This window comes from Micromonospora globosa (assembly GCF_000717585.1).
Taxonomy (GTDB): Bacteria; Actinomycetota; Actinomycetes; order Mycobacteriales; family Micromonosporaceae; genus Micromonospora; species Micromonospora aurantiaca.
The window spans coordinates 114,022-171,143 of record NZ_JNZR01000004.1 but is presented as its reverse complement, the minus strand read 5'-3'; the positions used below and the strand labels follow the sequence as shown (position 1 = coordinate 171,143).

The 57,122-nt window shown below is 73.0% G+C and carries 51 protein-coding genes and 1 tRNA gene (2 of these 52 only partly in view); 19 read left to right on the top strand and 33 right to left on the bottom strand.

Annotation, left to right across the window (positions count from 1 at the left end; all coding sequences use genetic code 11):
• From IF06_RS0106825 to IF06_RS0106815, 3 genes are all read right to left on the bottom strand, one after another.
• Positions 1-533 carry the 5' portion of a C40 family peptidase gene (locus tag IF06_RS0106825; RefSeq protein ID WP_013283321.1) on the bottom strand. The gene continues 478 nt to the left of window position 1, outside the view, so only the first 533 of its 1,011 coding nucleotides appear in the window; it begins with the start codon at positions 531-533; its stop codon lies off the left edge, out of view.
• Between the two features lie 170 nt (positions 534-703).
• Positions 704-1,708: a hemolysin family protein gene (locus tag IF06_RS0106820; protein ID WP_013473368.1), complete on the bottom strand. Its 1,005-nt coding sequence runs from the start codon at positions 1,706-1,708 to the stop codon at positions 704-706.
• A complete protein-coding gene (locus IF06_RS0106815) occupies positions 1,701-3,008 on the bottom strand; it encodes a hemolysin family protein (RefSeq protein WP_036310374.1) in 1,308 nt (435 codons plus the stop codon). The genes IF06_RS0106820 and IF06_RS0106815 overlap by 8 nt, the downstream gene beginning before the upstream one ends.
• A gap of 82 nt (positions 3,009-3,090) precedes the next feature.
• Between IF06_RS0106815 and IF06_RS0106810 the strand changes: the two genes are divergently transcribed.
• Positions 3,091-3,768 carry a GOLPH3/VPS74 family protein gene (locus IF06_RS0106810; protein ID WP_232236633.1) on the top strand — a complete coding sequence of 226 codons (678 nt, stop codon included), beginning with the start codon at positions 3,091-3,093 and terminating at the stop codon, positions 3,766-3,768.
• Between the two features lie 67 nt (positions 3,769-3,835).
• Here the strand turns inward: IF06_RS0106810 and IF06_RS0106805 are convergent, their stop codons facing one another.
• Both IF06_RS0106805 and IF06_RS0106800 read right to left on the bottom strand, forming a co-directional pair.
• On the bottom strand, positions 3,836-6,034 hold the full coding sequence (locus tag IF06_RS0106805) for a (Fe-S)-binding protein (RefSeq protein ID WP_030269653.1): 2,199 nt from the start codon (positions 6,032-6,034) through the stop codon (positions 3,836-3,838).
• A gap of 180 nt (positions 6,035-6,214) precedes the next feature.
• The gene (locus IF06_RS0106800; RefSeq protein WP_013283316.1) at positions 6,215-6,478 is read right to left on the bottom strand and encodes a cell division protein CrgA; all 264 of its coding nucleotides are present in this window, start codon (positions 6,476-6,478) and stop codon (positions 6,215-6,217) included.
• Positions 6,479-6,708: 230 nt separating this feature from the next.
• Between IF06_RS0106800 and IF06_RS0106795 the strand changes: the two genes are divergently transcribed.
• The 4 genes from IF06_RS0106795 (at position 6,709) to IF06_RS0106780 (ending at position 10,186) form a co-directional block, all read left to right on the top strand.
• Positions 6,709-7,515 (top strand): DUF881 domain-containing protein, encoded by an 807-nt coding sequence (locus IF06_RS0106795; RefSeq protein WP_013283315.1) that lies wholly within the window; start codon positions 6,709-6,711, stop codon positions 7,513-7,515.
• 821 nt (positions 7,516-8,336) lie between these two features.
• A complete protein-coding gene (locus IF06_RS34830) occupies positions 8,337-9,254 on the top strand; it encodes a class E sortase (protein ID WP_030269650.1) in 918 nt (305 codons plus the stop codon).
• A 3-nt stretch (positions 9,255-9,257) separates the two neighbouring features.
• Positions 9,258-9,530, top strand: a complete 273-nt coding sequence (locus IF06_RS0106785; protein WP_030269648.1) for a hypothetical protein — start codon at positions 9,258-9,260, stop codon at positions 9,528-9,530.
• A 5-nt stretch (positions 9,531-9,535) separates the two neighbouring features.
• Positions 9,536-10,186 carry an aminodeoxychorismate/anthranilate synthase component II gene (locus tag IF06_RS0106780; RefSeq protein ID WP_013473363.1) on the top strand — a complete coding sequence of 217 codons (651 nt, stop codon included), beginning with the start codon at positions 9,536-9,538 and terminating at the stop codon, positions 10,184-10,186.
• A gap of 174 nt (positions 10,187-10,360) precedes the next feature.
• Here IF06_RS0106780 and pknB read toward each other — a convergent pair whose 3' ends face one another.
• Genes pknB through IF06_RS0106745 form a run of 7 tightly spaced genes read right to left on the bottom strand, consistent with a single transcriptional unit; the run spans position 10,361 to position 19,314 of the window.
• Complete coding sequence (gene pknB / locus IF06_RS0106775; RefSeq protein WP_030269646.1) at positions 10,361-12,193, bottom strand: Stk1 family PASTA domain-containing Ser/Thr kinase; 1,833 nt, start codon at positions 12,191-12,193, stop codon at positions 10,361-10,363.
• Positions 12,190-13,575, bottom strand: coding sequence for a serine/threonine-protein kinase (locus IF06_RS0106770; protein WP_013283309.1), 1,386 nt, complete (start codon positions 13,573-13,575; stop codon positions 12,190-12,192). Before IF06_RS0106770 ends, pknB begins: the two co-directional genes overlap by 4 nt.
• 1 nt (position 13,576) lies before the next feature.
• Complete coding sequence (locus tag IF06_RS0106765; RefSeq protein WP_013283308.1) at positions 13,577-15,085, bottom strand: peptidoglycan D,D-transpeptidase FtsI family protein; 1,509 nt, start codon at positions 15,083-15,085, stop codon at positions 13,577-13,579.
• Positions 15,082-16,572 carry an FtsW/RodA/SpoVE family cell cycle protein gene (locus tag IF06_RS0106760; protein WP_013283307.1) on the bottom strand — a complete coding sequence of 497 codons (1,491 nt, stop codon included), beginning with the start codon at positions 16,570-16,572 and terminating at the stop codon, positions 15,082-15,084. The genes IF06_RS0106765 and IF06_RS0106760 overlap by 4 nt, the downstream gene beginning before the upstream one ends.
• 28 nt (positions 16,573-16,600) lie before the next feature.
• The gene (locus IF06_RS0106755; RefSeq protein WP_030269644.1) at positions 16,601-18,037 is read right to left on the bottom strand and encodes a protein phosphatase 2C domain-containing protein; all 1,437 of its coding nucleotides are present in this window, start codon (positions 18,035-18,037) and stop codon (positions 16,601-16,603) included.
• Complete coding sequence (locus tag IF06_RS0106750; RefSeq protein WP_013283305.1) at positions 18,034-18,519, bottom strand: FHA domain-containing protein FhaB/FipA; 486 nt, start codon at positions 18,517-18,519, stop codon at positions 18,034-18,036. Before IF06_RS0106750 ends, IF06_RS0106755 begins: the two co-directional genes overlap by 4 nt.
• 6 nt (positions 18,520-18,525) lie before the next feature.
• Positions 18,526-19,314 carry an FhaA domain-containing protein gene (locus IF06_RS0106745; protein ID WP_026267912.1) on the bottom strand — a complete coding sequence of 263 codons (789 nt, stop codon included), beginning with the start codon at positions 19,312-19,314 and terminating at the stop codon, positions 18,526-18,528.
• A 209-nt stretch (positions 19,315-19,523) separates the two neighbouring features.
• Here IF06_RS0106745 and IF06_RS0106740 point away from each other — a divergent pair.
• From IF06_RS0106740 to IF06_RS0106725, 4 genes are all read left to right on the top strand, one after another.
• Positions 19,524-19,609: transfer RNA gene (locus IF06_RS0106740), tRNA-Leu, on the top strand.
• 71 nt (positions 19,610-19,680) lie between these two features.
• Positions 19,681-20,790 carry an NAD-dependent epimerase/dehydratase family protein gene (locus tag IF06_RS0106735; protein WP_030269640.1) on the top strand — a complete coding sequence of 370 codons (1,110 nt, stop codon included), beginning with the start codon at positions 19,681-19,683 and terminating at the stop codon, positions 20,788-20,790.
• On the top strand, positions 20,787-21,593 hold the full coding sequence (locus IF06_RS0106730; protein WP_030269638.1) for a WecB/TagA/CpsF family glycosyltransferase: 807 nt from the start codon (positions 20,787-20,789) through the stop codon (positions 21,591-21,593). Before IF06_RS0106735 ends, IF06_RS0106730 begins: the two co-directional genes overlap by 4 nt.
• A gap of 86 nt (positions 21,594-21,679) precedes the next feature.
• On the top strand, positions 21,680-22,282 hold the full coding sequence (locus tag IF06_RS0106725; protein ID WP_013473359.1) for a hypothetical protein: 603 nt from the start codon (positions 21,680-21,682) through the stop codon (positions 22,280-22,282).
• On the opposite strand, the gene IF06_RS0106720 is transcribed toward IF06_RS0106725, so the two are convergent.
• From IF06_RS0106720 to IF06_RS0106710, 3 genes are all read right to left on the bottom strand, one after another.
• Positions 22,250-22,648, bottom strand: a complete 399-nt coding sequence (locus IF06_RS0106720; RefSeq protein WP_013283300.1) for a hypothetical protein — start codon at positions 22,646-22,648, stop codon at positions 22,250-22,252. The genes IF06_RS0106725 and IF06_RS0106720 overlap by 33 nt on opposite strands.
• Positions 22,649-22,797: 149 nt before the next feature.
• Positions 22,798-23,019, bottom strand: coding sequence for a DUF397 domain-containing protein (locus IF06_RS0106715; protein WP_013283299.1), 222 nt, complete (start codon positions 23,017-23,019; stop codon positions 22,798-22,800).
• On the bottom strand, positions 22,989-23,870 hold the full coding sequence (locus IF06_RS0106710) for a helix-turn-helix domain-containing protein (RefSeq protein ID WP_013283298.1): 882 nt from the start codon (positions 23,868-23,870) through the stop codon (positions 22,989-22,991). Before IF06_RS0106710 ends, IF06_RS0106715 begins: the two co-directional genes overlap by 31 nt.
• Before the next feature lie 627 nt (positions 23,871-24,497).
• On the opposite strand from IF06_RS0106710, the gene IF06_RS0106705 reads away from it, so the two are divergent.
• Together IF06_RS0106705 and IF06_RS0106700 are read left to right on the top strand one after the other, a co-directional pair.
• On the top strand, positions 24,498-24,785 hold the full coding sequence (locus IF06_RS0106705; protein ID WP_013283297.1) for a hypothetical protein: 288 nt from the start codon (positions 24,498-24,500) through the stop codon (positions 24,783-24,785).
• Positions 24,786-24,883: 98 nt separating this feature from the next.
• Entirely contained in the window at positions 24,884-25,351 is a 468-nt protein-coding gene (locus IF06_RS0106700; protein WP_030269636.1) for a hypothetical protein, read from the top strand.
• 3 nt (positions 25,352-25,354) lie between these two features.
• On the opposite strand, the gene IF06_RS0106695 is transcribed toward IF06_RS0106700, so the two are convergent.
• Both IF06_RS0106695 and IF06_RS0106690 read right to left on the bottom strand, forming a co-directional pair.
• Positions 25,355-26,254, bottom strand: a complete 900-nt coding sequence (locus tag IF06_RS0106695; protein ID WP_084588791.1) for a PASTA domain-containing protein — start codon at positions 26,252-26,254, stop codon at positions 25,355-25,357.
• Between the two features lie 97 nt (positions 26,255-26,351).
• Positions 26,352-27,023, bottom strand: coding sequence for a PASTA domain-containing protein (locus IF06_RS0106690; protein ID WP_232236631.1), 672 nt, complete (start codon positions 27,021-27,023; stop codon positions 26,352-26,354).
• A 103-nt stretch (positions 27,024-27,126) separates the two neighbouring features.
• On the opposite strand from IF06_RS0106690, the gene IF06_RS0106685 reads away from it, so the two are divergent.
• Complete coding sequence (locus IF06_RS0106685) at positions 27,127-28,521, top strand: hypothetical protein (protein ID WP_030269630.1); 1,395 nt, start codon at positions 27,127-27,129, stop codon at positions 28,519-28,521.
• 204 nt (positions 28,522-28,725) lie between these two features.
• On the opposite strand, the gene IF06_RS0106680 is transcribed toward IF06_RS0106685, so the two are convergent.
• Positions 28,726-30,204 (bottom strand): hypothetical protein, encoded by a 1,479-nt coding sequence (locus IF06_RS0106680; RefSeq protein ID WP_030269628.1) that lies wholly within the window; start codon positions 30,202-30,204, stop codon positions 28,726-28,728.
• A 253-nt stretch (positions 30,205-30,457) separates the two neighbouring features.
• Positions 30,458-31,039 carry a YceI family protein gene (locus tag IF06_RS0106675; RefSeq protein WP_013283291.1) on the bottom strand — a complete coding sequence of 194 codons (582 nt, stop codon included), beginning with the start codon at positions 31,037-31,039 and terminating at the stop codon, positions 30,458-30,460.
• A 101-nt stretch (positions 31,040-31,140) separates the two neighbouring features.
• On the opposite strand from IF06_RS0106675, the gene IF06_RS0106670 reads away from it, so the two are divergent.
• Positions 31,141-31,632, top strand: coding sequence for a MarR family winged helix-turn-helix transcriptional regulator (locus tag IF06_RS0106670; RefSeq protein ID WP_013283290.1), 492 nt, complete (start codon positions 31,141-31,143; stop codon positions 31,630-31,632).
• Between the two features lie 281 nt (positions 31,633-31,913).
• Here the strand turns inward: IF06_RS0106670 and IF06_RS0106665 are convergent, their stop codons facing one another.
• From IF06_RS0106665 to IF06_RS0106630, 8 genes are all read right to left on the bottom strand, one after another.
• Entirely contained in the window at positions 31,914-34,451 is a 2,538-nt protein-coding gene (locus IF06_RS0106665) for an ATP-binding protein (RefSeq protein WP_030269626.1), read from the bottom strand.
• Between the two features lie 100 nt (positions 34,452-34,551).
• Positions 34,552-35,700: an acyl-CoA dehydrogenase family protein gene (locus tag IF06_RS0106660; RefSeq protein ID WP_013283288.1), complete on the bottom strand. Its 1,149-nt coding sequence runs from the start codon at positions 35,698-35,700 to the stop codon at positions 34,552-34,554.
• A 118-nt stretch (positions 35,701-35,818) separates the two neighbouring features.
• Positions 35,819-37,351, bottom strand: coding sequence for an acyl-CoA carboxylase subunit beta (locus tag IF06_RS0106655; RefSeq protein WP_013473351.1), 1,533 nt, complete (start codon positions 37,349-37,351; stop codon positions 35,819-35,821).
• 157 nt (positions 37,352-37,508) lie between these two features.
• Entirely contained in the window at positions 37,509-38,429 is a 921-nt protein-coding gene (locus IF06_RS0106650; protein ID WP_030269624.1) for a hydroxymethylglutaryl-CoA lyase, read from the bottom strand.
• 25 nt (positions 38,430-38,454) lie between these two features.
• On the bottom strand, positions 38,455-39,792 hold the full coding sequence (locus tag IF06_RS0106645; protein WP_030269621.1) for an acetyl-CoA carboxylase biotin carboxylase subunit: 1,338 nt from the start codon (positions 39,790-39,792) through the stop codon (positions 38,455-38,457).
• 77 nt (positions 39,793-39,869) lie between these two features.
• Positions 39,870-40,484: a TetR/AcrR family transcriptional regulator gene (locus IF06_RS0106640; protein ID WP_013283284.1), complete on the bottom strand. Its 615-nt coding sequence runs from the start codon at positions 40,482-40,484 to the stop codon at positions 39,870-39,872.
• Positions 40,485-40,555: 71 nt separating this feature from the next.
• The gene (locus IF06_RS0106635) at positions 40,556-43,399 is read right to left on the bottom strand and encodes a hypothetical protein (RefSeq protein WP_030269619.1); all 2,844 of its coding nucleotides are present in this window, start codon (positions 43,397-43,399) and stop codon (positions 40,556-40,558) included.
• A complete protein-coding gene (locus IF06_RS0106630) occupies positions 43,392-45,185 on the bottom strand; it encodes an HSP90 family protein (protein WP_030269617.1) in 1,794 nt (597 codons plus the stop codon). The genes IF06_RS0106635 and IF06_RS0106630 overlap by 8 nt, the downstream gene beginning before the upstream one ends.
• A gap of 118 nt (positions 45,186-45,303) precedes the next feature.
• On the opposite strand from IF06_RS0106630, the gene IF06_RS0106625 reads away from it, so the two are divergent.
• Complete coding sequence (locus tag IF06_RS0106625; RefSeq protein ID WP_030269615.1) at positions 45,304-46,575, top strand: MFS transporter; 1,272 nt, start codon at positions 45,304-45,306, stop codon at positions 46,573-46,575.
• 16 nt (positions 46,576-46,591) lie between these two features.
• On the opposite strand, the gene IF06_RS0106620 is transcribed toward IF06_RS0106625, so the two are convergent.
• A complete protein-coding gene (locus IF06_RS0106620) occupies positions 46,592-47,737 on the bottom strand; it encodes an FAD-dependent monooxygenase (RefSeq protein WP_030269614.1) in 1,146 nt (381 codons plus the stop codon).
• A 91-nt stretch (positions 47,738-47,828) separates the two neighbouring features.
• Here IF06_RS0106620 and IF06_RS0106615 point away from each other — a divergent pair, with 91 nt between their 5' ends.
• Genes IF06_RS0106615 through IF06_RS0106605 form a run of 3 tightly spaced genes read left to right on the top strand, consistent with a single transcriptional unit; the run spans position 47,829 to position 50,165 of the window.
• Entirely contained in the window at positions 47,829-48,428 is a 600-nt protein-coding gene (locus tag IF06_RS0106615; protein WP_013283279.1) for a TetR family transcriptional regulator, read from the top strand.
• A gap of 16 nt (positions 48,429-48,444) precedes the next feature.
• Positions 48,445-48,975 (top strand): SigE family RNA polymerase sigma factor, encoded by a 531-nt coding sequence (locus tag IF06_RS0106610; protein ID WP_013283278.1) that lies wholly within the window; start codon positions 48,445-48,447, stop codon positions 48,973-48,975.
• The gene (locus IF06_RS0106605; protein ID WP_030269613.1) at positions 48,972-50,165 is read left to right on the top strand and encodes a hypothetical protein; all 1,194 of its coding nucleotides are present in this window, start codon (positions 48,972-48,974) and stop codon (positions 50,163-50,165) included. The genes IF06_RS0106610 and IF06_RS0106605 overlap by 4 nt, the downstream gene beginning before the upstream one ends.
• A gap of 81 nt (positions 50,166-50,246) precedes the next feature.
• On the opposite strand, the gene IF06_RS0106600 is transcribed toward IF06_RS0106605, so the two are convergent.
• From IF06_RS0106600 to IF06_RS0106590, 3 genes are read right to left on the bottom strand one after another with little or no spacing between them, the layout of a single operon-like run.
• A complete protein-coding gene (locus tag IF06_RS0106600; RefSeq protein WP_013473341.1) occupies positions 50,247-51,149 on the bottom strand; it encodes a sulfurtransferase in 903 nt (300 codons plus the stop codon).
• 40 nt (positions 51,150-51,189) lie between these two features.
• Positions 51,190-51,636, bottom strand: coding sequence for a hypothetical protein (locus IF06_RS0106595; protein ID WP_030269612.1), 447 nt, complete (start codon positions 51,634-51,636; stop codon positions 51,190-51,192).
• 2 nt (positions 51,637-51,638) lie between these two features.
• Complete coding sequence (locus IF06_RS0106590) at positions 51,639-52,409, bottom strand: SGNH/GDSL hydrolase family protein (protein WP_013473339.1); 771 nt, start codon at positions 52,407-52,409, stop codon at positions 51,639-51,641.
• A gap of 254 nt (positions 52,410-52,663) precedes the next feature.
• Between IF06_RS0106590 and IF06_RS0106585 the strand changes: the two genes are divergently transcribed.
• Positions 52,664-54,145, top strand: a complete 1,482-nt coding sequence (locus tag IF06_RS0106585) for a hypothetical protein (protein ID WP_030269610.1) — start codon at positions 52,664-52,666, stop codon at positions 54,143-54,145.
• A 19-nt stretch (positions 54,146-54,164) separates the two neighbouring features.
• Positions 54,165-55,565 carry a PQQ-like beta-propeller repeat protein gene (locus IF06_RS0106580; protein WP_030269608.1) on the top strand — a complete coding sequence of 467 codons (1,401 nt, stop codon included), beginning with the start codon at positions 54,165-54,167 and terminating at the stop codon, positions 55,563-55,565.
• 51 nt (positions 55,566-55,616) lie between these two features.
• Here the strand turns inward: IF06_RS0106580 and IF06_RS0106575 are convergent, their stop codons facing one another.
• Together IF06_RS0106575 and IF06_RS0106570 are read right to left on the bottom strand one after the other, a co-directional pair.
• On the bottom strand, positions 55,617-56,630 hold the full coding sequence (locus tag IF06_RS0106575) for a hypothetical protein (RefSeq protein ID WP_232236630.1): 1,014 nt from the start codon (positions 56,628-56,630) through the stop codon (positions 55,617-55,619).
• Positions 56,631-56,801: 171 nt separating this feature from the next.
• Positions 56,802-57,122: the 3' portion of a hypothetical protein gene (locus IF06_RS0106570; RefSeq protein WP_030269606.1), read on the bottom strand. It continues 786 nt past the right edge of the window; the window shows 321 of its 1,107 coding nt (coding positions 787-1,107); its start codon lies off the right edge, out of view; it ends in the stop codon at positions 56,802-56,804.

Here is a 57,122-nt window from a genome sequence, read left to right as displayed (position 1 = left end):
TCCAGCGCGATCAGCGCGTCGAGCTTCTCCTTCTGCTTGTTGTACTCGTCGCGCACCTTGAGCACACCGGCGATCTGGCGGCGCTGGTCCTCGGCGATCCGGTCCAGCATGACCAGCTGCTCGGCCAGCGCGCCCGGCTTGGAGTTCACCAGCAGCGCGCCCAGCTCCTGCGACGGGCCCTGGATGTAGTAGCGGGCCGCGATGTCGCCGACCTTGTTCATGGCGAGCGTGGAGGCCAGCTCCAGCGGCACCATCTTGTCCTTCAGCGCCTTGGACTTCTTCTGGTTGGCGCGAAGCTGCGAGCGGACCTTGTTGAACTGCTCGATGGTGGGTTCGAGCTGCTGCCACTGCTTGTCGATCTGCGCGTCGATCTCGTCCACCGACGGCGCCGCGTGCGCCGGGGCGGTCAGCATTCCGGCGCCGACCGCGGCGGCCGCGACCAGGGTGACCAGACCGTGTACCACCCGTCGGAACCCGGCCCGCCGGCCGGGTGGAGCGCTCGGGGCGTGACGTTGAGGGGGCGTGGTTGCCACCGGCACGGACTCCTTTGCAACCGACCGCCGGGCGCCTCGCGAGAGGGAAGGTCGAGGCAGACGACCCACAGCGGTCGGTGCCTCACATTAGGGAAGGCGTCCGATGGAATCAAGGCGACCCTTTGTTCAATCACGTATCCGCAATCGGTTGCACACCAAGGGTATTCAATTCATCTTCCGACGATGGCTGTCAATACGTCGTCGAGCGTCACCACACCCATCGGCCTGCGTCCGTCGCTGACCAGCACCATGTGGCGGCGTTCGCGGCGCATCGCCAGCAGCAGATCGGCGAGCGTACGGTCCGGCGGCACCACAGCCAGCGGCCGGTAGATCTCGGCCGGCACGGGCGCGCGGCGGCTCGCCCCGGCGTACCCGAGCACGTCCTTGACGTGCACGAAACCGAGCACCCGGCGGGTGGACCGCTGCACCACCGGGAAGCGGGACCGGCCGGTACGGGTCGCCAGCACCTCCAGCGACGCCGGTGAGACGTCCTCGGCCACCGTGGTCACCGTGGACCAGGGTTGCAGCGCGTCCGCCGCGGTACGGCTGTGCAGGGCCAGCGCGCCGGTGATCCGGGCGTGCTCCTCGGCGTCCAGCAACCCCTCGGTACGCGCCTGGGACACCAGCCCGGCCAGTTCCTCGGCGGTGAACACGGTCTTCACCGCATCGGTCGCCTCCACCCGCCACCACCGCAGCACCTGCCGGGACGCCCACTTCATCGCCAGCAGCAGCGGCTTGGTGGCCAGGCAGAACGCCAGCATGGCCGGGCCGAGCCAGAGCGCCGACGGCTCCGGCCCGGCGAGCGTGATGTTCTTCGGCACCATCTCGCCGACCACCGTGTGCAGGAACACCACCACCGCGAGCGCGATGACGAACGACACCGGGTGCACCGCCGAGGCGGGCAGCCCCAGCGCGGCGAACGCCGGCTCCAGCAGGTGCGCCAGCGCCGGCTCGGCGATCGCGCCGAGGCCGAGCGAGCAGACGGTGATGCCGAGCTGCGCCCCGGCGATCATCAGCGGGATCTGGTTCATGGCCGCCAGCGCCAGCCGGGCCCGCTTCGACGTCGCCGCCAGCGGTTCGATGACCGTACGGCGGGAGGCGATCAGCGCGAACTCGCTGCCCACGAAGAACGCGTTGCCGAGCAGCAACCCCACCGCGACGAGTAGTTCAGGCACCGCCGTCGAGCTCCTCGGGGCGTACCACCCGCACCTGTTCGATCCGGTGCCGGTCGACCTCCACCACAGTGAACTCGTACCCGGCCTCGTCGACCGCCTCGCCCGGCACCGGGATGTGGCCGAGCCGCGCCATGAGGAACCCGCCGAGCGTCTCGTACGGCCCGTCGGGCAGCCGGAACCCGGTCTGCTCGACCAGCTCGTCGGCGCGCAGCACGCCGTCGGTCAGGACTGTGCGCTCGCCACCGGGCACCGTCAGCTCCACCGGCCCGAAGCCGTCCACCGCGTCCGGGTCGAACTCGTCGGCGATCTCCCCGACCAGTTCCTCGACCAGATCCTCCACCGTCACCACGCCGTCGGTGCCGCCGTACTCGTCCACCACGATCGCCAGGTCCGCCCCGGCGGCCTTGAGCGCGGCCAGCACCCCGTTCAGGTTCAGGCTCTCCGGGACGTACACCGGTTCCCGGGCCACGGCGGCGACAGTGGTGGCCGCGCGGCGGGCCAGCGGCACCCCCAGCGCGTCGGGCACCCCGGCGACGCCGGTGACCAGGTCGAGCGTCTCCTCGTAGACCGGGAACCGGGTCCGGCCGGTCCGCCGGGACGCCTCCAGCAACTCCGCCACAGTCGTGGTGGCGCGCAACGCGGTCACGTCCACCCGGGGCGTCATCGCCTCGGCGGCCCGCTTGTCGCCGAAGCGGATGGTGCGGCGCAGCAGCATCGCGGTGTCCGGCGGCAGCGCGCCGGCCCGGGCCGAGATGGCGGCGAGCAGGCCCAGCTCCTCCGGGGACCGGGCGCTCGCCAGCTCCTCCTGCGGCTCCACCCCGAGGCGGCGCACCAGCCGGTTCGCTGATTCGTTCAGCAGCCGGATCAGCCAGCCGAAGGTGCGGGAGAAGGCCCGCATCGGCGCGGCGGTGGCGAGCGCCGCGGGCATCGGGCGGGCCAGCGCCAGGTTCTTCGGCACCAGCTCGCCGAACAGCATCGAGATGAGCGTGGCCAGCGCCAGCGCGAGCAGGCCGGAGAAGCGTTCCGCGCCGCCGAGCGGGTGCAGCAGCGGCGCGAAGAGCCGGGCCAGGGCGGGCTCGGCCAGGTAGCCGGTGAGCAACGCGGTGAGCGTGATGCCGAGCTGCGCGCCGGAGAGCTGGAAGGACAGCTCACGCAGCGCGCGGCGGACCGTGGCGGCCCGGCCGTCGCCCTCGTCGGCCCGCCTGTCGATCTCCGCCCGGTCGACGGTGACCAGGGCGAACTCGGCCGCGACGAAGAAGGCGTTGCCGGCGGTCAGCAGCACAAAACCGACCAGGGGCAGCAGCGTCAGAAGCAGAAGGCCGTCGATGCGCGTGATTGTGGCACGCGCGCGCCGATGGCGGACCCCCCGTAGCGTGGTGCGCATGGACGGTCTGCTGCTCACCGACGAACTGGTCCTGCTCGCGTACGACGACGGCGGCACGAACCGGCTCGGCAGTCCGCACCTCGGCTACGGCCTCGCCGGGGCGGTGCTGCTGGAACTGGCACTGGCCGGCCGGGTGGAGGTGGCGGACAAGCGGCTCGTCGTCACCGACCCCACCCCGACCGGCGTGCCGCTGCTCGACGAGGCGCTGACGACTGTCGGATCGGGCCGCCCCCGCAAGCCGAAGGACTGGATCGGCAAGCTCGCCAAGGGCCTGCCGGACCGGGTGCTCGGCGGGCTCGTCGACGCCGGGATCCTGCGCCGGGAGTCCGACCGGGTGCTGCTGGTCTTCCCGCGTACCCGCTATCCCTCGCCGACCGGCGCGGAGCCGGCGGTGGAGACGGCGGCCCGGGAGCGGATGGCTGCGGCGCTCACCGGCGACGGCCCGGTCGACGCCCGGACCGCCGCGCTGCTCACGCTGACCCGCGCGGTCGGCCTGGACCGCAAGATCTTCCGCGAGCTGCCGAAGGAGCGGGTCAAGGCGCGCATCGACGAGATCGCCGCCGGTGACTGGGCATCGGCCGCCGTCAAGAAGGCGATCGAGGAGATGCAGGCCGCGCTTATGGTCGCGATGACGGCCGGGACGAGCGCCGCCATCATGACCACCACGACCAGCTGAAAGCGATGGCGGCGGCACCGCACGGGTGCCGCCGCCGTCGTGGTCCGGCTTCCTGCCGGGGTACGCCTCAGCTCGCGGTCGGCGCGACCTCCGGCTCACCGGCCGGGGCCTCCGGCTTGACCGAGCGCAGCAGCACGCTCGCCACGTCGACCACCTCGACCTGCTCGCCCGCGCCCTTGCCGTTCACGCCGTCGTTGAGCATCGTCGAGCAGAACGGGCAGCCGACCGCGATGGTCTTCGCCCCGGTGGACATGGCCTCCTCGACCCGGTCCACGTTGATCCGCTTACCGATCTTCTCCTCCATCCACATCCGGGCGCCGCCGGCGCCGCAGCAGAAGGAGCGCTCGCTGTTACGCGGCATCTCGGTCAGCTCGCCCTGGATCGAGTCGCCGAGCACCTCGCGCGGGGCGGCGAAGATCCGGTTGTGGCGGCCCAGGTAGCACGGGTCGTGGTAGGTCACGCCGCCGTCGACCGGCTGCACCGGGGTGAGCTTGCCGGCGCTGACCAGGTGGGCCAGCAGCTGGGTGTGGTGCACCACCTCGAACTCGCCGCCGAGCTGGCCGTACTCGTTGCCCAGGGTGTTGAAGCAGTGCGGGCAGGTGGCGACGATCTTGCGCTTGCTCTTCTCCCGGCCCTCGAACGCCTCGTTCAGCGTCTCGACGTTCTGCTGGGCCAGCATCTGGAAGACGAACTCGTTGCCGATGCGGCGCGCCGGGTCGCCGGAGCAGGTCTCGCCCTCACCGAGGATGGCGAACTTGACGCCCGCCTCGTTCAGCAGCGTGGCGACCGCGCGGGTGGTCTTCTTGGCCCGGTCCTCGAACGCGCCGGCGCAGCCGACCCAGAAGAGGTACTCGAAGTCGTCGACCTCGCCGACGCGCGGCACCTCGAACCCGAGGCCCTTGGTCCAGTCCTCGCGGGTGTTCTGCGGGGCGCCCCACGGGTTGCCCTTGTTCTCCAGGTTGCGGAGCATGACGCCGGCCTCGGACGGGAAGCTCGACTCGATCAGCACCTGGTAGCGGCGCATGTCGACGATGTGGTCCACGTGCTCGATGTCGACCGGGCACTGCTCGACGCAGGCGCCGCAGGTGGTGCAGGACCAGAGCACGTCCGGGTCGATGACACCGCCCTCCTCGGCGGTGCCGATCAGCGGCCGGTCCGCCTCGGCCATGGCCAGCACGTCCACGCCGGCCAGCTGCTCCTGCGTGGCCTTCTCCTCGCCGGTGAGGTCCCTGCCGCCACCGGCCAGCAGGTACGGCGCCTTGGCGTACGCGTGGTCACGCAGGCTCAGCACCAGCAGCTTCGGCGACAGCGGCTTGCCGGTGTTCCAGGCGGGGCACTGCGACTGGCAGCGACCGCACTCGGTGCAGGTGCTGAAGTCGAGCAGGCCCTTCCAGGTGAACTGCTCGACCTGGGCGACACCGAACTGGTCCTTCTCCGGGTCGGCCTCCTCGAAGTCCAGCGGCTTGCCCTCGCTGGTCATCGGGCGCAGCGGGCCCAGGCCGGAACCGGCCGGCTTCTCCGGGTCGCGCTTGAAGAAGATGTTCGGGAAGGCCAGGAAGCGGTGCCAGGCCACGCCCATGGTGACGTTCAGCGAGATCACGATGAGCCAGGTCATCGAAATGGCGATCTTGATGAGCGCGGCGACGCTGACGCCCGCCTCCCAGTCCGGGAGGACCGAGCCGACCGCGTGGCTGAGCGGGGCGGCCCAGACCGGGTACTCGAAGTGGTCGGTGGCGACCTTGAAGCCCCGGATCACGAACCCGAAGATCAGGACCAGCAGGACGACCCACTCGACGAAGTAGCCCTGCCACATGGTCGAGCCGGTGAACCGGGAGCGGTTCTCCGCGCGGCCGGGCCGGTTGCGCAGCCGGATCGCCATCAGCACCAGGATGCCGACCAGGCCGAGGATGCCGATCCACTCGGTGACCAGACCGAAGATCGTCCAGTGCCCGATGATCGGCAGCCCACCGCCGGTGGAGACGACCTCGAAGTAGGCCTCCAGCACCAGCAGCGACAGCACGATGAAGCCGACCATCACGAACCAGTGGGCGGCGCCGACCACGCTCCACTTGAGCATGCGGGTGTGACCGGCGGTCTCCACCAGCATCTTCTTCGTACGCGCGCCCTTGTCGCCGAACCGCTCCGGCGCGGGCTGGCCGAGCCGGATGACGGCGGTCATCTTCATGACCGCGCGCACCGCAAGCCACACCGCAACGGCGGTGATGGCGGCCGCGAGGATCGTGGTGACGATCTGGACGCTGCCCATCGAGTTGGCCTCCCGGTCTGCTGCTTTGTCCGTGCAGCCTACGCGCAAGGTTACCCAGCAGTAACGTGAGTCTTCTCGCACCAGGCCACGCCGCCCTGCGCACACCTTAGGTGGACCGGCGCCGAAGCGCCGGGCAGGGGCGGCGTGGCGTGACCTACGCCGGGGTGGGGCAGCGCCGGATCAGCGCCAGCGGGAGAGCAGGATCAGCGACGAGACCATCGCGCCGAAGCCCACGGCGAGGTTCCAGTAACCCCAGCTGGCGACCGGGTACGCCTGCTCGGACAGGTAGTAGAGCACCAGCCAGCCGATGCCCGCCACGATCAGCGTGACCGCCGTGACCGGCAGCCAGATCGGGCTAGGCTTGCGCGTCGACGCCGTCGCCGTCGGACGTACGTCCGTCGGCGGGGTGTACACCTTCTTCTTGCGGACCTGAGACTTGGGCACGACGCTCTCCAGAGGGGGGTACGACCTCGTCCGGCCTGACAACCGGGCGCGAGGGCGACGGTCCATGGCCAATAATGTTCGACAGCTAGCGTAGTCCGGACGGACCGTCCAGGCCACGAATGGGGCCAGGCCGGTGCACTCAGTAACCGGAAAGAGCGGACTTTCCGGGTCGAGCAGGTCGGCTCGCACCGGCGCGGGCCGGAACGAGACGACGGGAAAGGGAACGCCCGGTGGAGTACACGTCCGGCGCCGCCTCCTGGCAGAAGGTCCTCCGCCGCGCGGCAGCCGCCCTGCTGCCCCGGCGCGCACGCCAGCGCCGCCCCGGCTGGTCCGTCGGCGTACCCCTGATCGCCGCCGCGGCCGGTCTGCTGTTCACCACCACCGCCACCACCGCGGGCGGCACCTCCCTGCGTGAGGACCGCCGGCCTCAGCTGACCCAGCTGATCGAGGACCGCCGCGAGGAGGTCGCCGCCAGCGAGGCGAAGGCCGCCCGGCTCCGGGCCGAGGTGGAGGAGCAGACCGAAGCGCTCGCCGGCGCCGACGGGCCGATCAAGACCGAGCGGGACCGGGCCGCCGCCAGCCGGCAGGGCGCCGGGTTCACAGCGCTCACCGGCAGCGGCGTGACTGTCGAGCTGAACGACGCCGACCGCCGGCCCGACCAGCCGCTGCCGAAGGGCGCCAGCAACGACGACCTGGTGGTGCACCAGGGCGACGTCCAGGCGGTGGTCAACGCGCTCTGGGCCGGCGGCGCGGAGGCCATGTCAATCATGAACGTCCGCGTGCTGAGCACCAGCGCGGTACGCTGCGTCGGTAACACCCTGCTGCTGCACGGCCGGGTGTACTCCCCTCCTTTCAAGATCGTGGCAATCGGCGATCCCGCGGAACTCCAGCGGGCGCTCGCCGCCTCTGAGGGAGTGCGGGTGTTCAAGGAAGTGGCCGACCACTACCAACTCGGGTACGTCGAGCGCGTCTCCACCGTCACCGTGCCGGCGTTCGAGGACTCCACCGCGTTGCAATCGGCGACGGTGCCCCGGTGACCGGCGGCGACCCCCGGGAACGCACCGGCCACGACCGCCAGGAGGAGCCGACAGCGTTCCTCCCCCGGGTCGAGCGTCCGGCCCCGGCGTCGCCACAGCCGCTCCACCTGCCCTGGCCCGACGCCGGCCCGGCCCACACCGCCCCGGCCCGACACGGCCGGGACACCCGCCAGCCCGCGCCGTCACGGACCGGCCAACCGCCGTCCGCCCCGCCACGGACCGCCCCGCCGGTCGCTCCGCCGCCGCCGTGGCCGGGCAGTCAGGCGCATCAACCGGCGAGCGCCTCCCGCCCCGAGGCCGACCCCCGGTTCCGCCCCCCGGCGAGCGAGCTTCCCCCCAGGGGTACGCCCCACCCGGCCGGCCCGGCGCACCAGGGCGCCGGACACCACGGCCCTACGCAGAACGGCCCCGCGCCCCACGGGCCTGCGCAGAACGGCCCCGCGCCCCACGGGCCGGCGCAGAACGGCCCCGCGCCCCACGGAGCGGCGCCCCGGGGTGGTCCCGCTCCCGGGATGCGCCCGGCCGCACCCGGCGACGTCGCACACCGGCCGGGCGAGCGCCAGTCGCGACCGGAGGGGTACGGACCGGCGGGGCAGCAGTACGCCGTCCGCCATTCCACAGGTGGGGCGATCCCGCCCGAGCGTGGTGGCCGCGGTGGACAGCCACCGCAGAACGGCACCCGCCCGTGGGAGGCCGGCGGACGCCCGCCTGAGGACGGTCGCCGACCGGCGGGGGGTGAGGGACGGCCGCCCGGCGTACCCCCTCTCGGCGGGCCGGCCGGCGCGGACCGGAACCCTCCGGCCGACCCCGGAGCGACGACGGTGCTGCCCGCCGTCACCCGCCCACCCGCGGACCCCCACCTGGACGCCACCGGGCTGATGGGCGCGGTGCCCCCGGTGCCTGACACCGGCGACGGCGGTGGTGGTGGTGGTGGTGGTGGTGGCGCCGAACCGCCCGCCGAGCCGCCCCGCCCTCGGCGCGGCGAGCGGGTGGTGCAACTGCGGCCCGAGCAGACCGGCGACGGATACCGCAGCGTCTACTCCGAGCTGACCCGCCCCACCGTCGGCTCCCGGCTGCGCACCGTCGTGCGGGGCACCGGCGAGCTGCTGATCACCTTCGGGCTGGTGGTGCTTCTCTTCGCCGGGTACGAGATCTGGGGCAAGGCGGTCATCGTCGAGGCCCACCAGAGCGACCTGAACAGCCAGCTCGCCCAGGAGTGGGACGCGGCGGCGGACCCGACCGTCGGCCCGACCACCGGGCCGACGGTGAAGCCGAAGCCACCGGCGGAGGGCAGGCCGGTCGCCGGCCTCTACATCCCCAAGTTCGACAAGCACTGGGTGGTGGTCGAGGGGGTCAGCCCGGAGGACATCCGGTACGCGCCGGGCCGCTACCCGGACAGTGCCATGCCCGGCGAGGTGGGCAACTTCTCCGTCGCCGGCCACCGGATCCGCTCCACGTTCTGGCGGCTGGACGAGATGAAGGCCGGCGACGCGATAGTGGTCGAGACCAAGACGGAGTGGCTCGTCTACCGGGTATACCAGCAGCGGATCGTCAAGCCGTCCCAGGTGGAGGTGGTCGCGCCGGTGCCCGGCAAGCCGGGTCAGAAGCCCACCGAGAAGCTGCTGACGCTCACCACCTGCAACCCGAAGTTCGACAACTACCAGCGGTTGATCATCCACGCCCGGCTCGACCACACGCAGGCCAAGTCGGCGGGCCGCCCGGCCGAGTTGGAGGCGTGAGCCGTGTACTCGTGGATCTGGCGCAAACTCCCGTTCGGGCTGCCCGGCAAGCTGTTCGGCTCGCTGGTGCTGGCCACCGCCACCGTCGCGCTGCTCTGGTTCGTGGTCTTCCCGTGGGCCGAGCCGCTGCTGCCCTTCGACGACGTGCAGGTCACCCAGGACTCCGGCGTACCGGGTAACGGTGGGATCACCGAGCCGACCGGGCTGCCCGGCGAGGAGGAGCTGCCGTACAGCACCGAGACGAACAACGCCCCACCCTCCACCCCGAACAGGTGACAGCGATGCGCGTACTGGTGATCGACAACTACGACTCGTTCGTCTTCAACCTCGTGCAGTACCTCGGCCAGCTCGGCGCCGACTGCGAGGTGCGGCGCAACGACGAGATCGACGTCGCCGAGGTGGGCCGCGCCGGCGCCGCCGGTGTCCTGCTGTCACCCGGGCCGGGCAGTCCGGACCGGGCCGGCATCTGCCTGGACGTGATCCGCGAGTACGCGGGCAAGCTCCCGATCTTCGGCGTCTGCCTCGGTCACCAGGCGATCGGCGAGGCATTCGGCGCGACTGTGGCCCGCGCGCCGGAACTGCTGCACGGCAAGACCTCGGAGGTACGCCACGACGGCGTGGGCGTGCTCGCCGGTCTGCCCGACCCGTTCACCGCCACCCGCTACCACTCGCTCGCCGTACTGCCCGAGACGCTCCCCGACGAGCTGGAGGTCACCGGCCGGACCGCCTCCGGCGTGGTGATGGCGATGCGGCACCGCACGCTGCCGATCGAGGGCGTGCAGTTCCACCCCGAGTCGGTGCTGACCGAGGGCGGTCACCTGATGCTGGCGAACTGGCTCGCCGCCTGCGGCTTCCCCGCGGCGCTGGAGCGCGCCCCGGAACTGGCCGCCGAGGTCGACGCCCGCCGTCAGGCCGCCTTCTCCCCAGCCTGACGCCCCCGCCCGCTTCTCACCCGGCGCGGTCCCGCCCGCCCTTTCTCGGTCGATCATGAAGTTGGCGGGGATAAATCGGACGCCTTGCGCCGCCAACTTCATGATCGTCGCGAGAATGGGCGCGGCGGCGGCCCCGGGGGTCGGGGACGCCGCCGCGTCGTGCTCAGGTCTTGCTCAGCGGTCGGTACGCGTCGGGGCCACCGGCGGGAACGGGAAGCCACTGCCGCCGCCGTTGCCGCCGCCGTTGCCCGGCGTGCTCGGGGACGTGCTGGGCGAGCCGCTCGGCGTCGGGCTGGTCGGCTCCTCCTCGCGCGGCACGTCGACCCGGATGGTCACCCGCTCGCCCTTGGCCAGGCTGGTCCCCGCGCGGGGTGACTGGCTGCTGACCTTGCCCGCCTCGGCCGGGTCGACCTCGTCGCCCTCCTGGACCCGGACCTCGTAGCCGGCCTCCTTGAGCCGCTGCGTCGCCTGGTCCTCGGTGTAGCCGCGGACGTTCGGCACCTCGCTCACGTTGCCCCGGGAGACCTTGAGCGTCACCTTGCTGCCCTCGGCGACCGGGCTGCCCTCATTGGGGGAAACGTCGACGACCTGGTCCTTCGGCGCGCTGTTGTTCACTTCCTCCACGACGGGAACGAGCTTCTGCTCGCGCAGACGCGTCTGCGCGGCATCCTTGGTGCTGCCCTTCAGGCCAGTGGGGATGGTGACCTGGCCCGGGCCGGTGCAGACGTTGACGGTGACCTCGGTGTCCTTCTCCACCCGCTGGCCGAACGACGGGCTCTGGTCGACCACCGAGCCCTTCTCGCAGGTGGTGTTCTGCACCGGGTCACCTGCGGTGAAACGCAGCCCGGCCTGGTTGAGCGCCGCCTGCGCCTCGGCCTGCGAACGGCCCACCAACTGCGGCACCGACACCTTCTCGTTGCCGGCCTGGTTGAGCCAGAGCGCCGTGCCGAGCGCGATCACCGCGAGCACGCCGAGGGTGGCGAACGCGGCGATGACCCAGGACGAGCTCTTGCGCTTGCCCGGGTCGCCGACCCGCGCCACCGGCTGCTGGCGGGTCTGCGGGCCCATCATCTGGGTCTGCTGCGCCTGGTGGTAGCCGCCCGCGGCGGCGCCCATCGGCATGGTCTCCTCGGCCGGCATCACCGGGGTGGCGAGCACCGGCCGGCCGGCGGCGGCGCGGAGCAGGTCCGCCCGCATCTCGCCGGCGCTCTGGTAGCGGTTGAGCGGGTTCTTCGACAGCGCCTTGAGCACGATGGCGTCGACAGCGGGGTTGACGTCCGGGTTGATCGTGCTCGGCGTCGGCGGCTGCTCCCGCACGTGCTGGTACGCGACGCTGACCGGGCTGTCCCCGACGAACGGCGGGTGGCCGCAGAGCAGCTCGAACAGCACGCAGCCGGCCGCGTAGACGTCGGAGCGGGCGTCGACCGCCTCGCCGCGCGCCTGCTCGGGGGAGAGGTATTGTGCGGTGCCGATGACCGCGCTGGTCTGCGTCATCGTGGTGGCGCCGCTGGCGAGCGCCCGGGCGATGCCGAAGTCCATCACCTTGACCTGGCCGGTCTGGGTGAGCATCACGTTTCCGGGCTTGATGTCCCGGTGGATGATCCCGTGCCGGTGGCTGAACTCCAGCGCGGCGCACATGTCGGCGCAGATCTCCAGCGCCCGGCGCGGCTGGAGCCGCCCCTCGACGCCGAGGACCTCCTTGAGGGTCCGGCCGTTGACGAACTCCATCACGATGAACGGCAGGGTCTCGCCCGTGGGGGCGGTCTCCTCACCGGTGTCGTAGACGGCGACGATGGCCGGGTGGTTGAGCGACGCGGCGTTCTGCGCCTCACGGCGGAACCGCATCTGGAAGGTGGCATCCCGGGCCAGATCGGCACGGAGCATCTTGATCGCGACATCCCGCCCGAGCCGGAGGTCACGGCCGCGGTGCACCTCGGCCATGCCGCCGTAGCCCAGCAGCTCGCCGACCTGGTACCTGCCACCGAGCAGGCGGGCCTGCGCTGTCATCGCGTCTCTCGTCCTTCGCTCGTCGTCGTACCGCCGCCGGCCGGCAGGAGGCGTACCTCACGACGGTACGACGTGCGGACCGGATAGTCGCCTCCGTACGGCTGCACCGCGCCGGAGGTCACGCTCACACTCGCCGAAGCGGATGCGGTAGCACCGTATTTCCGGTACAGGAACGAAATCACGCCCGAGCAGAGGATGACCAGTACGGCCACCACGATCGCCGTCGTCCACAGCCCGGACCGGGAGCGCCGGGGCGGAGCGGCGGCGGGCGGTCGCGCGTACCCCAGGGGGTTGTGCTGGGGCACGGGGCGTGGCTGCGGGACGGGGGCCGCGCCGCGCGGCGCCACCGGCGGACGGGGCTGCGGGGCGGGGTGCGCGATCACGGCCGGGCGCGGCGCGGCGACCGGCGGGCGGGCCGGTGACACGGGCGGCCGGGGCTGCGGGCGCGGGGCGGCGGCCGGCGGCTGCGGACGCGGAGCGGCGGTGGGCACCTGCGCCCGCGCGACGGGCGCGGCAGGCGAGGCGGGTACGCCGGAGATCGGGTGCCCGGAGCGGGCCGCCTGGGAGAGTGCGAGCTTGGCCTGCCGGGCGATGCTCGCCAGCGCGGCGGCGCTCGGCCAGCGCGCGGCCGGATCCTTCGCCATGGCCCGCTCGACGATCGCCCGGACCTGGGGCGGGATGTCGGCCGGAAGCGCCCGCGGAGTGTCCCGTACGTGCTTCATGGCGATCTCGAGGGGGTTGTCCCCCTCGAACGGACGGCGGCCGGCCAGGCACTGGTACGCGACCACGCCCAGCGCGTAGACGTCCGAGGCGGGGGTGGCGACAGCGCCGGTGGCCTGCTCCGGCGAGATGTACGAGGCGGTGCCGAGCACCGAGCCGGCGGCGGTGAGCTGGCCGACCAGGTCCGAGCGGGCGATGCCGAAGTCGGTGAGCACGAGCGTGCCGTTCGGCCGAACCAGCAGGTTGCCGGGCTTCACGTCGCGGTGCACGATGCCCTTCTCGTGCGCCGCGTGCAACGCGTCGGCGGCCTGCGCCAGCAGTGCCATCGTGCGGGCCGGGGTCAGCCGGCCGACGCGGCTGAGCGTGGCGGAGAGCGCGTCGCCCTCGACGTACTCCATCACCAGGAAGGCGATGTGCTGGTCGCTGCCGAAGTCGTAGACGTCGACCACGCCGGGGTGGTTGATGGTGGCCATGGTCCGGGCCTCGCCGCGGAACCGCTCGGCGAAGCCCGGTTCGTCCAGCAGCGCCGGGAGCAGGCTCTTCACCGCGACGGTACGGCCCAGCACCTGGTCGGTGCCGCGCCACACGTCGCCCATGCCACCGCTGGCGATCCGCTCGTCGAGGCGGTAGCGGTTGCCGAGCTTCACTCCCGGACCGAGCACGTCAGCGCCTCCCGGAGTCGGCGATCGCCGCCGCCATGATCCGGCCGGCGATGCGGGCCGCCTCGGCGCTGCCGCCGCTGCCCGCCTGCTCCAGCTCGACGCAGACCGCGGAGAGCGGCGTGCCGTCCTTGTCCAGGGCGAAGCCGATGAACCAGCCGTGGTCCGGGGTGTTCGGGCCGGACTGGGCGGTACCGGTCTTGCCGCCGACCAGGAAGCCGTCGATGGCGGCCCGGCGGCCGGTGCCCTCCTTCACCACGTTCTGCATCATGTCGCGCAGGTCGGCGGCGACCTGGCCGCTGATCGGGCGGCGCAGCTCGCGCGGCTGGGCGGCGTCGTAGACGGTGGTGCGGTCCGGCCCGAGCAGCTGCTTGACCAGGTACGGACGCATCTGCTTGCCGTCCTTGTTGGCCACCGCGGCGGCGATCATCGCGCCCTGCAACGGGGTCATCCGCACGTTGTTCTGGCCGATCGACGACTGCGCCAGAGCGGCCTGGTCGGTGCTGCCGTCCGGGTTCTGCATGTCGCCGGTGCGGCTGGCCGCCACCGGCAGGCCGCCCTCACCGAGCTGGCCGACGGTGAGGTCCTCCTGCTCGAAGCCGAACTGCTTGGCCTTCTCCTTGACCTTGTCCGAGCCGAGGCGTACGCCGAGCTGGGCGAAGCCGGTGTTGCAGGACTCGGTCACCGCCTCGCGCAGCGTCACCTGCGACTCGGGGCAGATCGACGGCGCGGCGTTGCGGATCGGCTGGCCGGCGCCGGGCGCGGTGTAGCTGGAACCGGCCGGGATGCGGGTCTGCTGCCCGACGCCGTTCTCCAGCGCCGCCGCCGCCATGATGATCTTGAAGGTGGAGCCCGGCGGCAGCGTCTCGGACAGCGCCCGGTTCGCCAGCGGCCGGTCCTTGTCCTTCTCCAGCGTGTTGTACGCCCGGTCCGCCTCGGTGCTGTTGTGACTCGCCAGCGGGTTCGGGTCGAAGCTCGGCATGGACACCAGCGCCTGCACCGCGCCGGTACGCGGGTCGATCGCGATGGCCGCGCCCTTGGTCGCGCCGACCTGGTTGTCGTTGAGCTGCTTGTACGCCGTCTCCTGGGCCCGCTTGGAGAGCGTCAGCAGCACGTTCCCGCCACCGGTCTCGTCACCGGTGAACATGTCCTTGATCCGGCTGGCGATGAGCGCGTCGCTGGTGCCGGCGAGGAAGTCGTTCTCCACCCGCTCGATGCCGCTCGCGCTGCCGTTGACCGGCTTCCAGCCGAGCACGTGCGCGTACATCGCCCCGCCCGGGTAGGTGCGCTGGTACTTCAGCTCACCGCCGGTCTCCTTGCTGACCGCGTACGCGGTGCCGCCCACCTCGATGTTCCCGCGCTTGCGGTCGTACTCGGCGACCTGGACCCGGCCGTTGTAGTCGCTGTTGCGGTACTCGTCGGCCTTGTAGGCCTGGATCCAGTTCAGGTTCGCGAACAGGAGCCCGAACAGGACCATCACGACCACGCCGACGCGGCGCAGAGGGGCATTCACGGCCGGATCACCTCCGTCGGGGCGCCGTGCAACTGCTCGGGCGGGCCGCCTGCCGGCCGGGCGGCCGGGCCACCGCCGCCGGTCACCGGGCGGCGGGCGCCGTCCGAGACCCGCAGCAGCAGGGCGATCAGCAGCCAGTTCGCCATCAGCGAGGAGCCACCGGCGGACAGGAACGGGGTGGTCTGACCGGTCAGCGGGATGAGCTTGCTGATGCCGCCGACGATGACGAAGACCTGGAGGCCCAGCGTGAACGCCAGACCACCGGCGAGCAGCTTGCCGAACGAGTCCCGTACCGCCAGCGCGGCACGCAGGCCACGCTCGACGATCAGCAGGTAGATCACCAGCAGCGCGGAGAGACCGAACAGGCCGATCTCCTCACCGATGCCGGCGAAGATGAAGTCGGTCTGCACCTCGGGCAGCAGCGCCGGCTGGCCGCCGCCCGGCCCGGCCCCGAACAGGCCGCCGGTGCCGAGCGTGAGCAGACCCTGCACCAGCTGGTAGCCCCTGTCGTACGGCTCGGCGAACGGGTCCAGCCAGATCTGCGCCCGGTCGTAGAAGTTCGCGAACGGGCCGCCCACGGTGCTGCCCAGCACGTACGCCAGGTAGGCGCCGCCGAAGAACAGGATCAGGCCGATGAGCAGCCAGCTGACCCGCTCGGTGGCGATGTAGAGCGTCACCACGAACATGCCGAAGTAGAGCAGCGAGGTGCCGAGGTCCTTCTCGAAGATCAGGACCAGGAGGCTGACCAGCCAGACCACGAGCACCGGGCCGAGGTCTCGCCCGCGCGGGAAGTCGATGCCCAGCACCCGCCGGCTGGCGAGCGAGAGCACCTCGCGCTTGCGCACCAGGTAGTAGGCGAAGAACGTGAGCAGCGCCAGCTTGGCGAACTCACCCGGCTGGATGGAGAATCCGCCGAACTTGATCCACAGCTTCGCGCCGTTGATCTCGGAGAACCGGCTGGGCAACACCGCCGGGATCATCACCAGCACGATGCCGGCCAGGCCCAGCGTGTACGCGTACCGGGACAGCGAACGGTGGTCGCGCAGGATCGCCAGCAGAGCGGCGGCGAGCACCACCGCGGCGAGCGTCCAGGCGAGCTGCCGGCCGCCGGTGCCGGCGAAGACGGCCAGGTCCTCCCGCTCGGCGGGCGTGGCCTTGGCCAGGTCGTAGCGGCGCAGGAAGCCGACCCCGATGCCGTTGAGCAGTGCCACCGCCGGCAGCAGCGCCGGATCGGCGTACGGCGCCAGCCAGCGGATCACCAGGTGCAGACCGAGGAAGACCAGCCCCAGCGCGGCGGCCGGGATCCAGAAGTCGGGCGTGATCGTGTCCAGCGCCTTCGCCTCGATCATCGCCGCGTACGCCGCGACGAGCACCATGGCGAGCAGGAGCAGGGACAGCTCGGCGTTGCGCCGGGACCGGGCCAGGCGTACGCCGGACTCCTCGCCCGTCGAAGCGGGCGAGGCGGCCGGTACGGCGGCTGCGGTCACGGATACGTCCTCGGGATCGAGCCGGCACTCACTCCGGCGACCGGCAACCCGCCGGGTCGGCCGGCGGAACGGTGTCGGAGGGTACGGCGTCGGGCGTGATGGTCGTCAGCGGCGTCGACGCGCCGGGGCTCGGTGAGCCGGCCGGCGGAACGGACGGTGCGGGACTGCCGCTGACCTGCGGGTTCAGCCCGCCCGCTGCCGGGCTCGGACTGGTCGCACCGGGCGACGGGTCGGGCGGGCAGAGCGGCTTGAGGTTCGGGTTCGCCGGATCCTCACTCGTCAGCTCCGCCAGCCGGCGCTCCGCGTCCGGCTCGTTGCGGGCCTGGATGCCCTGCTTCACCCGCTCCTGGGCGGCGAGGGTGAGGTCGTCGAGCCGGGCCTCGCTGCGCGCGTGCACGTTCGACAGGTCCAGTCCGGCGACCTGGCCGGGCACCCCGCGGAAGACCGCGAGCTGGCCGTCGTCGGTGGCGCCGACGTAGAACTGCCGCTGGGTGTACGTCCACCCGCCGAACGCGCCACCGCCGACGATCACCGCGAGCGCCAGCACCATCGCGACGGTGCGCAGCGGCCGGCGGCGACGCCGTTCCGGCTCGTCGTCGCGGTTGTCCGCCGGCTCCTCCGGCGCGGGTGGCCGGGGGGCGGACAGCGCCGAGGCGCGGGCCGCCGGGGTGGAGTCGTCGGCCGAGGTCGCCATGCCCCGGTCGCGGGCGGCGGCGCCGCCGACGATCGGGGACGCCTCGACGATGTCCTGGTCGGTGGCGTCGGCGATGATCACCGTGATGTTGTCCGGGCCGCCGCCGCGCAGCGCGAGCTGCACCAGGCGTTCCACGCACCGCTGCGGGTCGGGGTACTCCCGCATGGTGTCCGCGATGGTCTCCGCGCTGACCACGCCGGAGAGCCCGTCGGAGCAGATCAGGTAGCGGTCGCCGGGCAACACCTGGCGGACGCTGTACTCCGGGTCGATGTCGCGGCCGTCGAGCGCCCGGGTGAGCAGCGAGCGCTGGGGGTGACTGCTCGCCTCCTCCGCGCTGATCCGGCCCTCGTCGACGAGCATCTGGACGTACGTGTCGTCCTTGGTGATCTGCGCGAACTCGCCGTTGCGCAGGAGATAGGCCCGGGAGTCACCGATGTGGACCATGCCGAGCTTGCTGCCGGAGAAGAGGGTCGCGGTGAGCGTCGTGCCCATCCCCTCCAGCTGCGGGTTGGCGTCCACGGTGTCGCGGAGCTGCTGGTTGGCGGTGCCCACGGCGGAGCGGAGCGCGTCGACCAGGGCGTCACCGGGGACGTCCTCGTCGAGGGGCGCCATGGCACCGATGACGATGTTGCTGGCGACGTCACCGGCGGCCATGCCGCCCATGCCGTCGGCCACGGCGAGCAGCCGCGGTCCGGCGTAGACGGAATCTTGATTACCGTCTCGGATCAGACCGCGGTCGCTGTGGGCCGCGTAGCGCAGGGTCAGAGTCATGGCCGTAATTCGAGGGAAGTGCGGCCGATCCGGATCGGCACGCCGAGGGGGACGGGGGTTGGTCCGGTGACCTTAGCGCGATCGAGATAGGTGCCGTTAGTCGATCCGAGGTCCTCGACGTACCACTGCCCGTCGCGGGGCACCAGCCGGGCGTGTCGCGCCGAGGCGTAGTCGTCGGTGATCACCAGGGTCGAGTCCTCCGCGCGGCCGATGGTGATCTGGGCCTCCCCGAGCGTGATCCGGGTGCCGGCGAGCTGACCGGCGGTGACCACCAGCTGGTGGGCGGCCCGGCCGCGCTTGGCCTTCGCCGGCTTCCCCGGCTGCCCGGTCGACGCGCCGATCCCCCGCGGCGCGGCCACGAGCCGGCCCGACCGGGCACCGGCGAAGAGGTCCCGGCGGATCACGCCGACCACCGTGAACACGAAGATCCACAGCAGGATCAGGAACCCGAACCGGGCGACGGTGATGACGAGTTCCGGCAACGCGGATCAGCCGTCCACGCGGAAGGTCAGCGTCGTGGTGCCGAGCTGGATCATGTCGCCGGGGTTGAGGGCGACCGCCGAGACCCGCTGGCCGTTGACCATCGTGCCGTTGGTGGAACCCAGGTCGGTCAGCACCACCTGGCCGCCGTCGAAGTCCAGCCGGGCGTGGCGCCGGGAGATGCCGACGTCGGGCAGGCGCAGGTTGGCCTGGTCGCCTCGGCCGATCACGGTCGAGCCCATCTGGAGGGGGTAGGTGCGGCCGTCGCCGGAGACCAGGCGGACGTTGCGGCCGCCGCCGTGACCGGGCGGAGGGCCGTAGCCGCCACCCTGGTCGTACGCCGGGTACGCCGGGCCGGCGTCGTAGCCGCCGGGCGCGGAGACCGGGGCGACGTCCCCGCCGGTGTAGACCTCGGCGGTGACCCGGAACATGCCGGTGTCCAGGCCCTCACCGCGTTCGACCTCGACGATCACGTCGCCGTAGACCGTCCACGCCTGCTCGCCGATGAACTCCGCCTGCGACTGGGCCAGCTCCTGGGCCAGCGCGGCAGCGTACGGCGCCAGCCGACTGTGGTCGTAGGGCGAGAGATCGATCACGTAGCGGTTGGGCACAAGGGTGCGCCCACCGGCCAGGATCGCCTTGTGCGCCTCGGCCTCCCGCTGCATGGCGTTGAGGATCTCCACGGGGTGGACCACCCCTTTGAAGACCTTGGCGAAGGCCCCCTCGACCAGGCCTTCCAGACGCTTCTCGAAGCGTTGCAGCACGCTCACCGGCTCCTCCTCGGGTCCCGAGGCAATGATGGTATCCGGACACCGCCTCCGCAGCTCACACGCCGCTCGGCCGGCTGCCGTCGGCCCGTTCGTGACCAGGCCCGCGAGCGTGCTAAAGTTTCGCCCGCCACGAGCGGTGATCGTTCGTGGCGTGACCAGTGGACAGCGTAATATGTCCCGGCACCCGCCGCAGATGGCGGGCGCGGGATGCGATATGGTGTTCCAGGTCGTGCCACGGGGATGTGGCGGAATGGCAGACGCGCACGGTTCAGGTCCGTGTGTCCGAAAGGACGTGGGGGTTCAACTCCCCCCATCCCCACCAGGACAAGGGCTCCGCACACAGCGGGGCCCTTGCTTCGTATCGGGGCGTTCCGGACGTCACGCTATGCTCCGATGGTTTCCCTGCCTCCCATGGACCAGGAGTGGCGTGTGACTGTCGCGTTGGTGACCGGTTCCGGCGGTCTGATCGGCTCCGAGGCGGCCCGGCACTTCGCCGGACTCGGTCTCGACGTGGTCGGCATCGACAACGACATGCGGCGGTACTTCTTCGGCGAGGACGGCTCGACCGCCTGGAGCCTCGACCGGCTCGCCGCCGACCTCGGATCCGCGTACACCCACCACGCCGTCGACATCCGCGACCGCGACGGGCTGGAGCAGGTCTTCAAGCGGTACGGCAAGGACATCGCCGTGGTGATCCACAGCGCCGCCCAGCCGAGCCACGACTGGGCCGCCAAGGAGCCGTTCACCGACTTCGACGTGAACGCCGGCGGCACGCTCAACGTGCTGGAGAACACCCGGCGGCACGCCGTCGACGCGCCGTTCATCCACTGCTCCACCAACAAGGTGTACGGCGACCGGCCGAACTCGCTCCCGCTGATCGAGCTGGAGACCCGGTACGAGCTGCCCGAGGACCACCGCTGGTACGACGGCATCACCGAGGACATGTCGATCGACGAGTCGCTGCACTCGATCTTCGGCGCCTCGAAGGTCGCCTCCGACGTGATGGTCCAGGAGTACGGCCGCTACTTCGACATGAGGACCGCCTGCTTCCGGGGCGGCACGCTGACCGGCCCGGCGCACTCCGCCGCCGAGCTGCACGGCTTCCTGGCGTACCTGATGCGCTGCGTGATGGAGGGCCGGACGTACAACCTCTTCGGCTACAAGGGGAAGATGGTCCGGGACGCCATCCACTCGCACGACGTCCTCACCGCGTTCGAGGCGTTCTTCCGGGAGCCGCGCTCGGCCCAGGTCTACAACCTCGGCGGCGGCCGGCACTCCAACACCTCGCACATCGAGGCGTTCCGGGTCGCCCAGGAGATCACCGGCCGCGAGGCCCGGATCAACTACGTCGAGCAGGCCCGCACCGGCGACCACCAGTGGTACGTCAGCAGCATGGCCCGCTTCGAGGAGCACTACCCGTCCTGGAAGATCACGTACGACGTGCCGATGATCCTCCGCGAGATCTACGAGGCGAACGCCGACAAGTGGGTGCCGAAGGCATGACCACCGGGACCAAGCGCAACGTGCTCGGCGTCGGGGTCGACGCCACCGACTACGCCCGGGCCACCGAGGCCGTGGTGGCGGCCGCGCACGAGCGCCGCCCGCTGGCGCTCACCGCGCTGGCGGTGCACGGCGTGATGACCGGCGTGCTCGACCCGGCGCACAACGCCCGGCTCAACTCGTTCGACGTGGTCACCCCGGACGGGCAGCCGGTGCGCTGGGCACTCAACCTGCTGCACGGCGCCGGGCTCACCGACCGCGTCTACGGCCCGGAGCTGACCCTGCGGGTGCTCGCCCGGTTCGCCGAGGAAGGGCTGCCCGTCTACCTCTACGGCTCCACCGAGGAGACGCTGTCCCGGCTGGTCCCGGCGCTGGAGCGCAAGTTTCCCGCGCTGAAGGTCGCCGGGGTCGAGCCGTCCAAGTTCCGCGCCGTCGCGCCGGGCGAGGACGCCGAGATCGCCGACCGGATCCGGGCCAGCGGCGCCCGCCTCGTCCTGGTCGGGCTGGGCTGTCCGCGCCAGGAGGTCTTCGCGTACGCGATGCGCCCGCTGCTGGACATGCCGCTGATGGCAGTCGGCGCGGCCTTCGACTACCACGCCGGCCTGCTGCGCAACCCGCCACCGTGGATGCAGCGCGCCGGGCTGGAGTGGTTCTGGCGGCTCGGCCTGGAGCCCAAGCGCCTGTGGCGCAGGTACGTCATCCTCAACCCGGCCTACCTGGCCCGGCTCGCGGCCCAGAAGACCGGCCTGTGGAAGGCCACCCCGCCGGCGCCGGCCACCGGGCGACCGGCCACGTTCGACGTCTGAGCCGTACCCCTACGGGCACGGGTACGGGACGAACCGGGGTGCCGTCCCGGATTCGGCGGACGTCGAAACGGGCAAGGCTAGGGGCCATGGATGACCGTCTCGCCCTGCTGCTTCCCGTCGCCGCCGTCTGGCTCGCCGCCGGACTGGTCGCGGAGGGCCTGCCCGGGCTGGACCGCGCCCGCGCGCTGCGCCGGCGTACCGGATGGTTGTCCGTCCTGGTGCTGACCGGCCTCGCGCTCACCGCGGCGGTCCTCGCCGCGGGCCTGCAGAGCGCCGGTGACACCACTGTGGACCGGGCCGCCGCCGCGCTCGGCGTCGCCGCGGTGCCGGCGGCCGTCGTGGCGGTCTGCACGGTACGGCGTGTCCGGCGGCTGCGGTCCGGCGCGGGCGCGTTCGCGGCGGCGCCGGAGACGCCCGCCCCGCACGGGCTGCGCGCGGCGGCAGCGCACCCGCTGATCGCGCTGCCGCTCCAGGCGACGGCGATCGCGGTGCTGGTGGCGGTGCTGCCGGCGATCGGCGTCGACCTGTTCACCGCGCCGGGCGTCGCCGGACCGGTGATCACCGTCGGGGTGCTCGGCGTGTGCGCGATCGGAGTACGCCACGCGCTCCGGCACAACCGGCTCGCCGAGCGGGCGATGCCGGCCGCCGAGGCGGTGTCAGCGCGACCGGCTCGCGCCCTGCACGTATAGCAGTTCCAGGATCGCCCGGGTCGCCTCGAACCAGCGGTCCAGCCAGCCGGGCGGGGGCACACTGCCCTTCGGGGGCAGCTCCATCAGCAGGCCGCGCAGCAGCGGGTGGTCCACCAGGGACTCCTGCTGCTCGACCGGCCAGCCGCTCGGCGGGAAGGACGGCTCGGTCAGCGGGTTGGGGTCCAGCGACGGCAGGGACAGCGGCGCCGTGGCCTGCTCGGGGACGCCACTCTCGCGGGCGTCCTCGCCGTCACCGGAGACCACCTCGGTGAGGACGGTGTCCCGGCGGGCACCCCGGTACTTGCCACCGAACCGCTCGGGCTTGCCCGGGCCGCTGGTGAGGTTCTCTGAACCGATCGTCGTCATCCGTCTCGCCTGCCTTGTTCGGTTGCCGATCCGTGCGGTTCAACGAGGCGGATCGGAACTGGCGACGGGTGCCCGCCGCCGCACGGGCACGCGGACGCGAATGGTCCCGCCCGGCGACGCTGCCGGGCGGGACCACATCTCGGTGCCGGTCAGCTCCGGCCGAACACGCCGTTCCGGGCGCGGGCGACGAAGGCGTGCCAGTCGCCCGGTGCGAAGACCAGAGCCGGGCCGGTCTTGTCCTTCGAGTCCCGCACCCCGACCGCCCCGGTCACGTACGCGACCTCGACGCAGTTGTCGCAGTTCGGCCCGCTCTTCGAGCTCTTGAACCACGTCGCCTGCGTCAGGTCCACGGGGAACTCCTTGGTCGCCATTTCCACAGTGGCTCCTCTGCCAGTTTCGCGATGTGTGCGATGGACTCCTCCGGGCGCATGGCCGCTGCTCGAATGTGATCGAAGATGAAGCTGTACTTCTGCAGTTCGTCACTCTTCTCCAGGAAGAGCCCACCCGTGGCGTTCTCCGCGTACACGACATCGGGATCACTCGGCTCGGGGAAGCTGAGGATCGTGAAGGTCCCGTCCATGCCGGCGTGCGCTCCCACCTCGAAGGGCAGGACCTGCACTGTCACGTTCGGCAGTTCGGCCACCTCCACCAACCGCTTGAGCTGGCCACGCATCACCACGTCGCCGCCAACCGGCCGGCTCAGCACCGCCTCATCGAGCACCACCCACAGATCGACCGGATCGTCCTGCGTCAACAACGACTGACGGCCCAGACGGACACGCACCCGTTGGTCGACCTGTTCGTCGGTGAAGTCCGGCCGGGCCGCCCGGATCATCGCACCGGCGTACTCCTCGGTCTCCAGCAGACCCGGCACCACCTGCTGCTCGTACGCGCGGATGGAGCTGGCCGCCGCCTCCAGGCCGACGTACGCGCCGACGAGCACCGTGCTGTACGGATGCCACCAGCCCTTCTGCCGAGCCTCCCGGGCGATCTGCACCAGCTCGTCGCTCTCCGCGCCGACCACCCCGTAGATGCGGAGCATGTCGCGTACGTCGCGCGGCGTCGCCGTGGTGTGGCCGGTCTCGATCCGGGAGATCTTGGACGCCGAGCACTCCAGCTGCTCGGCGACGACTTCGATGGTGATGCCCGCCGCCTCCCGCTGCCGGCGGAGTTCCGCCCCCAGCCGGCGCCGCCGGATGGTCGGGCTGCGCCGTTCGCTCACGGAGTCACCTCGGTGCCGTCCATCGGCTTGCGGGACCACGCTTCACAGTCACCCGGCTACCTCCGGTCGGTCGCGCCCCGGTTCGGCTCCCACCGCGGGCGCGACCGGCGGGCGGCGGGTGTGCGTTCGCGGCAGGGGTGGTGCCGGTCGTCGACCGGCCGCGACGGGCGAAACCGGCGTCCAGTGTGCCGCTCCGATACCTGACGCTTCAAGTTTCGCCGTTTGCGTGTCCGACTCACCTATCAGCAAAACTCCACGTGCAACTTGCATGTCGCACGTCCCTGATGCAGTCTGTCCGTATGGCACGGGTTACTCACCGTCTTCGCTTGATCTCCGGGCGTGGTGGCACCACGGTCCGTGGGACGGCCGGAGGGGAGCCGTCCCGCGCCCTGCGACCTGCCCCGGAATGAAGACCCCGTCGCTGTACGCCAGCTTGGCTGCGGCGACGGGAGCGGTAACCGGGAGCAGCCGGGTGATGGTCGGGTGGCGGTCCGCCACCGCGGGTACGGCCCGACCAGCACCGACCCACCGACCGCCGGTCCACGAGGCAGACCCCCCGTCACCGGACCGCACCTGACCCCCCGTTCAGCCTCGCCGGTCCCGCCGGCCGACTTCCCAGGAGCCCATGTGCTTCCCCGCTCCGGTGACGTACTGCACGTGACTCGCGCGGCGAGTGTCCAGTTCCTCCGACCGATCATGTTCCGGGTGATCCGGGTGCTCGACTGGCCGACCTACGACGGTTGGCTCTGGCTCGACGGCTACGAGTTGAACGCGGCGGGGGACGCGGTCAACCGGAGGTCGATCTTCGTACTCCAGGAGGGGTTGCGGCAGCTCCAAGCCGCGCCGGCTCCGCGTCAGCACACCGTGCGGACGGCTCGCCGCCCGGCGGTCCGGACCCCGGTCCGGGTCGGCTGACCTCACGATTCCCGGTCGGGAGGGCGTGCCGTCGCCATAGAATCGGTACGCCCACCCCGGCACGTTCCACCCCGCGCGCCATGGACCCTGAACCTGGGATGGTCATGGTCAACTTGCCCGCCGCGCGGCGGCACCACCGGTCCCGTATCGGCTATGCCCTCGGGCTCTTCCTCTTCCTCGTCACCGCGACCGCGCTCGCGCTCGCGGTACGTCATCCCGCCTTCTCCGCCACCCAGCAGCTCGCCGAGCCCGTACCGGCCCCGGAGATCACCGTTGCCGGTGAGAACGGCCGGACGGAGTCCGGCACGGCCGACTCCGATGCCGCCGAGTCCGATGCCGCCCACTCCGACGGGTCGGACGACGAGGACGGCTGGGCCGCCACCGACCCGGCGGAGGACGAGGACGAACCGGCCGCGGGCGCCGGTGGCGGCGAGGGCGCGCTCGCCGAACGGCCGACCGGCGCCACCGACGACCTCAGCCGGTCGCTGTTCTACTCCGGGCTGCTCGGGCTCGCCATCTCGCTGGCCGGGCTGGGCCTGGTCGGCACCCGCAGACGCCAGTGGTGATCGTCAGGGCGTCGTGGTCGTCGCCGGGGCGGAGCCCGGAGTGCTCGGCCCGCTCGTCGGCGGCGCGGGTACGGCCACCACGATCGTGACCCGGTCGTCCTCGCCCACCGGGTAACCGGCCTCGGGATCGGTGGAGATCACCGTGCCGGCCGGGCGGTCCGACGCCCGCCGTTGCACCCGGTAGTCCAGGTCCAGCCGGTCGAGCGCCGCCCGGGCAGCCGCCTCCGGCAGCCCCACCAGCGGCGGCATCGGCACCTCCACCGGGGCGGTCGTGGCCGGCGTACTCGGCGGTGAACTGCTCGGCGCGGCACTGGTCGGCGCGGCGGTCGTCGGGGCGGCGCTCGTCTGTGCCGAGACGCTCGGCACCGGCGGGCCCGGATCGGAGTTCCGGTCGGCGGCACGCAGCGCCAGCCACACCCCCGCCCCGATCAACCCGAGCAGGAGCAGCGCCAGGATGCCGAGCAGGATCGGCATCCACCAGCGGCGCCCGGCCTGCTCGTCGCCGTACCACTCGCTGCCGGGCTCGGGATAGCCCGCCGGACGTGGTGGCGGCACCCCGGCCCGGCCGGACCAGGCGCCCACCGGTTCCTGCGGGGTGGTCGCGTCGAGGGGACGGCGCGGCCCGCCCTGTCCTGCCGGTCCGCCGGGCAACGGACGGGTGGCGTCGCCCGCGTTCCGCGGCATGGCGCGGGTCGCCTCCACGTCCTCCTCGGCGGCGTTCCTCGGCATCGCACGGGTGGCGTCGGCGTCGTGCCCGGCCGCGTCGCGCGGCATCGCGCCGGTCGCGTCGGCGTCGTGCCCGGACGCGTCGCGCGGCATCGCACGGGTCGCGTCGGCATCCGGGGGCATCGCGCGGGTCGCGTCCGCGTCACCGGCGGGTGGTTCCTGACGGTCGTCGCTCATGGCACGTCCTTTCCCCACCGGGACGGGGCGCACGGCCCTCGATCGTCCACCGTAGCGGTCCCCGGCGACACCGGCTGGGATCAGCGCGCCGCGCTCGTCACGGAGTCGGCGGCGGGGAGACCGTCGGCGGCGTGGACGCCTTGTCGCCGCAGGTGAGCGTCACCTGGTCGTTCCATCGGGCGGTACCGCCGGCCACCGGCTCCTGTGCCGTGACCGGGCCCTGGCGCCCGGTGGCGTACCGGGGATAGAGCCCTGCCTCCACCAGGTCGTCGGCCGCGTCGGAGCAGGACAGCGTGCCCACGTCGGGCACGCTCACGGCCGGCGCCGGCCCGGAGACCCACACGGTGACGGTGGTGCCGCGCTTCACCGGGGTGCCGGGAGCCGGTGAGGTGCGCTCCACGGTGCGTCCGGTGCCCGTACCGAAGACCAGTCGCCAGCCGAGGCGGCGCTCGCGCAGGTCCCGGCGGGCCTGCTCGAAGTCGGCGCCCACCACCTCGGGCACGGTGAGCCCGGCCGGGGCGCTGGTGCGCGTACCGGATGGTTGGGCGGCGGTGGCCGGCGGCGCCGTGGTCGCGGAGGCCGATGTGGACGCGGCGGCGGGCGGTGCGGAGTCGCCGGGCGCGGCCGAGCGCTCCGGCTCACCGGCAAGGATCCACCCGACGCTGGCGCCGATCACGGCCAGCAGGGCCACTGCCACACCACCGCCGAGGAGCAGCCTGCCTCGCCCCGGTCCGCTGCCGTCGCCTGCCGGTTGCCGCTCGTCCGTCATGCTCCCCGCCCCGATCATCGACAACCGTATCCGTTGCTCACTGACGGTCACGGCCCGTCGTTACGACTCGCCGCGCCGACCACGGGACGTTACGCTCCCCGGCATGGTCAGACGGGGCTGGGGAGGATCGACAGCCGCCGCGCTCGGCGTCGCCGCCGGCGCGGGTGCCGCGCAGCTCGGTTTCGGGTACGGGCTGGGCATCATCAACTGGGTGCCGGACGGCGCGGTACGGGCCGAGGCGGCCTGGGTGGCGAGCCTCGCCTGGGCGACCTGGATCGCGGCGACATCGGTCATCGTCGGTGCGGTCTGCGCCCAGCGCCTGCGTGGTGGCGACGACGAGTCGCCGGGCACGCTGCCCCGGCTCGGCCTGGCGCTCGCCGCGGGTGTCGGCGCGATCGTCACCGTCCTGCTGGTGGCGGTACCCGCGCGGGCGGCCCGGGTGCCGGACGTCTCCTCGCCGCAGGCGGTCGCCGCCGCGTACGCGGGCGCGGGGCTGGTGCTCGGCGTACTGCTCGCCGTCTGGGCGCTGCACACCCGCGCCGCCGCCACCAACCTGATCGCCACCACCGGCTGGCTCTGGCTGCTCGCCGTGGTGTCGGTGGTCGACGGGGTGATCGCCGGCCGTGGCCTGACCACCGCCCAGCTCGGCATCTGGCAGATCAGCGCGGACCGTGGCGCGTTCTGGATCCGCGACTACTTCTACTGGCCCGGTGCGCTGCTGTCGGTGCTCTCCGCCCTGGTGATCGGCCTGGTGGCGGCCCGCCGAGCCGCCCGCGCACCGGAGATCCGGGTCGGCGCGGCGGCCTCCGGGGCGGCCGGACCGCTGCTCGTCGCGCTGGCGTACCTGCTTGCCGTGCCGCGCCTGGCCGGGATCGCGGCGGAACAGTTGTCGGCCCACCTGATCGCCCCGTACGCGGTGATCGCCGGCGTCGGCGGCTCGATGGTGATGGCCGCGCTGGCTCAGCGCGCCGAGCGCCGGAGCGCCGAGCGGGTGACAGTGCCCCGCCAGCGCACCGGCGAGCCGGACTCCGTCGACGGGGAGCCCGCGATCGGCGAGGACACGGCCGAGCCGGACGGAGGATCGACGTCGGGACGGTCCGCGTCGGATCTCTCCGGGCGGACGACTCTGCCGGACACGGAGCCGAACCTGAACCTGTCGGCCGGTTCGCTCCGGGATGCGGCAGTGGACGACGGGCCGGGCGTGACGTCCGGCCGGACGGAGACGGATCGGGGACGTGCCACCCGGTCCACCACCGGCCGTCGAGGTCGGGCCGTGCCACCGCAGCGGCAACCCGAGTCACCCACGCAGGCCGGCTCGCACGACAAGGGTTCAACCGCCGACGAGCCGAACCCGCGAAGCACGACGGCCTCGCCGCAGGACGACTCCTCGTCCCCGACCGCCTCGCCGGGCCAGACCGGTTCGTCAGGCCAGGCCGGTTCGTCAGGCCAGGCCGATCCGCCGCCGCCCACCGACACCACCCGCCGCCGGGGTCGCTGAGCCCCACCCGCCCAGCCCGCGCGTCACCTCGGCCGCTGAGCCACCGCCCACTCGCGTCGATCTTGGAGTTGTGGCACCTCACAAAACTCCCATTCGGAAGATTCGAGGCGCCGTAACTCCAAGATCGGCGAGGCGCGGGCCAGCGCCCGCGCGTTCGCGGCCAGCCGGGCCGCAGGCGAGCCAGGGCGAGGGCGGCAGCGGGAGTCAGTCGACGGGCCAGGTGTGGACGGGTTCGTTGCCGCGCTGGAGCTCGGCGTACAGCTGGACCATGTGGTGCAGCGCGGCCTCCCGGTCCAGGCCCCGGCTCCGCTCGGCCGCCCACACCGTCTCGGTCTGCCAGACCGCACCGTTGCGGCCGGTACGGCAGCGGCCCTCGATCACGCCGAGCAGGCGGTCCCGTTCGGCCGGGGCGACACCGAACCGGTCCAGCCCCTGCGCGGCCACCGGCAGCAGCGTGTCGAGTACGAGCGTGGTGACCGGCACGTCCCCGAGCCGGGGCCAGTGCAGGACCGCCTCGATGCCGCGCCGGGCGGCGGCGTGGAAGTTCTCCTCCGCCGAGCTGAACGTCAACTGGCTCCAGATCGGACGGTCCGACTCGGCGAGGCCGCGGGCCAGCCCGAAGTAGAACGCCGCGTTGGCGAGCATGTCCACCACTGTCGGGCCGGCGGGCAGCACCCGGTTCTCCACCCGCAGGTGCGGGCGGTCGTTCATGATGTCGTAGACCGGCCGGTTCCAGCGGTAGACGGTGCCGTTGTGCAGCCGCAGCTCACCGAGCGTGGGCACGCCACCGGCGTGCAGCACCTCGACCGGGTCCTCCTCCTCGCAGATGGGCAGCAGCGGCGGGAAGTAGCGGACGTTCTCCTCGAACAGGTCGAAGATCGAGGTGATCCAGCGTTCGCCGAACCACACCCGGGGCCGTACGCCCTGGGCCTTCAGCTCGTCCGGGCGGGTGTCGGTGGCCTGCTGGAACAGCGCGATCCGGGTCTCCGCCCAGAGCTGCCGGCCGTAGAGGAACGGCGAGTTGGCACCGACGGCGACCTGCACGCCCGCGATGGCCTGGGAGGCGTTCCAGTAGTCGGCGAAGCTGTCCGGCGCGACCTGGAGGTGGAACTGGAGGCTGGTGCAGGCGGCCTCCGGCGCGATCGAGTCGGTGTGCGTACGCAGCCGCTCGACGCCGTTGATGTCCAGCTCGATGTCCTCGCCGCGGGCGCCGACGATCTGGTCGTTGAGGACGCGGTACCGCTCGTTGGTGGAGAGGTTGTCGGCGACCAGGTGGCGTTCGGTGAGCGTGGGCAGGATGCCGACCATCATGATCGTCGCGTCGGACTTGGCGGCCCGCTCGTCGGCGCGGCTGAGACTGCTGCGCAGGTCCTGCTCGTAGTCGGCGAAGCCGCTGCCCTCGATCAGCCGGGGCGAGGCGTTCAGTTCGAGGTTGAACTGCCCCAGCTCGGTCTGGAACAGCGGGTCGGCGATGTCGGCGAGGATCTGGTCGTTGCGCATGGCCGGTTCGGCGGCCGCGTCGATCAGGTTCAGCTCGATCTCCAGCCCGGTCATCGGGCGGTCGGCGTCGAAGCCGAAGTCGTCGAGCATCAGCGCGAACACGTCCAGGCACCGTCGGACCTTCTGCCGGTAGCGGACCCGATCCTCGCGGGAGAAGGCGCCCTGCTCGACGTCTCTGCCCATGTGTCCTCCCGGCGCCGGTGCGACGGAACCGTACCGTTCCGCAACGCATTGTGAACCATTCACGTGGTGGGCGTAAGTGCGCCCGCCCCGCCACCCGGCTGGACGGGCGACAGGTCTGCACCTGTACCCCGTCACCGCCGTCACCAGCGCGTCAGTGCGGAGAACTTCACGTGACGATTCGCACCGCCGGGGCGTACGCGAGAAGGGCCCGCACCGTCGGGGACGGTGCGGGCCCTGCGGGCCTGTGCCGGGCTCAGCCCTGGCGGATGGCCTCACCCTCGATCTCGATCTTGACCTTGCGGCCGACCAGGACGCCACCGGTCTCCAGCGCCACGTTCCAGGTCAGACCGAAGTCCTCCCGGTCGATCTCGGTGGAGGCGGAGAATCCGAAGATGTCCTGCCCGAACGGGCTGCGGCCGACGCCCTCGAACTCCACCTCGAGCTCGACCTGACGGGTCACGCCCTTGATGGTCAGCTCGCCGACGAGCACGAACTCGTTACCCTCGCGGGACTTCACCTCGGTGCTGCGGAACTCCAGCGTCGGGAACTGCTCCGCGTCGAGGAACTCCGGGCTGCGCAGGTGCGCGTCGCGGTCCGCCTGGGCGGTGTTGATGCTGGCCGCCTGGATGCTGGCGGTGACCGAGGACTGCATCGGGTCGTCGGTGACGGTGATGGTGGCGGTGGCGTCCGCGAACTCACCGCGTACCTTGCTGACCATCATGTGCCGCGCGACGAAGCCGACACGCTTGTGCGCGGCGTCCAGCACGTAGGTGCCGGGGGTGGGGATGGTCAGACCCTCCCAGTCGCGGGTAGTCGCCTCGGTGCTGCTGGTCATGATGCTCTCCTCCGGAGAAGAATGTTTAGGAGCCCAACGACTGACTGAGCAACTATAGTTGAGACAATATTCCCCGTGTCAAGTGTTGCTAGGATGGTGGCGTGGACCAGAACGTGTTCGACGACCCCCGGATCACCGCCGTCGGCCTGCTCGTCGAGGCGCACGCCGGGCTCGCCGCCCGGTTCGCCGCCCAGTTCGAGGAGCACGGCCTCTCCCCGGTCGAGTTCGAGGTGCTGACCCGGCTCGCCCGCTCACCCAACAACCAGCTGCGGATGACCGACCTGGCCGCGCAGACCTCGCTCTCCACCAGCGGCGTGACCCGCGTGGTCGACCGGATGGAGCGGGACGGGCTGATCTGCCGGCGTGCCTGCCCGTCCGATCGGCGCAGTTCCTTCGCGGTGGTGACCACCGCCGGGCTCAGCCGGCTGGACGACGTCCTTCCCGGCCATCTGCGGATCATCGAGCAGTGGTTCACCAGCCAGCTCGACCCGGCGCAGCTCGACGGGCTGCTGGACGGGCTGCGCCGGGTACGCGACGCGGTCCATCCGGGCGCCACCGCCGGCAGCACCGAGCCGGTCGAGGACGCCGCCTGACGGTCCGCGACCTGCCGGGCACTACCTGCCGGTCACCGGCAGAATGACCGGCAGAACCGCCCGAACAGCCGGACAAAGCGGTCCACATATTCGCGAATCGGTCGTCCGACCTCGGTAGTCTTCGGGCAGCGGGGGGCACCGGGGGGTGCTGGCGCGAGCGTGGAGCGAGGGGCAGTACCAGGGGGCTACTTCGCTCGCGCCACCCCCGCGCCCTCCGCCCCTCCCGTGCCGCCCGACGCGCAGTGCGGCCACCGCGACCCACCGGGGTGACGACAAGACGCTCATCGCCCCCGTCGGGCCGTCAGGGAGAACAGCAACTCCTCCTCCTGCGGCAGCAGGCTGACGCCGGTGACCTGTCGCGCCGCGTCCAGCCGATCCAGCACGGCCGGATCAGCGGTGCTGACCGCCAGCCCCACCAGCGCCTCGACCAGATCCCGCCGGTCGGCGACACCCTCGGCCGCGTCGGCAGCCGCGGCGAACCACTCCGCCGCCAGCTCCCGGTCTCCCCGGTGCAGCGCCACGTGCCCCTCGATCAACCCGCGCAGCGCGTCCTCGGTGCGCGCGTCCCCACCCGGGCCCGGCGGATCGAGCATCTCCACGGCCGGTGGACGGCGCCGACCCGGCACCACTCCCGACGGCCACAGCTCGGCGATCGTGGCCAGCGCCTCGTCGGTGCGCCCGGCGTGGGCGAGCGCCAGCCCGACCGCGCCGACCGTCCGGCGCCGCCGCCCGGGATCACCCAGCTCCGCGAGCGCGGCCGCCACCCGGCGACCCTGCTCGACCGCCTCGGCGTATCGGCCCTCCAGGCGGGTCAGCTCGGCCTGATCGGCACGCGCCAGCACACGCAGGCGCTGGTCACCGCACTGTGCCGCCAGGCGGTCGACAGTCGCCAGCCGCCGCCGGGCACCGGCCAGCCGACCTTCGCGTACGTCGTGCCAGGTCAGGTGCGCCTGGGCGACGGCCATCTCGCGTACCCGGTGGTGCCGGGTGGCCGAGGCCAGTGCGGCCTCGGCCTGCTCGCGGGCCTCGTCGTGCGCGCCGAGCCCGAGCAGCAGCGCGCAGAGCACGGACCGGGCGGACAGTTCGCCGGTCACGTCGCCCGCCTCGGCGAAGACGACCAGGGCGGCCCGGGCCGCCGGGAGTTCCTCCGCGCCCGCGCCGTGCTCGGCGGCGAGCCGGGCCGCGCCGAGCATGGCCCAGGCCCGCAGCGTGGGCCGGGCACCAGCGGTACGCGGATCGGCGAGCAGCCGCCGCAGCCGGCCCCGGCCGGACACGTCCCGCCCGCGCAGCCGCCACCATCGGGGCAGTGAGGCGGCGAGCAGGAGCGCGGTCTCCGGCGCGTACTCGGCGGCGTACGCCAGCGCGGCGGTGATGTCGCTCGTCGCCTCGTCGAGCACGTGCACCGCGCCGGACATCTGTGCGCCCACCAGCCCCGGCGCGGTGCGGTGGACCAGACCGGCGATCACCGCGGCGTGCCGCATCCGGATCCGGGCGGTCTCGCCCTCCAGGTCGGCCTGTTCCGCGGCGAAGTCACGGACCGCGTCCAGCAGACGGAACCGGAACGGGCCGGTGCCCCTGACACTCAGCAGGCCCAGCTCGCGCAGCCGGTCCAGCATCGGCGCGGCGTCCCACCGCCGGCCGCCGTCGGCGAGCAGATCCTCGGCCAGCTCGACCGACCAGCGGTTACGGAACGCGGACAGCCGCCGCAGCGCCGCCCGGTCGGCGTTGGCGAGCAGGTGATAGCTGGTCGCCACGGCGTCGCGCAGCGTCACAGTGCCGGCGGACGGGTCGGCGGGCTCCCAGCCGGGGCGTACGCCGGTCAGGTCCAGGACGCGGTCGCCGTAGCGGTCGAGCAGCTCGGTGACGTCGAGGATGCGTCCCCGTGCCGCCATCAGCTCGATGGCGAGCGGCAGTCCGCCGAGCCGGCGCACGAGCGCGGCGAGCGCCGGCAACTCGGCCGGGGTCGGTGGTTCCCGGCGGGCCTGGGCGAAGCGGGCGGCGAACAGCGCCGCCGCCGGCCAGCGGTCCAGGCCGGCCCGGTCGGCGGGTTCGGTGCCGGCCGGCGGTACGTCGAGCGGCGCGACCGGCCGGACCATCTCGCCGGCCAGGCCGACCGGGCGGCGGCCGGTCACCAGCACCCGCAGCGTCGGCACGGCGGCGGTCAGGACGCGGAGCGCCTCGGCCACCGGCTCCGGCGCCCGGTCGACGGCGTCGACGAGCAGCAGCGCCCGCCGATCGCCGATCCGGCAGGACAGGTCGGCCAGCCGGTTCACGCCGAACATCGACGCCGACGCGGCGAGTACGTCGGCGGCGTCCGAGCCCTCGCCCACGAGCACCCCGGCCACGCCCGCCGGGTGGCGGGCCGCCACCGCGTGCGCGACGGTGACGGCCAGCGCCGTCTTGCCCACCCCGGCGAGCCCCACGAGGCTCACCACCGGGTACGCGTCGAGCAGCCCGGACACCTCCGCCACGTCCCGTTCCCGGCCGAGCAGCGGTACGGGCTGGGGCAGCGCCACCGGCGGATCGTCGGCGGCGGCACCGGCTGCGGGGAGGCGGGATGCCGCGGGCCGGGCGGTGTCGACGAACTCGCGCCGCTCGTCACCGCTCAGGCCGAGCGCGTCGGCCAGCAGGTCGACTGTGGTGCGCTGGGGGCGGGTGGCCCGCCCCCGTTCCAGATCGCGGACCGTCCGTACGCCCACGCCGGCCCGGCCCGCCAGCTCGGCCTGGGTCAGGCCGACGGCGAGCCGGTGCCCGCGCAGCAGGTCGGCCAGACCGGTACGACCGCCTGGGCCCCGCGCACGGTCATGATCCGGAGTCATGGGCACGAAGATTACGGATGGACTCCGACGCTCCACAGCCCATCGTCAACCACCCGACCGTCCACTGCCGATATCCGACAGGGCGCGGTTCCGGGCGTCCTCACATGCCGAGATCGCGCGCGATGATCATGCGCTGCACCTCGCTGGTGCCCTCGCCGATCTCCAGGATCTTGGAGTCGCGCCAGAAGCGGGCCACCGGGTACTCGTTCATGAAGCCGTACCCGCCGTGGATCTGCGTGGCCTCGCGGGCGTTGTCCACCGCCACGGTGCTGGCGTGCAGCTTGGCGATGGCCGCCTGGCGCTTGAACGGCTCACCGGCGAGCATCCGGGCGGCCGCGTCGTAGTAGGCCAGCCGGGCCGTGTGCGCCTTCATCTCCATGTCCGCGATCTTGAACTGGATGGCCTGGTAGTTGCCGATCGGCTGGCCGAACGCCTGGCGCTCCTTCGCGTACTTGATCGACTCGTCCACGCAGCCCTGGGCCAGGCCGACGGCGAGCGCCGCGATGGCGATCCGGCCCTCGTCCAGGATGCGCAGGAACTGCGCGAAGCCCCGTCCGCGCTCGCCGAGCAGGTTGGCCGCCGGCACCCGGCAGTCGTCGAACGTCAGCTCGTGGGTGTCCGACGCGTTCCAGCCGACCTTCGAGTAGCCGGGCGCGACGGTGAAGCCGGGCGTACCGGACGGCACGATGATCGTGGACAGCTCCTTGCCGCCGTCCGGCCGCGTACCGGTGACGGCGGTGACTGTGACCAGCGCGGTGATGTCGGTGCCGGAGTTGGTGATGAACGCCTTCGAGCCGTTGATGACCCACTCGTCGCCGTCCAGGACCGCGCGCGTCCGGGTGCCGCCCGCGTCCGAGCCGGTGCCCGGCTCGGTGAGCCCGAACCCGGCCAGCGCCTCACCGCTGAGCAGCTTCGGCAGCCACTGCGCCTTCTGCTCCTCGGTGCCGAAGCGGTAGATCGGCATCGCGCCGAGCGACACCGCCGCCTCCAGCGTGATGGCCACGCTGGAGTCCACCCGGGCCAGCTCCTCCAGCGCCAGGCAGAGCGCGAAGTAGTCGCCGCCCATGCCGCCGTGCTCCTCCGCGAAGGGCAGCCCGAACAGGCCCATCTTGCCCATCTGACGGACGATCTCGTACGGGAAGGTGTGCTGCTCGTAGTGCTCGGCGATGGTGGGCGCGACCACCTCGCGGGCGAATTCCCGGACGCTCTCCCGCAGCGCCTGCTGCTCCTCGTCGAGCCGGAAGTCCATGTCGATCCTCCTGGAAAGGGCGGGCCGCCGGGCGCTCGTGACGCCGGGAGCGGCTGAAGCGTTAGGAGGGGCCCCTTTACATGCACCAGGCGTTAAGAGGGGGCCCTTCCTTACCGGGTCAGACGGGGGTGACGCCGTGCCGGCGCCGGGAGAAGTGCCGCTCCTTGCCGCGCGCGGCGGTGAACCGGCGTACCAGCTCGGCGCGCAGCTCGTGCGGCTCGACGATCGCGTCCACCACCAGCTCGCTGGCGAGGCGCACCACGTCGATGTCGCGCTCGTACTCCTCGCGCTTCGCGGCCACGAACGCGGCCCGCTCGGCCTCGTCGGAGATGGCGGCGATCTTGTTGGCGTAGACCGCGTTGACGGCGGCCTCCGCGCCCATCACCGCGATCTTCGCGGTGGGCAGCGCGATCGTGGCGTCCGGCTCGAAGCCGGGACCGGCCATCGCGTAGAGACCCGCGCCGTACGCCTTGCGGACCACCACACAGATCTTGGGTACGGTCGCCTCGGAGATCGCCGTGATCATCTTCGCGCCGTGCCGGATGATGCCCTGCTTCTCCACCGCGCTGCCGACCATGAACCCCGGCACGTCGCTGAGGAACAGCAGCGGCACGTTGAACGCGTCGCAGAGCTGCACGAACCGGGTCGCCTTGTCGGCCGAGTCGACGAAGAGCACGCCGCCCTTGAACATCGAGTTGTTGCCGACCACGCCGACGACCTCGCCGTTGAGCCGGCCGAACCCGATGGTCAGCTCCTTGGCCCACAGCGCCTGGATCTCGAAGAAGCTGCCGGAGTCGAGCAGGCCCTTGACGTACCGGCGCATGTCGAACGCCTGCCGCTCGCTGGCCGGGACCAGCGCGGCCAGGTCGGCCTTCTCCGGCGCGGCCACCGCCTCGGCCGCCGGCGGGTCCTGCTTCCAGTTCGACGGCAGGTACGACAGGTACGTCCGCACCACGTCGAGCGCGTCGTTCTCGGTCTTGCAGAGGAAGTGACCCACGCCGGACTCGGCGCAGTGCACCTTCGCGCCGCCCATCGCCTCCAGCGTGGTCTTCTCGCCGGTGACCATCTCGACCATCCGGTCGGAGCCGAGGTACATGCTGGCGTTGCCGTCCACCATGGCGACCACGTCGCAGAACGCCGGGATGTACGCCCCGCCCGCCGCGCTCGGCCCGAACAGCGCGCAGACCTGCGGGATCGAGCCGGAGGCGCGGACCTGGTTCCAGAAGATCTTGCCGGCGCCGCGCCGGCCCGGGAACAGGTCGACCTGGTCGGTGATCCGGGCGCCGGCCGAGTCGACCAGGTAGACCATCGGGACGCCGGTCGCGTAGGCCCGCTCGATGATCCGGATGATCTTCTCGACGGTACGCGCACCCCAGCTGCCGGCCTTGACCGTGGAGTCGTTGGCCATCAGGCAGACCTGGCGGCCGTCGATCGTGGCGGTGCCGGTGACCACGCCGTCGGCGGGCAGCCCGTCGGCCATCGCGTTGGCGTAGAGCCCGTCCTCGACGAAGGAGCCCTCGTCGACCAGGTACGCCACACGCTCGCGGGCGAACAGCTTCCCCTTCGCGGCGTTTGCCGCGTGGTACTTGTCCGCACCGCCGGCGCGGGCGCGCTTGCGTAGCTGCTCCAGAGCTTCACCGTCGAGCGTCACGCCGACTCCCGTTGCCACGGCCCCCGCACAGGGCGCCCACCGACCTGAACGATCGTTAGGCTACCCCACCCGCACCATCCCCGGCACCCCACCACGCCCCCGCACCCCACCCACCCCCGCTCATTTCGTTGATCACGGGGGTGGGTGGGAGAGGGGGTCAGGCGGGGCGGGGGGTCAGGCGGGTTCGGGGGCCGGCCCGGAGGACTCCGGACGGGAGCTTCTTGCCCACCAGGGTCTCGGCCAGCTCGGCGGCCTCGATCAGGGCGTCCAGGTCGATGCCGGTGTCGATGCCCATGTCGTGCAGCATGTGCACCGCCTCCTCGGTGGCCAGGTTGCCGCTGGCACCCGGCGCGTACGGGCAGCCACCGAGGCCGCCGACGCTGGCGTCGAACTCGGTGATCCCCAGTTCCATCGCGGTGAGCATGTTCGCCAGCGCGGTGCCACGGGTGTTGTGGAAGTGCAGCAGCACCGGCAGGTGGGCGTTGCGGTCCCGGACCGCCGTGACCAGTTCGCGGACGCGCCGGGGCGTACCCATGCCGGTGGTGTCGCCGAAGGCGACGCGGTCCGCGCCGTCGCGGGCGACGCGGTCGACGATCGCGGCGACCCGGCGGGGGTCCACGTCGCCCTCGTAGGGGCAGCCGAAGCTGGTCGCCACGATCACCTCGGCGGTGGCGCCCGCGCCGTGCAGCAGGTCGATCAGCTCGGCGATGTCGTCCAGCGACTCGTCGGTGGACCGGTTGACGTTGCGGCGGTTGTGCGTGTCGCTGGCCGAGACCACCACCTCGATCTCGGTGAAGCCCGCCGCCAGCGCCCGCTGTGCGCCACGGGTGTTCGGCACCAGGGCGGAGTAGCGCACCCCGTCGACCTTCTCGGCCCGCTGCCACACCTCGTCGGCGTCGGCCATCTGCGGGATCGCCTTCGGGTGGACGAAGGAGACGGCCTCGATGCGCCGTACCCCGGTGCGGGACAGCGCGTCGAGCAGCCGCACTTTCGCGTCGGTGGGGATGGGCTCCTCGTTCTGGAGGCCGTCGCGGGGACCGACCTCACGGATGCTCACGGAGTCTGGAAGTTCCGCCATCAGATTCACCTCACTGGGTCGAAGGTCAGCGCATCCGGGAGACGATGCCGGTGTCGTAGTCGCCGGAGAGGAACTCCGGGTTCTCCAGCAGCTCGGCGAAGAACGGCAGGTTGCACTTCGGGCCGGCGATCTCGAACTGGGCGACAGCCGCCCGCGCCCGCTCGACCGCCTCCTCGCGGGTCGCCCCGGTGAGGATCAGCTTGGCCATCAGGCTGTCGTAGAACGGCGTGACGGTGTTGCCGGCGACGTAGCCGGAGTCGACCCGGACGCCGGTGCCGGACGGCTCGTTCCAGGTGGTGATCGCGCCCGGGCCGGGCAGGAAGCGCTTCGGGTCCTCGGCGTTGATCCGCAGCTCGATGGCGTGACCGCGCGGGGTGAGCGCGTCCGGGTCGAACGTCGGCGCCAGGCCGGACGCCACCCGCAACTGCTCCTCGACCAGGTCGACGCCGTAGACGTACTCGGTGACCGGGTGCTCGACCTGCAGCCGCGTGTTCATCTCCAGGAAGAAGAACTCCTGCGTCGAGGGATCGAGCAGGCATTCCACAGTGCCCGCATTGCGGTAATTGACCGCCTCGCCGGCCCGCACTGCGGCGGCCAGGAACCGCTCGCGCAGCTCGGGCGACACCGCCGGGGACGGCGACTCCTCGACCAGCTTCTGGTTGCGCCGCTGCACCGAGCACTCCCGCTCGCCGAGCGCCACCACCCGGCCGTCCGCCAGGCCGAGGATCTGCACCTCGACGTGGCGCACCCGGGGGAAGTACCGCTCGATCAGCACCGACCCGTCGCCGAACATCCGCTCGGCGAACGCGCGGACCTTGTCGTACTCGGTGCGCAGCGCCGCCTCGTCGGCGGCCACGCCCATGCCCATGCCGCCGCCACCGGCGGCGGCCTTGACCATCACCGGGTAGCCGATCTCCGCGGCTGCCGCGACCGCCGCGTCCAGGTCGCTCGCCGGTTCGGTGGTGCCGGGCGCGACCGGCACGCCCGCGGCCGCCATCAGGTTCCGGGCGTTGATCTTGTCGCCCATCGCGCTGATCGCGTCGGCGCCGGGCCCGACCCAGATCAGGCCGGCCCCTTCGACGGTACGGGCGAAGTCCGCGTTCTCGGACAGGAAGCCGTAGCCGGGGTGGATCGCCTGCGCGCCGGTGCTCCGGGCGGCGTCGAGGATCGCCTCGACGTTCCGGTAGCTCTGGGCCGGGTTCGCCGGGCCGACGCAGACCGCCTCGTCGGCCTCGGTCACGAACGGCAGCGCGCCGTCGGCCTCCGAGTGCACCGCGATCGTCCGGATCCCGAGCCGCCTACCGGTGCGGATGATCCGCCGCGCGATCTCCCCCCGATTCGCGACCAACAACGATTCGATCATCTTCTGCACGGACGTGACCCCTTCTCGACGCAAAGCCGGGGTCTCTTCTTAACACGCGTTAAGGTACGCGCGGCGTGTCAGGTCGGGTCGGTGGGCGCGAGCAGGGCCGCGAGGGTCGCGCCGCGCAGCAGTTCGGCCCGGCGCCGGCGGTCCACCTCGCCGCCGAGGAACGGCGTCGAGTTCATCAGGCCGAACGCCGCGTGGGCGAGCACCCGGGCCGCGCCGTCGGGCAGGCCGGGGTGCAGCGCGGTCAGCACGGTGACCCATTCCTCGACGTACATCCGCTGGAGCCGACGGATCCGGCGGCGCGGCTCGTCCGGGAGGCGGTCCAGCTCGTGCAGGTGCAACGCGATCACCGCCGGGTTCGCCAGCGCGAAGTCGACGTGGAAGTCGATCAGCGACTCCAGCGCCGCACGCGGGTCGCCCGGGTGACCGGCGGCCCGTTCCCGCCCGCCCGCGAGCAACCCCTCACTCACCGGGATCAGGGCGGCGACGAGCATCGCCTCCTTGCCGGCGAAGTGGTGGTAGAGCGCGGGACCGGTGACCCCGGCCGCCGCGCCGATGTCGTCCATCGACACACCGTGGTAGCCGCGCGCCGCGAAGAGGCCGACCGCGATCTCCAGGATCTCGTCCCGCCGGGACCGGCGCCGGGCCGCACCCGCCGCACCCCGTGCCTGCTGTTCCACCGCCACCGGACCAGCCTAGACCTCGCGTTCGAACTGGGGCAGCCGCGGTTACCCAACGGTTGCCCCAGCCCGTCGTGTCAGTCCTCCTCGATGCCGTGGTCGGCGCGGACCTTCGACGCCTCGGCCTCCCGGCCCTGCTCGTCGAGCGCGCGGGCGAGCAGCCAGGCGGCCTGCGTGGCGGGACGGGAACCGCTGGGCAGCCCGCCCAGGACCGGGCGCAGCAGCCCTTCGGCCTGCTCCGGCCGCCCGTCGCGCAGCAGCAGCTCACCGGTCAGCACCTCGACCTGCGCCGCCTCGCCGAACGCCTCGATCGACCGGAGGCGCTCCGGCACCCCGTCCACCCGGTCCAGCGCGGCGGTGAGACGATCCTCGCCGATCAGCACCCGGGCCACCGCGTCGGCGGCCATCGCCCGCTCGTACGTGACCACCGGCGCCTCGTCGGCCTCGGCCGGGAGCGCGGCCGCCGCCTCGTCCACCCGCTCGATCGCTGCGACCGCGGCCGGCAGGTCGCCGGACCAGTGCAGGGCGAGCAGTTCCCGCCGCCGGGCCCGCAGCTCGTCCACCTGGAAGCCGGCCAGCCGCCAGGCGGTCGCTGCCGCCGCGAACCGCTGCGCGGCCAGGGCGTCCCGGTCGGCGTCGTAGAGCAGGCCACCGGACTCCTCCAGCACCTGCGCCCGGTGGGGGAGATTGTCCGGCCCGTCCAGGTTCTCGGCCAGCGTGTCGAGCACCGTGAGCGCCAGATCCGTCTCGCCGAGGCCGGCGTAGATGCCCGCCAGCATGTGCCGGCACCGGTCCGCCTCGGCCTGCGCGCCGGCCCGGTCGAGCCCGAGCACCGCCTCCTCGGCCACCTCGGCGGCCTCGGCCAGCCGACCGGCCACCCGGTACGCCTCGGCCAGCTCCCAGCGCAGCAGCGCGTCGCCCTCCAGCCCCTGCTCGACGCAGAGCGTGACCGCCTCGGCCAGATCCTCCACCGCCTCGCCGGCCCGGTCGGCGGCCATCAGCGCCCGGCCCCGGGTGACCCGCAGCGGCAGGTGGGCGCCGGCCGGGGCGACCGACAGCGCCTCCTCGCACGCGGCCACCGCGTCGGCCGGGTCGTCGGTGGCGCGGGCGTACGCCAGGCAGGCACCGGTGAGCATCTCGGCGTCGCCCAGCTCGCCCGCCAGCCGGCGGGACCGCGCCGCCGCGTCCCGGAACTCCTCGGCCCGCTCCAACTGCTCCAGCACGTGCGTGCGGTGCAGCGCGACCCGCCCGGCCAGCCACGGATCGGCGTCCGCCTCCGCCTCGGCCCGGTCGAGCGCGTCGAGCGCCTCCGCCCACTGCTCGCGGTGCACGTGGGCGAGGGCCAGCCGGTCCCAGCCGGCGGCCCGGTCACGCGGCTCGCCGTGCTCGGTCAGGTAGCCGGCCGACTCCCGGGCCAGGGCCATCCCCTCGTCCGCGCTCTCCTCGACCATGCTGAGCAGCACACCGAGCCGCCCGGCCACCACCTGGGCGCGCAGCGGGTCCGGCACCTCCCGCCACGCGGCGAGCGCCTCGCGGTTGACCTCGATCGCCACCGGCACGCCGTCGTCGTCCTGGGACAGCTCACCGGCCCGCAGCTCCAGCCGCCAGGCGCGGGTGGTCGCGGGCACGTCGGCGTCACCGAACCGCTCGTCGTACGCGTGCAACGCGGCGACCAGGCCGTCCCGGCGGTTGGTGCGCCAGCACTCCTCGGCCAGCGCGAGCAGTTCGTCCGCGCCGGCGTCGGCGGGCACCGTCACCGGCTGCGGAGAGGCCACCGGCGCGTCCGAGCCGGTCCGCGCGGCGGGCACCGCCGGGCGGCGCAGGCTCGCGGAGAGCGGCAGGTGCTCGCCGACCGGCCCGGCCGCCAGCTTGCGGGCGATCAGGCCGGACTGGTGCGTGGTGCCGTTGCGCGCGTCGAACCGCTCGGCCAGCGCGGTCGCCGTACCGGCCAGCTCGTCGGCGAGCGCACCCGCCGGCACGTCGGCGGCCGGCCGCTCGCCGGAGGCGCGGCGGTGCACAGTCAGCTCGGCCGGCACCTGACGCAGCGCGGCCGAGGCGGCGGCCGCGAAGTGCATCGCGGCGGCAGGGGTGGGCGCGCGGTCCAGCCAGTCGAGATGCCGCTCGACCAGTTCCAGGGCGCGGGCCTCGTTGCCGGTCACGGTGCAGAACTCGACGTGGTCGGCGATGTCCCACAGGTCGGCGAGGTGCCCGCGCACCCGCCGGTACGCCTCCCGGTGCGCGTCCCGCGCCGCGTCGGTGCGGCCGGTCTCGCGGTAGGGCGTGAGCAGCGCGGTGAGGATCCCCTGCGGCTGCTCGCTACAGGTGAGCCGCCCGGCGAGCACCGGCTCGGCCAGCGCCACCGCCTCCTCGTGGCGGCCGTGCCGCACCAGGTGCGCGACCTGCGTGGTCGGGTCGCAGCCGGCGCAGTCGGAGAGCGTGTCGCGCGGGGTGGTCATCCACTTGCGGTACCACTGCTCCGCCGCCTCGTCGTCGCCCAGGTGCGCGGCCACCAGGTAGCGGTGCTTGTAGACCGCCTGGAGCGAGTGCCCGGAGTCGCGGTAACGCCGCTCCATGTCGTCGAGCACCGCGTACGTCCGGTCCAGCGGCAGCTCCGGGAACTTCACCATGGCGTTGACCATGTACTTGAAGAACCAGAGCAGCTGGTGCGTGTAGCGCTGGTGGTAGGGCTGCGGATCCTTGTCGTACTCGGCCAGGCACCAGGAGAACGTGACGAAGGACTTCGCCGGTTCGCCGCCGTAGACGTACGCGGTGGTGCCGGTGACCCGGGCGGCGAAGGCGAGGTGCCTGTCGTCGCCCGCGTCGGCGCGGCGCAGCAACTGCTCCAGCGCGGCGATCTGCCCCGGCCCGTACGGCATGGATTCGATCTCGTGGTGCATCCGCCAGAGGTCGTCGTCAGTCACGGGTCTCTCCCGGTACGGCCCGGCCGAGCAGGCCGAGGAAGGAACTGTTCAGCAGTGCGGCGTCGGCCGCCCGGATCGGGTGGTGCCCGAGCAGCAGGGCCTGCCCGTAGAGCGCCTCGACGGCCAGCCCGACCAGCTCCGGGTCGGCGAGCGTGGTGACCCGGCGGACCAGCGGGTTGCGGTGGTTGAGCACCAGTTGCGGGCGGTCCGGCGGCGCTGAGGCGGCGAGCGCGTCGAGCACGCCGCCCCACAGCTCGTCGGCCCTGTCCCGGCTGGCGGCGAGCTGGTCGTGGAACGCGGCCGACCGGGACACCAGGTAGAGCGCCGGCAGCGAGACCGGGTCGTACGCCCGGATCACGACCTCACAGCCGAGCCGTTCCAGGGCCCGCTGCGCGGCGGTGAGGAACGGCCGCAGGGCCAGTTCGGTCGCCGGGTCGAGGATCTCGAACCGGGTGGTCAGGTCGCTCGGCTCAAGCCGCTCGATCAGCACCGACCGGTCCACTGTGGGCAGCCGTTCGATCAGCTCGGTGTCGTACGTGTAGCCGCCGTTGACCACCGCCACGTCCTGCGCGGCGGCCACGGCGGCGAGCTGGCGGAACTCGTCCAGGCTGGCGGCGTACCGGAGCACGCCGTGCCGCTGCCGGAACTCGGTGAGCGTCATCGTGCCGACGTTGGTGTCCATCGGCCACCACTGGTCGACCAGCCGCAGCATCTCGTCGTCGTGCATCGCGAGCGCCTTGACGCCGAGGTGGTGCACCTGGAGGAACTCGCCGAGCCGGCGCGGGTCGTGCTTGGCGAGGCGGACCAGCCAGCCGCGGATCTGGTCGCCGAGCGCCTCCCGGACGGAGGTGAGAAGCGCGTCCTCGTAGAGCGCCTCGCGGCTGGCGGTGGGCCGCAGCTCGCTGGCGTCGACCACGCAGTGGGCGAAGAAGGCCCACTCGGGCAGCAGCCCGTCGGCGTGCTCGCTGAGCAGCATCCGCTTGAGGTAGACCCGGTGCCCGGCCCGGGCCGCCGGGTTCACCGCGGCGGGCAGGATGAACGCCACGCCGGTCAGGCCGGCTTCGGGCACCGACAGCGGCACCACGTCGAACGGGGCGAAGCCGAGCAGCTCCTGCGCGTACCGCTGGAGGGCGGCCCGGTCCACCGGCGCACCGGGCGTGGTCGGCCACGGCGGCGGGCCGGCGGTGGTCGGCGTGTCACCGACCCGCACGTCGACCGGCAGCAGGCCGCCGTAGAGGCGGGCCAGCTCGGTGACAGTGGGTACGCCGAGCCACTGGTCGGCGTCGCGCCGGGGCACCAGCGTGACTGTCGTGCCGGGCTCGTCGCGGGCCTGTTCCGGCTCGGCGAGCCGTACCGCGTACCGCCCGTCGGACCAGCCCGTCCAGAGCACTGTGGGCTCGTCGGCGTGCCGGGTGACCACCCGGATCTCGTCCGCCACCAGGAAGCAGGAGAGCAGACCGATGCCGAACTGGCCGAGGAACTCGTGCCGGGAGAAGCCCAGCTCGTCGCGCTTGGAGCTGCGGCCGATGGTGGCGAGCAGCTCGTGCACCTGCGCCTCGGTCAGGCCGATGCCGGTGTCGTGCACGCGCAGCGTCCCGTCGCCGGTCAGCTCCGGCGGCTCGATGCGGACCCGGGCCGGGGCTTTCGGCTCGGTGGACCGGCGCGCGGTGATCGCGTCGACGGCGTTCTGGAGCAGCTCGCGCACGTAGACCCGCGGACTGCCGTAGAGGTGATGACTGAGCAGGTCGACCACGCCACGGAGGTCCACCTGGAAGGTGCGGTCCAATCGCGCTCCCGGTTCGGATTTTCGGCGCTCACCGTACCGGTCAGCGCCGACAGTGTCCGTCCCGTTTCACCCCGGCGGCTTGACCCTCCACCGGGTGCAGGGCACACCGTCTCCCGGCATGACGATCACCGCCGTCCCGGGCCGCGACTACCGGCTGCTCTGGTCCGCCGCCGTCTGCTCGCAGGTGGGGGACTCCCTGCGTACGCCGGCTCTGGCCCTGCTGGCCGCCACGCTCACCCGCGACCCTCGCGCGGTAGCCGCGGTGACAGTGGCCGGGCTCCTTCCGCCGCTGCTGTTCGGCCTGCTCAGCGGCGTGTACGCGGACCGGTGGGACCGGCGGCGGACGATGGCGGTGGTGGACGGGGGGCGGGCCGTGGTGGTGGCGGCGCTGGCCTGGTCCGTGGCGACCGGGCACGCCGGGATCGCCACGCTGGTCGTCGTCGCCTCGCTGCTCGCCCTGCTGGGCACGCTCTTCGACGCGTCCGCGTACGCGCTGCTGCCCACTGTGGTGCCACCCGAAAGGCTGGCGGGCGCCAACGCCCGCCTCCAGGCCGGAACCGCGGTCGCGGGGGGATTCGTCGGCGCCCCCTTGGCCGGTGTCCTCTTCGCCGTCTCCCCCGCACTCCCGTTCACCGCCGACGCCCTGACCTTCGCCCTGGCCGCCGTCCTCATCCTCGCCATCCCCGCCCCGACTCCCCGCCGATCTTGCACTTTCCGCCCCGGCAAAGCCGCACAAAAAGGACAGGCGAGGGGCCACAACCGCAAGATCAACGAGAACAAGGGTGGGGTTTGGGAGGGGATTCGGTTTCTTCGACGGGATCGGGTTCTCCGGGCGCTGACAGTCGGGACGGCCGGGTCGAATCTGGCCATCGGAGGGCTGGCCTCGGTGCTCGTGCTCTATGCGCTGGCCGTGCTTCGGGTGCCGGAGGCGGCGTACGGGCTGTTCGCGGCCGGCGCGATCGCGGGCGGGCTGGGCGGCGCGCTGTTCGCCGGACGGCTGGCCGCCCGCTTCGGCACGCTGCCCACGCTGCGTGTCGTGCTGCTCGGTCAGACGCTGGCGCTGGCCGGATTCGCGCTGGCCCGGCACCCGCTGACCGGCGGCCTCGCGATGGCCGGGTTCACCGCCGGCTCCACGATCTGGAACAGCCTGCGGGCGGCGTACGGGCAGCGGCACGTACCCCCGGATCTGCTCGGCCGGGTGGGCGCGGCACAGCGGGTGGCCGGGCTGGCCGCCGCACCGGCCGGCGCGGTGCTGGCCGGTCTCGCCGCCCAGGCGTTCGGCCTGACGCCTGTCCCCTGGGCGGCCGCCGCGGTCTTCGCCCTGGTCACGGCCGCCGTCTGGGTGACCTTCCGAGCGCGCACCGGCCCGCCCGCCGCGCCACCGCACTGATCACCCGCCCCGCGGGTCAGCCACCGGGCCGCGCGGGCTCGAAGCCGGCCAGGCGAACGGCGATCCGGTGACGGACCGGCGGGAGCGTGGAGACCGTCCGGAGCAGCAGATTCCGCAGCGGTCGCACGGCCGGCGGTGCGGCGGCGAGCCGGGTCAGCCCGGCGGCGAAACCGAGCACCTCCTCGGCGCGGGGGCGACGGTCGGCGGCGTACCCGTCGAGGGCCTGCGGGCCGGCGGCGAGCGCGTCGCCGAGGGCGACCGCGTCGCGCAGGCCGAGGTTCATCCCCTGCCCACCGGCCGGGCTGTGCACGTGCGCGGAGTCCCCGGCGAGCAGCACCGGCCCGGACCGGTAGGTGCTCGCGATCCGGTGGTGGATCCGGAACCGGGACGCCCACGCCATGCCGGTGACCCGGTCCGGCCGGCGCGCCGGACCGCGCTCGTCCAGCAGCGCCTGGAAGTGGTGCGCCTGCGGGTCGCGCGGCGCGTCGTCCACAGTGGCGACCAGCCGGACCGTGCCGTCGGGCAGCGGCGCCCAGACCAGCGGGCCCCGGCGGGACAGGAAGAGGCTCACCTGGTCGCGCGGGAGCGCGCTGTCCACGTGGACGTCGGCGAGCAGGAACGACTCCCCGGGGTCGGCCGGGCCGCCGAAGCCGATGCCGGCCAGCTCGCGGACCCGGCTGTGCATCCCGTCCGCGCCGACGACCCGGCGTGCCCGGACCGCGCGGCCGCCGTCGAAGCGGGCGACGGCGCCGTCGCCGTCGAGGTCCAGGCCGGTCATCTCGTACGGCCGCAGCACGCGCCCGCCGAGCGCGGCGAGCTGGTCGGTGAGCACCGCCTCGGTCTCGGCCTGGGAGATCAGCAGCGCGTACGGGTAGCGCGACGGCAACCTGTCGAAGGGGACGGTGACCAGCACCCGGTCCCGGTCGCGGACGCTGAACCGGGCCGAGTGCAGCCCTCGCGCGGCCAGCGGCGCGGCGACCCCGATCCGGTCCAGCACCTCCAGGGTGCCGGCGTGCACGACTGCGGCGCGCGAGGTGACCGGCGGCTCGGCGAGCCGGTCGACGACAGTAGCGGTCACCCCGTGCCGGGCGAGCGTGACCGCCACGGCCAGGCCGGTCGGCCCGGCTCCCACCACGAGGACGTCGGTGCGTTCGGGCAGCATCGCTTCCACCTCCGGGCTCGGTCAACAACTGTTTGCCAACGCCTGTTGACTTCACTGTAGAGCCGATGTCAACACGCGTTGGCATACAGTCGTGGACGTGACCGAACCCGCCACCCGCACCCGCCGCTCGGACGCCACCCGGGCGGCCATCCTGCGTGCCGCCCGGGAACGCTTCGCCGCCGACGGCTACGACCGGGCCACCATCCGGGCCATCGCCGCCGACGCCCGCATCGACCCGTCGATGGTGATGCGCTACTACGGCAGCAAGGAGGGGCTGTTCGCCGCGGCGGCCGAGTTCGACCTGCGCCTGCCCGACCTGGCCGAGGTGCCGCCGGACCGGCTCGGCGAGACACTGACCCGGCACTTCGTACGCCGCTGGGAGGCGGACGGGACACTCGTCGCCCTGCTCCGGGCCGCCGCCACCAACCCCGGCGCGGCCGAACGCATGCGCGGGATCTTCGCCGGCCAGCTCGCCACCGCGGTGGCCCGATCCGGTGCCGACCCGGCGACCGCCGACCGCCGGGCCGGTCTGGTGGCCAGTCAGATCCTCGGTCTCGCGCTCACCCGGTACGTCGTCCGGCTGCCACCCGTGGTGGACCTCGACCCCGAGGAACTGGCCGACTGGGTCGGCCCGACGATTCAGCGCTACCTGACCCAACCTTTGCCCCCGTCCCGCGCGTCTGGCGGGTGACGGAGGGAGGAGCCGGATGGGGCGTGACGCGGACGACGGGCGGGCGGACTACCTCGCCTTCGTCGAGTCGCACCAGCACCGGCTGCTGCGCGCCGCGTACCTGATCTGCGGGAACCGCCACCAGGCCGAGGACCTGCTCCAGGACGCGCTGCTCAAGCTGGCGCTGCGCTGGCCGTCGGTGCGCGACGGCGACCCGGCCGCGTACGTGCGCGCCATCCTCTACCGCGACGCCGTCTCCTGGTGGCGGCGCCGACGCCGGGAGTGGCTCAGCGCATACCCACCGGACCGGCCGGGAGCCGACGCCGACGCGGCGCTGCGGCTCACCGTGCGCGCCGCGCTGGACCGGCTGCCGCCACGTCAGCGGGCCGTCGTGGTGCTGCGCTACTTCGAGGACCTGACCGAGGTCGCCACCGCCGAGGCGCTCGGCGTCACCGTCGGCACCGTCAAGAGCCAGTGCCACGACGCGCTGCGCAAGCTGCGCGACGTCGTACCCGCCCCCGGCACGTCCGGAGACGGCCTGGTGACCGGGATGGAGGCGAACCCGTGAGCGAACCCGAGCTGACCCGGCTGCTGACCCGGGCCGCCGAGGAGATCCGGCCGACCCGGGCCGCCGAGGCAGGATGGGAGCGGGCCGGACGGGTCCGCCGCGCCCGCCGGGCCGCCGGCGCCGCGGCCGTCGCCGTGGTCCTGCTCGGCGGCGGTACGACCGCGCTCCTGCACCGCTCCGGCCCGCCACCGGCCGCACCGCCCCGCCCGACTGTGACGGCGGCACCGAGCGCGCCTGTGGTGCAGCGGCCCCCGGACCGGCTCGGCGAGGCGGGCGACCCGCTGGGCCGGCTCGGCGACCGGGTCGCCTTCGCCCTCTCCGACCGCCCGGTGAGCCGGGCGCTGGCGCTGTACCAGCCGGTCGACCCGCAGACCGGCGACGCCGGTCCGGTCCGGGTGCTGGGTGACGACGGCATGGTCCGGGAACTCGACGTGGTGACGCTCGCGCCCACCCGCGACGCCGAGGGCAACGAGGCCACTCCGCTGAAGCCGGGCAGCCTGTCGCCGGACGGCCGGACCGCCGCGTTCGCGCAGACCGGTGAGGTGGTCGTGGTCGGCCTGACCGACGGCGCGGTCCGCCGCTATCCGCTCACCGGCTACCTGGAACACGTGCTCTGGGCCGGGGACCGGCTGCTGGTCGGGGACAACGACACCACGTACGAGCTGGACCGGCGCACCGGGTCGGCGCGGAAGCTCGCGGTCGACCCGTGGACGCTCGTCGTGCCCGAGCCGGCCCGGTCCGGTGACCTGTTCACAGTCGGCGGCTGGTCCGGGGACGGCGGCCTGGCCGTACGCCGGTTCCCCGCCTCCGGTGGCGCGCCGGAGCGGCGGCCGGTGACCGCCGGGGAGCTTCCCCCCGGCTACCAACTGAACGAGGTCTACGGGCGGGGCTGGCAGCGCGGCGACCGGATCGCCCAGGCCGGGTGGACCACCACCGCGGGCGCCGCCGGCACGATGAGCGGCGCCGAGGGCGTGGCGGTGCTGGACGCCCGTACCGGCGCGGTGACCCGCCTGCTCGACCTCGGGCGCGAGGGCCGGACCAAGGGGTGCTGCGAGGTGCACGGCTGGACCGCCGACGGCGCGGTGCTGCTCCGCTACGACGCCGGGCTGGCCCGGTGGCGGCCGGAGACCGGCGCCGTCGACTGGGTGGCGAGCAACGTCCCCGGCCGGCTGTCGATAACCGCCCGCTGACCGGTCCGGAAGGCGGCCGGACCGGCGTAACAGCGGAACCGGCCGGTCCCGCCGCGGTGACGGCGGGACCGGCCGGGACGCTCAGCGGGTCAGGCCGCCGGGCTGGTCGCCCTTCACGACGGGGGCCCGGACCAGGTTGCCCCACTCGGTCCACGAGCCGTCGTAGTTGCGCACCTGCGGGAACCCGAGCAAGTGGTGCAGCACGAACCAGGTGTGGCTGGACCGCTCGCCGATCCGGCAGTACGCGACCACGTCGTCGGACGGGCTCAGCCCGAGCTGGTCGCCGTAGATGGTGCGCAGCTCGTCGGCGGACTTGAACGTGCCGTCATCGTTCGCGGCGGACTTCCACGGCTTGCTCACCGCGCCCGGGATGTGCCCGCCACGCAGCGCGCCCTCCTGCGGGTAGTCCGGCATGTGCAGCATCTCGCCGGTGTACTCGCCGGGCGAACGCACGTCCACCAGCGGCCGCCCGGCCGCCACGTGCGCCATGACCTGCTCCCGGTACGCGCGGATCGGCGCGTCGTTGCGCTCCGGCACCGGGTACGAGGCGCGGGGCCGGCTCACCTTGTCCCGGGTCAGCTCCCGCCCCTCGGCGATCCACTTCTGCCGGCCGCCGTCGAGCAGCCGTACGTCCTGGTGACCGAAGAGGGAGAAGACCCAGAGGGCGTACGCGGCCCACCAGTTGAAGTTGTCGCCGTAGAAGACGACTGTGTCGTCCCGCCCGATGCCCTTGGCCGCGCACAGCTCGGCGAAGCTCGCGGCGTCCAGGTAGTCGCGGGTGACCTGGTCGTTGAGTTCGGTGTGCCAGTCGACCTTGACGGCGCCGGGGATGTGGCCGGTGTCGTAGAGGAGCACGTCCTCGTCGGACTCGACCACCACGAGCCCTTCGTCGCCCAGGTGCTCGGCCAGCCACTCGGTGGTGACCAGGCGCTGCGGGTCGGCGTACGACTGGAGGTGGGGATGCGGATCGCTCGGCACAGGCATGATCCCCAAGGTACGCCGGATCAGCGCGGTGCGGTGCCGGTCAGGCGCGGCGGTGCACCAGGCGGCCGGCGACCACTGTCGCCAGGCAGGAGCCGTCCGCGTCGAGCACGGCGAGGTCGGCGCGCCCGCCGGTCACCAGCGCGGGCGGCCGGGCGGCGGGCAGCACCGCCACCTCGTTGCGGGCCGCCGCGGAACGCAGCGCCGGGTCGGTGACGTGCTCGTCGAGCACTGCGGCCACGCCGAGCCGGAACAGCGCGTGCACCCGCTCGCGGGGCGTGGGCGCCGGCGGCAGCGGGCCGTCGTGCACGAGCGCCGGCCCGAGCGTGCCGGCCCACCGCCGCACCCGCACCCCGGGGTACGCGCCGGACAGCTCGGCCGTGGGCACTATCGCCTCGACCCGGTCACCGGCGACCACGACGGCGAGCCCGGTGCGGGGTGGGTCGTCGGGTGTCAGCCGCAGCAGGTCGGCGGCGTGGACGGTACGCACGCTCAGTCGCGCTCGACCGGCCCGAGCACCGGCCGCTTGGCGGTGACGAAGTCGCCGGAGGACCGCCCGGTCAGCCGGCGCTTGATCCACGGCGCCAGGTGCCGGCCGGCCCAGCGCAGGTCGGCGGCGCGCGCGGCGAGCCACGGGCTGGGCGCCGGATGCGGCGGCACCATCAGCCACTCCTCCTCGCAGCCGATGCCGAGCGCGGTGAGCACCTGGGCCGCGACCCGGCGGTGGCCGGCGGCCGACAGGTGCAGCCGGTCGGTGCTCCAGAGCAGCGGGTTGAGGTAGGTGTCGTCGGCGTACAGGTCGACCAGGATCGCGCCGTGCCGCTCGGCCACCTCGCCGACCGCGCGGTTGAGCAGCGCGACCCGGGGGGCCACCAGCCGCTGGCCGGGCAGCCGGGCCATCACGTCGGCGAACCGGAACAGCACCACGTCGCTGCCGCCGGACCGCAGCCGCTGCACGACCGAGTCGAAGCGGGGGACGAACGAGTCCGGGTCGAAGCTGCGGCGCAGCACGTCGTTGCCGCCGGCCGCGAAGCTGATCAGGTCGGGCTTCATGGCCAGCGCGGACGGCACCTGCTCGGCCACCACGTTGGGGAACAGCCGGCCGCGGATGGCCAGGTTGGCGTACCCGAAGTCGGGCCCGGCCTCGGCGGCGAGGCGGGTGGCGACCAGATCGGCCCAGCCCCGGTAGCTGCCGTCCGGATACGCGTCGTCCATGCCCTCGGTGAAGCTGTCGCCCACCGCCACGTAGCTGCGCCAGCGCACGGCGCCTCCCTCAGACGTCCCGGCAGAAGTGCGTCGCACAGTCTGTCACCGCGCGGACCGGTCCCGCTGACCCTGGACGCCGGACGTGGCGGATGTCTCGACGTCCTGTTCACGACAGCCACCCGAGGGGACAAATCCGTCCGACACGTCCGGCGGGGCAGAATCCGTCGTCCGGACCGGGGATGATGTCTGCCGTCATCCGGCCGGGCGAAACCGTCCGGCCGGTCCCGCACACGGCACGAGCGAGGAACCACATGACGCAGGGGCACCCACCGGCGGGCTGGCCACCGCCCGGCAACGCCGACCCCCGGTACGCCGCAGCACCGCCGCCCGCGCAGCCGGGACCGTGGGGGCCGCCGCCTGCGACGCCGAAGTCCCGCCGGGGGCTCTGGATCGGGCTCGCGGCGGGTGCGCTCGCGCTTGCGCTCTGCACCGGCACGGCGGTCGGCGTCGGGCTGGGCCTGCGCGGCGACGACGAGGAGGGCCCGGCGCCGAAGGCGGCAGCCGGCGCGAACGGCGTCACCGTCACGAACGCCGAGCTGACCGCCCTGCTCGACCGGCACAGCAAGGCGCTGGCGGCGAAGGATCTGGACGGCTACCTGGCCGCGTTCGACCCGGCCCGTAAGGAGCTGATCGCCGGGCAGACCCAGCTGTTCCGCAACCTGGGGAAGCTGCCGCTGTCGGTGGCCCGCTACGAGACCATCGAGCGGCAGGGCCGCGCCGGCGACGCCTTCGGGCAGGGCGTCACGTTCCAGCTCGACGTCTCGTTCGTGCACCAGCTCGACGGCTTCGACCTGGCCCCGGTCACCGAGTGGTACCGCTGGACGATCGTCCGCACCGGCAAGGACGCGCCGATCCGGGTCACCGCTGTGACCGGCGCTCCGGCCGCCGGGAACGGTGGCTCGAAGACCGTCCACTACCCCGGTCCGTGGGACAAGTGGCGAGAGATCCACGTCGAGCGGACCCCGCACGCCCTGCTCATCGCCGACGCCGCCCGGGCCGGCGTGGCGAAGCGGTACGCCCCGGCCGCCGATGTGGCGGTGACGAACGGTCTGGCCGTGTGGCGGGCCAGCGGGCCGCCCGGCCCGGTGCCGAGCGGCTTCGTCATCACGCTCGCCGACGGCAAGGACGAGATGACCTCGCTCTACCGGATCGGCACCGAGAAGGCCACCGAGGCGGGCTTCTCGCTGGGCCTGGTCGCGGCCGAGCGCAAGGACGGCAAGGACACGATCGGCGGCACCCGCATCGTGGTGGACACCAGCGACCGTTACTTCACCCGTACCGGCGGCGACAACGACGCCCGCATGGTGTTGCGGCACGAGGTGGCGCACTCCCTGATGACGCCCCGCACCGACCTGACCGCTGTGGACGCGTTCAGCAAGCTCGACGAGTGGGTGGTCGAGGGCTTCGCCGAGTACATCGCGTTCCACGGCCGCCCGCTCGGTGCCAGCGAGCGCACCGCGCAGGCCCGGCAGGTGGTCCGCGGCGGGTGGAACGGCACGCTGCCCGGCAACGGCGAGTGGGACGACCCCGACCGGCTGAGCTTCCACTACTGGCTCGGGCACGCCGCGATGAACCACCTCGCCGAGAAGCACGGCGAGGTGAAGCTGTTCCGCTTCGTCGAGGCGGTCTACGGCGGCACCCCGACCGACCGCGCCGCCCGGGACGTGCTGGGCGTGTCGCTCGACGAGTTCCAGGCCGGCTGGGCCGCCTATGTCCGCGCGCAGGCGCGCTGACCGGGAACGGAGACGACGAATGACGTACCAGCACCAGCAGCCGCCGCCCGCGTACCCGCCGGCGGGATGGCCGGGTCCGGTCGGTGCGCCGCCGGCGGCGCCGAAGCGGCGCGGACGCGTGGCGTTGCTCGTCGCCGGTGGCCTGGTGGCCGTACTCGCGGTCGCGGCCGGCACCGCCTACGGCGTGTCCCGGCTGGTCGGCGGCGATGACGACGACGGGAGGAAGCTGCGTACCGCCTGGGTGCTCGACTTCCCGGAGCGGCAGCGCAACGGGCTGAAGACGTACGACGGGCAGGACATGTTCGGCGCCTGGCTGGTCGGCGACGCGGTGGTCCGGGCCCAGCCGGACGGCATCATCGCCTACCGGCTCGACGACGGCGCCCAGGCGTGGGGCGTGCCCGCGCCCCAGGCGACCTCGCTGTGCGCGGCCGCGCAGACGCTCGCCGAGGGGCGGGGTGTGGTGGCGCTCGGTTCCGCCGACTCGTGCGACACGATCGTCGGCTTCGACGCTGCCGCCGGCACGCAGACGTGGCGGGCGACGTTCCCCGTCGAACGCCGGACGGGCCGGTCCGAGATCGTCGCCCCGGACCTGTCGGTGACCGCCGGGCAGGTGGTCGTCCGCAGCGGCGAGAACGTCCTCGGCTACTCGCTGGCCGACGGCAAGCGGCTGTGGCAGACCGACGCCGACCGGCTGCTGCCGGGCCGCGACTGCCGCCTGACCGACGCGCAGGCCGCCGGGGACCAGGCCGTTGTGACCGCGCTCTGCGACGGCGACCGGGGCGCGCTGCTCGGTCTGGACCCGGCCACCGGCAAGCCGCGCTGGCAGCAGAAACTGCCCGCAGCGCAGCAGAGCGCCGGGGTGCTGAGCGTCGACCCGCTGGTCAGCCTGCCCGGTCTGAGCACCGAGACGTTCGTCGCGCGCGACGCCGCCGGCAAGGCGCGGGCCACGTTCGGCAACCCCGTCGACGGTACGCGGTTCAGCGACCTGCCGGTCAACCGTTCCAACACGGTGAGCGGGCCGGGGATCCGGCCGTACCTGGCCGACGCGGACACGCTCTACCTGCCCACCGAGGCGACGAACGTCGGCGGCAAGATGCGCCAAGCCAACCAGGTGGTGGCGATCGACCTGGCCACCGGGAATCGGCGCTGGGTGTCGGCCGGGCACACCGACAGCGAGGTGGAACTCGTCCGCCTCGACGAACAGGGCCTGCTGGCGTGGGAGGTGGGCGACCGGCGTGACCTCGCGCCACGGCTGGTCCGGATCGACCCGGCCACCGGCGAGGTCACAGTCGTGGCCGAGGCGCCGCTGTCGGCCGGCACCGAGGGCAGCGACGCGAAGGTGCTGGAGCGAGACGGCACAGTGGTGCTGGTGCCGTGGAAGCACGTCACAGCGGATGCGGCGATCACCGTGCTGCGCTGAAAAGACACGGGGCGGGCCACCCGTCGGTGACCCGCCCCGCGTCGCCTTTCGTCAGGCAGGCACGTAAGCCAGCAGCAGCGCCCCGCTCAGCCCGGCCGGCTCGGTCACCGTCCCGACCGGCTGGAAACGCTTGTCCAGAACGCTGATGCCGTTGTCGCGCCGGACCAGCACCGTGCCGTCGGTGCTGAACAGGATGCTCCGCACCTCGCCCGTGCCGGGCAGGTCGACCACCTTGCTGGTCCTGGTGTCGACCACCGCGAAGCTCCCGTCGTTGCGGGTCTCGTCCTTGTTGATCCAGCCGACGGCCACGTACCGGCCGTCCGCCGAGACGCTGCGGACCCGCCAGCCGTCGTAGCGGGCCGCCTGGGCCGTCGGCGGCGTGTAGCGGTAGAACGTCACCTTCGGGTCGGTCGTCGCGTACGGCCGCCCCTCGGAGACGGCGGCCCAGTTGCGGCCGTCCGGCGTCCACCACTTCAGAGTCTCGTTGCCGGCGTCGCCGTCGGCGGGCTTGCGGCTGCTCAGGTCGATGAGCGCCATGTGGCCGTCCTGCTGCACCAGCACCCGGTCGTTGGTGTTCCACACGAGCGGGTCGCCGCCGTCGCAGGGCGCCTTGCCGGAGAAGGGCGGCTCCGTCGCGATGGTGGCCCGGTCGCTGCCGTCGATCCGGGTGGTCACGAGCTTGCCGGCCTCCGCTCCGGCTGCTCCCTCCACCCAGGCCAGCCGCTCGCCGTACGGCGAGATGGTGATGGTGTTCCGGACGCAGTCGCCGCCGCCGTACGGGACGCTGGCGCTCACCCGGTCGGTGCCGCCCTTGACGACGTGCACCTCCGCGGCCTGCTCGCCGAACGACAGGTAGTACCGGGTGCCGGGCAGTGCGGCGGAGGAGGCGTCCGACGGGCTCGGGGCGGCGGACGACGGTGCGGCGGCGGACGACTGCCCGGCTGCGGGGGCGGACGGCGTGGACCCGCCGTCGCCGCAGGCGCTCACGCCCACGGCGACGAACGCGGCGGCGGCGAGGGCGGCGACGGTACGTAGTCCGCGGGCGCTGGTGACGATGACGTTCACGATTCGATCCTCGGGGGTTGGTTGGTGCGCGTCTCTGATGCACTCCCAGACGTCGGTTTCGATCTGCATGGTTGCCGCCTGATCGAAAGAACTTCGGCCCCGGGTCGGCGGACGCGGACATGCCCCCGGCGCACGAAGCGCCAGGGGCCTGTAGGGGTTGTCTGAGGCGGCTCAGGGCACGTACGCCAGCAGTGCCCGGTTCCGGGTCGGTGCCGGCTCGGTCACCGTGCCGAGTGGCTTGAACTCACGGTCGAGGACCGTGATGCCGGTGCCGCGCCGCAGCAGCACCGTGCCGTCGGCGCTGAACAGGATGCTCCGCACCTCGCCCGTGCCGGGCAGGTCGACCACCTTGCTGGTCCTGGTGTCGACGACCGCGAAGCTGCCGTCCCGGCGGGACGGGTCGGTGCCGATCCAGCCCACTGCCACGTAGCGGCCGTCGGTGGACACGCTGCGGGCCTCCCAGCCGTCCCACTTCGCGGCCTCCTGCTGGGG

Bases quoted from the DNA above. Each gene is read 5' to 3' on its own strand.
- IF06_RS0106810 (WP_232236633.1), top strand. From the start codon at position 3,091: ATGGACGGTCTGCTGCTCACCGACGAACTGGTCCTGCTCGCGTACGAC.
- IF06_RS0106805 (WP_030269653.1), bottom strand. From the start codon at position 6,034: ATGGGCAGCGTCCAGATCGTCACCACGATCCTCGCGGCCGCCATCACC.
- IF06_RS0106780 (WP_013473363.1), top strand. From the start codon at position 9,536: ATGCGCGTACTGGTGATCGACAACTACGACTCGTTCGTCTTCAACCTC.
- pknB (WP_030269646.1), bottom strand. From the start codon at position 12,193: ATGACAGCGCAGGCCCGCCTGCTCGGTGGCAGGTACCAGGTCGGCGAG.
- IF06_RS0106755 (WP_030269644.1), bottom strand. From the start codon at position 18,037: ATGACTCTGACCCTGCGCTACGCGGCCCACAGCGACCGCGGTCTGATC.
- IF06_RS0106735 (WP_030269640.1), top strand. From the start codon at position 19,681: ATGGTTTCCCTGCCTCCCATGGACCAGGAGTGGCGTGTGACTGTCGCG.
- IF06_RS0106730 (WP_030269638.1), top strand. From the start codon at position 20,787: ATGACCACCGGGACCAAGCGCAACGTGCTCGGCGTCGGGGTCGACGCC.
- IF06_RS0106725 (WP_013473359.1), top strand. From the start codon at position 21,680: ATGGATGACCGTCTCGCCCTGCTGCTTCCCGTCGCCGCCGTCTGGCTC.
- IF06_RS0106720 (WP_013283300.1), bottom strand. From the start codon at position 22,648: ATGACGACGATCGGTTCAGAGAACCTCACCAGCGGCCCGGGCAAGCCC.
- IF06_RS0106715 (WP_013283299.1), bottom strand. From the start codon at position 23,019: ATGGCGACCAAGGAGTTCCCCGTGGACCTGACGCAGGCGACGTGGTTC.
- IF06_RS0106700 (WP_030269636.1), top strand. From the start codon at position 24,884: ATGGTCATGGTCAACTTGCCCGCCGCGCGGCGGCACCACCGGTCCCGT.
- IF06_RS0106695 (WP_084588791.1), bottom strand. From the start codon at position 26,254: ATGAGCGACGACCGTCAGGAACCACCCGCCGGTGACGCGGACGCGACC.
- IF06_RS0106690 (WP_232236631.1), bottom strand. From the start codon at position 27,023: ATGACGGACGAGCGGCAACCGGCAGGCGACGGCAGCGGACCGGGGCGA.
- IF06_RS0106685 (WP_030269630.1), top strand. From the start codon at position 27,127: ATGGTCAGACGGGGCTGGGGAGGATCGACAGCCGCCGCGCTCGGCGTC.
- IF06_RS0106680 (WP_030269628.1), bottom strand. From the start codon at position 30,204: ATGGGCAGAGACGTCGAGCAGGGCGCCTTCTCCCGCGAGGATCGGGTC.
- IF06_RS0106675 (WP_013283291.1), bottom strand. From the start codon at position 31,039: ATGACCAGCAGCACCGAGGCGACTACCCGCGACTGGGAGGGTCTGACC.
- IF06_RS0106665 (WP_030269626.1), bottom strand. From the start codon at position 34,451: ATGACTCCGGATCATGACCGTGCGCGGGGCCCAGGCGGTCGTACCGGT.
- IF06_RS0106660 (WP_013283288.1), bottom strand. From the start codon at position 35,700: ATGGACTTCCGGCTCGACGAGGAGCAGCAGGCGCTGCGGGAGAGCGTC.
- IF06_RS0106650 (WP_030269624.1), bottom strand. From the start codon at position 38,429: ATGGCGGAACTTCCAGACTCCGTGAGCATCCGTGAGGTCGGTCCCCGC.
- IF06_RS0106645 (WP_030269621.1), bottom strand. From the start codon at position 39,792: ATGATCGAATCGTTGTTGGTCGCGAATCGGGGGGAGATCGCGCGGCGG.
- IF06_RS0106625 (WP_030269615.1), top strand. From the start codon at position 45,304: ATGACGATCACCGCCGTCCCGGGCCGCGACTACCGGCTGCTCTGGTCC.
- IF06_RS0106620 (WP_030269614.1), bottom strand. From the start codon at position 47,737: ATGCTGCCCGAACGCACCGACGTCCTCGTGGTGGGAGCCGGGCCGACC.
- IF06_RS0106610 (WP_013283278.1), top strand. From the start codon at position 48,445: ATGGGGCGTGACGCGGACGACGGGCGGGCGGACTACCTCGCCTTCGTC.
- IF06_RS0106600 (WP_013473341.1), bottom strand. From the start codon at position 51,149: ATGCCTGTGCCGAGCGATCCGCATCCCCACCTCCAGTCGTACGCCGAC.
- IF06_RS0106585 (WP_030269610.1), top strand. From the start codon at position 52,664: ATGACGCAGGGGCACCCACCGGCGGGCTGGCCACCGCCCGGCAACGCC.
- IF06_RS0106580 (WP_030269608.1), top strand. From the start codon at position 54,165: ATGACGTACCAGCACCAGCAGCCGCCGCCCGCGTACCCGCCGGCGGGA.